This is a genomic window from Pseudomonas sp. UMAB-08 (genome assembly GCF_900095225.1).
Lineage (GTDB): Bacteria > Pseudomonadota > Gammaproteobacteria > Pseudomonadales > Pseudomonadaceae > Aquipseudomonas.
In genome coordinates this window covers 275,892-333,562 of sequence record NZ_LT607414.1, presented here as the reverse complement: position 1 = coordinate 333,562, position 57,671 = coordinate 275,892, and the positions used below count along the sequence as shown (strand labels likewise).

Sequence of the window (57,671 nt, the reverse complement as noted above, 5' to 3'; positions counted from 1 at the left end):
GGTGGTGATGTGGCTGGCATACGCCATGCCTGCCTTGATGAATGAGAGCTTGCCGTAAAACTCCATGCCGTCCGCGCCCAGCGCTTGGTCAGGAATACCCAGTTCGCGGCTGGAACCGGTGCTGACCGTGCCTTGATACGCCAGGTTGTGGATGGTGAAGATGCTCGGTGTGGCCTGCCCCCGCCAGCGCATATACGCGGGTGCCAATCCGGCGGGCCAATCGTGGGCGTGCACCAGTTCCGGACACCATTGGGTTTTTACCGCGCCGGCGGCGAAGTCGGCGGCGGCCAGGCCGAGGCGGGCGAAGCGGATATGGTTGTCAGGCCAGTCACGGCCGTTGTTATCACCGTAAGGCGTGCCTTCACGTTCGTACAGCTCAGGGCAGATCAGCACGTAAATGACCAGACCGTCTTTCATGTCCATGCGCCCGATCTTGCACGGTGGCAGGGCGGCATGACCGCCCAGCTCGCTGATGACATGGATCGGGTTACCACTATTGAGCACTTGCGGGTAGCCGGGAATCAGCACGCGTACATCGTGCAGGTGGCGCATGGCTCGCGGCAGTGCGGCAGACACATCGCCCAAACCTCCGGTTTTCACCAGATCAGCCAACTCTGAGGTCACGAACAGAATTTTTCTTCTGTTGGTCAGGGTAATACTTGGCTGTGAAGTCGGCAGTTGTAGCCGTGGAACGCTAGTCGAAGCGAAGACCTGCGCAGGGATCGGCTCGCTGATTGGCGGGTTAAAACGTTCTCCCTTCTGGGGGGTGACTGCAACGCCCATAATCTTTTCCTTTCACGATCAAGTCGAGGGAGCATTCATTGTTATCTGTGTACCACTCACGGATAACTTCTTCATTGGCGTCATTCACCCTCGCGTGCCGCCAAAGGCAATACCCAACCCCCTGCTGCCATGAAAGGAGCACCCGATTACTGGCAGGTTTGCATGGGCCTGTTCTGTTGATGTTGATCTAGGTCAATGAGCGCCCGTTGCCCCGTTGCACCTGACAGTCGGGCGTGTAGCTGCACCGTCTTTGCTGTCGGGTCAGCATCGTGTCCCCGCATGGATGTCATCCAGGTCGTCCATAAGCGCCATCTTTGACTTCGATCAAGCGCCGTTGACGAGTAAGGGCAACAGTACTGATGTGGCGCGATTGAGCGCCGTTGTTCAGTGTCGAAAAATGTCTTTTCCTATCAGCGCAACAACCGTCAGAAGAGGATTTTTGTCATGGCTCATTCCCTTAAAAAAATGCCTGCCCAGGCCAATGAATCGAACCGGGACGTTGCGATCAATACGAATGCATTGCATCCGTTTGAACAGCTTCGTCGTCAATTCGATCACCTGTTCCAGAACTTCAATAATCTGCCTTCATTGCTGTCCTCGAGGCACAGTGGATTTGACCTCGATCCGCTCTTCTCGGGCGATTTCGTCGGGCTGCAATCGCCCGCTGTCGACATTGTTGAAAACGAAAAAGACTTTGAAGTCACCGCCGAAGTACCGGGCGTGGACGAAAAAAATCTGACCGTGAAAGTCGTCAACGGCAATTTGCAGATCAAAGGCGAAAAAAGAGACAACAAGGAAGACAAGTCCGGGAACTATCACCTGACCGAGCGCCGCTATGGGTATTTTGAACGGACCTTCAGCCTGCCCAAAGGGGTGGACGCGGATAAAATCCAGGCGCGCTTCAGCAAGGGTGTATTGACCGTCAATCTGCCGAAGAAACCTGAAGCGATGAAGCCTGAGAAAAACATCAATATTGAGCTGGACTGACGTTTTCGGCGCCGGTCCATGATCCGGCTGGCGGGCGATGCCTGTGCTTTTACGGCATTAAGTTTCGTTCCGCCGGTGATCCTCGACGTTAACAGGGCTCCGCCCATTGAGGTGTGAAATGGCACTGCGTCAACGGTTACTGTTGATTGCGCCTTGTAAAATGACTCACAGTCCGGCGTTTGAAAGAGCTGCTGCCTTGGCCGGGGCAATGGATGCATCACTCTCAATCGTCGCTTTTGCCTATTTCGAGACAATGGAGACGTTTAGTTTATTAGACACGCAGGGACGTGAAGCGGCCCGCGAGAGCCGTCTCAAACTGTTCCATAACTGGTTGGACATCGAAACGGCGCAACTAAGGCAGCAGGGGCTGGAGACGTCTTTCGAGATTATTTGGGCTCCGCGCTCGGCTATTGAGATATGCCGATACATCAGTGTTTCGAACGTCGATTTCGTGCTCAAGGATTTGTATGCCGAGTCAGCGGCCAGACCCTTGAGTCTTTCAGAACTGGATTGGCAGTTGTTGCGTGGAAGCCCCGCGCCGGTTCTTCTTGTGACGGATGCCCGGCACCCCCATCCTCGGAAAATTCTGGCAGCTGTCGATATCCTTCATGAAGATACTCATGTTCAACAGTTGAACGACTCGATCATTGAAACTGCCGGGCGTCTAGCGCGAGCATGCCACGCGTGTTTGCACCTGTTATCCGTGTATGACCGGTCGGTTCAGCCTTTAGCAGACATTGATGAACAACAGGCATCGACGCCCCCCAGTTACGAGGAAGAGGAAGCGCTGTTCAACGCGCTTGCCGACAAATACGCTATCGACGAGGAGCATCGGCATTTCATCGCGGGGGCGGCTGCGAATGTGATCAACGCCTATGTCGCGCGGTGCAACTACGACATCCTGGTCATGGGGACGGCGAACCATCGGCCCCTCGACATGTTATTAGGGCGTACGGCTGACATTGTCCTCGATCATCCGCCTTGTAACGTTCTTGTATTAAAGCCTTTTGCCGTGGGGCGACCGAACGACCAGGACGAGTCGGCAACAACGTCCACTGCGTTGTTGATGAAAAAGTAAGGGCTGCTAAATGAGGCCTCGCAGGCGTTGGCCTGACTTGATCTAAATCAAGCGACAGCGATGGCATTCACTGAAAATTCAGCCAGTTTTCCCAAACTGGCTGGGAGTTCCTTATGTCGTTCGAATCGCCGATCCCGGACGACCCGCTTCAACCTTCGCTCGACATCGGCCAGCGGGTGACCTCATCCCTGCTGTGGCTGTCCTGGCTGGCGGGCACTGCGATGCTCGCAGCTGTGATCGCTGTCGCCTTGCACCTGAGCGATGTCGAGGCATTTGGTGCGTTGTTGGAACGGGCAGAGCCCCCATGGCTGATTGCGGCCGTTGTGTTGCAGGCGCTGACTTATCTGGCCCAGGGGCAGGTCTTCCGTGGAGTGTTAAAAGCAGGGCACGCACAGCTGTCTCTGTGGGATTCAAGCAAAATCAGTCTGATGAAGTTGTTCGTCGATCAGGCGTTACCCTCTTCGGGCATCAGCGGGGCGTTTGCGGTCATTGCTTCCCTCATTAAAATGGGGGTTGCCCGGCCATTGGCGCTGGCTTGTCTGGTCCTCGATCTTTCCGCCTATTTTTTTGCCTATGTGCTGACTGTCGGGGTCGCACTGTTCATCGTCGTGCTGCAAGGACATGCCACGTCCTCGCTCATTGCGACCTGCCTGATATTCGTCACGGGGAGTCTGGCAGCCGCCATAGTTGCACCGCGCCTGGCTGGCCATTCGGAACTGCAACGGCGCTTCTCTGTGAAGCACCCTGCACTGATAGGTAAAGGACTGGCCTTGTTGACAGGGGCCGACACCCAACTGGTGCGCAACCGCGCCCTGTTGTGGCGTACCACGCTTTTAGAGTTGGTCATCATCCTGCTCGACTGTTTGACGCTGTGGGTGCTGGTGCGCTCGCTGGGGGTGTCCGCACAGCTGCCTGGGTTGTTCGCCGGGTTCATGCTGGCCAGCGTACTTCGCAGTATTGGAATTGTGCCGGGTGGGCTGGGGGCGTTCGAAGCGGCCGCAGTGGTCACTTTGCATTGGATTGGCATCGAGATTCCGGTTGCGCTGTCTGCCACTTTGTTGTTCCGCGGGCTGACTTTTTGGCTACCCATGTTGCCGGGCATGTGGCTGGCCCGTAGTGGCCTGGGAACCCCTTCGGTCAAGGGTGATGTGCCAGCCAGCGAGGTCTGGTGGCAGACGCCTGCTGAAGAGCTGATCCGCTCATTTGGAAGTTCTGTTGAAGGCCTGAGCAGTGAGCAGGCAAAAGCGCGTTTGCGACCTGCTGCGCCGATGGGCCGGAGTCGACCGCGTGGGCTGCTGCGGCTGACGATAGAGCAGATGCGTAGCCCGCTGGTGATCATTCTGATCGTGGGTGCTTTGGTGGCGCTGTTAGTCGGGGACTGGATCAACGCGGCCATTGTGTTGTTGATCGTGCTGATCAGCGCCTTGCTGAGTGCCTGGTATGAAAATCGCGCGAGCACGGCAGTCGAGCAGTTGCGTCGGAAAATCGCTACGCTGGCCGTCGTTCGTCGCGCAGGCAAAACTCTGGAAGTCCCCGCGTCTGAAGTTGTCCCTGGCGATATTTTTTTGCTCAGCGCGGGCAGTCTGATTGCCGCTGACGGTCGAGTGTTGGCTGCGCGCGATTGTTTCATCAGTCAGAGTCTGCTCACCGGCGAGACGTACCCTGTAGAAAAACTGCCGGGAGACGTTCCTGCGGAGGCGTCTCTGATTCAACGCAGCAACTGCGTATTCATGGGCACCTCCGTTCGCAGCGGAACCGCCGAGGTGCTTGCCACCCGCTATGGCGATGACAGCGAGTTCGGTCAGATTGCCAAATCGCTGTCGTTGCGGCCACCGGAAACCGAATTCGAACGCGGCCTGCGGCATTTTGGCGGACTGCTGCTGCGCGTCATGCTGGTCATCACCTTCCTTGTTTTCGGTATCAACATTTTGTTGCATCGACCGACTCTCGACACACTGCTATTTGCCATCGCCTTGTCCGTCGGTCTATCGCCAGAGCTGCTACCTGCCATCCTCAGCCTTACCTTGGCCAAAGGTGCGCAGCGTATGGCCGCCCGTGGCGTCATCGTGCGCCATCTCAGCGCTATAGAAAATCTGGGTGCGATGGACATTTTGTGTACTGACAAGACCGGAACCTTGACGCGCGGTGTGGTGGTGCTGAATGCCGCGGTGAATGTCGAGGGTGAAGAGGAGGTCAATGTTCTGCAATTGGCCCTGTTCAACGCGCATTTCCAGACGGGGATGAGTAATGCGATGGACGATGCCATCACAACCAAGGCCCAGGCCAGCGCTGTCGACGTCGGACACGTCAGCAAGCTCGATGAGATTCCATACGACTTCGGGCGCAAGCGTCTAAGTGTGGTGGTTGCCGATTGCCCGGAAGCCCCCATCCTGCTGGTCACCAAAGGTGCTGTCGAAAACGTCCTGGAGGTTTGCACTCATCTTGGTTGCGCTAACGGTACGCAGGTTCTGGATGAGACGGCGTTGGCGGCGATCCGTAAACGGTTTGCTGCGTGGAGCGAGCAAGGATTTCGCGTGCTTGGAATTGCCACTCGTTCGCTGCCTGCACAGACTCGATACAGCCGTAACGAGGAGGTGGGCCTGACCTTTCGTGGTTTTCTGTTGTTTTTCGATCCTCCCGAGCCGGGAGTAAAAGCCACGATGGCCGCGCTGGCAAAGCTGGGTGTTCAGGTCAAAATCATCAGTGGTGACAGCCATCTGGTCGCACGCTATGTCGCCTCTGCCGTGGGGCTCAATGTGCAACGGATCATCACCGGTTCTGAGTTGGCGCTGTTGAAAGACGAGGTGCTGATGCACCTGGCGCCGACGGTGACGCTATTTGCCGAGGTCGATCCCAATCAGAAAGAGCGAATTATTCGCGCCCTGCAGAAGACCGGTCATGTGGTAGGTTTTCTCGGTGACGGGATAAACGACGCACCTGCACTGCAGGCGGCCGACATAGGGATCTCGGTGCAGAACGCCGCTGATGTTGCAAAGCAGGCGGCTGATTTTGTTTTGCTTGAGCATGACCTGAATGTGTTGCGCGAAGGCATTGATGAAGGTCGCCACACGTTTGCCAATACCCTGAAGTACATCTCCATCGTGTCCAGTGCGAACTTCGGAAACATGATCAGCATGGCGCTGGCCTCATTGTTTCTGCCCTTTCTGCCTCTGCTGGCAAAGCAGATTTTGCTGAACAATTTTCTGTCTGACATTCCCGCGCTGGGCATCGCCAGCGATAACGTCGATCGAGAGTGGGAACAGACGCCTCATCGCTGGAACCTGGCGGAAGTCCGCAACTTCATGGTGGTATTCGGACTCGTCAGCTCAATCTTCGATATCTTCACCTTCGGCGCGTTGTATTGGCTGGTAGGCATTGCGCCAGACCTGTTTCGTAGCGGCTGGTTCGTCGAATCACTACTGACTCAGTTAATGACCATTTTCATCGTTCGCACGTACAAGCCGTTCTATAAAAGTCACCCGGGTCGAATGCTTCTGATCAGCGCATCCGTGATAGGGGTTCTGAGCGTTTTACTGCCCTACAGCCCTGCCGCTGTCTGGTTTGGACTTGTCCCTTTACCGCTGGGCCTGCTCGCCGTGTTGTTGTCCATCAGCCTGCTTTACATGGCCACTGCCGAATGGGTAAAACGGGGTTTCTATCGCAAGCGACCTATCAAACCAAGGCCACTTCGTCGCCGTGGCGACCCTTGAGGTTGTCCGTTTGTGGCGTGGGCAGAGGCGATTGTCGGCCGGCCAGTGCAGGTGGAGGGGTTCAACGTTTCGGGTCCTGATGACGACTTCTGATTTAAGTCAATGCCACTCATGTCATGTAGTTCAACATTGAACTCTGCCCGAATTGCGGAGAACGCTATGGCAAATTTCCAGCGTCTACTGTTGATAGCTTCCCCGCAAATGCGCCGTACTTCTGCATTTGAGCGCGCGGTGGCATTGGCGAAGGCCAGCAATGCCGTACTCCATATCGTTGCGTTTGATTATATGGAAACACTCGCAATCGTTGGGGTTTTCAACCAAGGAGCAATGGCGGAGCTGCGTGAGGGGTACTTGCAGATGCATCGCCACTGGTTAGAGCAAGAGGCCGAATATGAGAGAAAAAACGGGCTTGAGGTCACCACCCAATTGTTCTGGACACAGCATGTCATTGACGAAATTCGGCAATACGTCGACACCCAACAAGCGGAGATGGTGATAAAGGATGTTCACCAGGAATCAACGCTCAAGCGCGTTTTTTTTACACCGCTGGACTGGCAACTACTGCGTGATTGCCCTGTGCCTGTCCACATGGTGATCGATTCGGCAAGCCCGTTACCGCATAAAATCGTGGCGGCGGTTAATCTTTTTCGCTCTGCTGATGCAGACCTTCGGCTCAACGATATCATTATCGAAACGGCTTCCCGGTTGGCAGCACAGTGCGATGGCGTTCTACAGATGCTGTATGTCTACGATGGGTCCGCTGTCTATGCTTCAGGCTTTACGATCATGGGGGCGATGCCCATCGAAGCAGACTTTGTCGATGCGTTGGGTGATGCACACCTTGAAGCCTTTGTTGCGCTGGCGAAACGCTATGGTATTGCGAAGGAAAATGCCTATTACCTGGCAGGGACGCCGCTCCCGGCCATCAAAAAGTTCGCGGTCGATAACGCGGTTGATGTACTGGTGATGGGCACACGCCCTCATCACAATCTGGACTTGGTATTGGGCGACACCGCTGAGAATATTCTTCAACACGCCCCCTGCAGTGTTCTTGTGGTCAAAGCGTAGACAATGACGGCATTTATTCTCAATCAGCTCGGCGGCACCCTGACACCAGCGAATGTAAGGCTGCTAAATCAAGGATCTCTACGGCTCTGCCTGAGATACGTACAATCTCAAGCTCACGAAGGCGCGCAATAGCCCGGCAAACTGTTTCCAGGCGCAAGCCAAGATAAGACCCGATATCTTCCCGGGTCATTCTCAGAACGAACGCTTTGGATGAGTAACCGCGCGCGACCATTCGATGCGACAAATTCAGCAAAAAAGCGGCTAGACGCTCATCGGCATTCAGGTTACCCAATAACAGAAGCATTTCATGATCACGGACTATTTCTCGACTCAGCAGCCTGTGCAGGTTGTGTTGAAGCGAAGGCAACTCATGAGACAGCCGTTCCAGTTGCATGAAATGAATCGGGCACGCCTCACTGTCTTCCAGTGCAATTGCATTACACACGTGTCGATCATTGCTAATGGCGTCTATGCCCAGCATTTCTCCCGCCATTTGAAAGCCTGTCAGCTGTTCGCGGCCATCCTCCGAGATGACGGTCGTCTTGAAAAATCCATACCGGACGGCGTACAGCGAACGCAAAGGGTCTCCCGCATGATAGAGCGTCTCACCTTTTTTGATTTTGACCCGTTGCTGAATGAGGGTGGACAGAAGATCAACTTCTGAACTGTTCAGGCCTGCCGATAAACACAGCCCGCGCACACTGCACCCCGAACAGGCAGCCTTTAGTTGTTGCACAGGGCCAAGCATTACCGGAAGCGTCATGAGAGATCTCCTGTTGTTTTTTTAGCGTAGCCAATGGGCCCTCGTCATGACAGGGCGGCTGATCAGTTATAGATGAATGGCGGGCGAGGCGGGGAGGACTTTATTAGCATTTTTTGTTGTATGGAATTCCCGGTCAGGGAATAACTACAGCGCACACACATATTCAAATGAGTGGGCTGTTTACGGTTTTAAACTAAGGTGAATTGTTTTGCGGGTCTCCAACTAACAGTTCATTGGTAGTGTGCGTGAAAGTGTTAACTGGAAGTTACACCTTGGTGGGAATTGTCATGGGGTACGCACAGGTATGACGCCATTTTTTTAGCACCGTCTTTTTTTTGGGTCAGTGGTGAGTTATTCAATAATGGTTGCGATGGACGGGTTTTTATCGCGCGTTGATCTGACGCCTTTTGGTTCTGGCAGTGGCCCCTCTGATGTAGATCAATGTGTGGGCCGCTTGACCGTCAAGAATGTGAGAAACATAGGCCCTGTCGGGAGGAGGCTATCCATTCTCCCCAGCCGTTGACCCTTTCCGTAAATGGAGGTGTTACATGTCCGACTCTGAGCGTTTATTGCTGGTGGCTTCGCCTTTGATGCACCGAACCCCGGCTTTTGACCGAGCGGCAGCACTGGCTAAAGCTAAAGGCGTCCCATTGCATATCGTTGCTTTTGACTATGTTGAAGGCTTGGCAACGGCGGGACTGGTCAATGAGCAAGCGCTCACTGAAATGCGCGAGGGTTACCTGATGCGGCATCGTCAGTGGCTTGAAGAGCAAGCCGCCGCCCTGCGCAACCTCAGCATAGTGGTGACAACGGAAGTGATGTGGGTTCAGTGTCCACTTGAGGAGATCTTGCGCCACGTCAAAGAATTAAACCCCTCCATGCTGATCAAAGACCTTGAGCATGAATCCCTGCTTATGCGCACCTTGTTTACACCTCTGGACCTGCGTTTATTGAGGGAGTGTTCCTCCGCCTTGCACCTCGTTGCGAAAGTCCAGCATGCCACGCCGAGAAAAATTCTGGCGGCGGTAGATCCGTTTAAACCGGAAGAACAGTTCGAGCAGTTCAATGATCACATCATCCTGGCGGCCGAGAAGTTGGCGTCGCAGTGCAACGCTGAACTGCATCTACTGTATGCGTATGACCTTTCATATATGTATGCCTCGGAGGGCATGGGCTCGACAATATTTTCAGCGGGCATGGGCGAGGCGGTGTATGAGGCTGAAGGAAAAGCATTTACTGAACTGGCTGATCGATACCGGGTGCCGCCAGAGTGCCGTCACTTCATCATGGGTGTTCCGGCGAAAGTCATTACTGCTTATGCCGAAGAAGAGAATATCGATGTTGTCGTGCTGGGCACGGTGCACCGCAGAGGGTTGAACAAACTGTTGGGCAGCACCGCAGAGCAAGTGGTTTATCACATGCACAGCAGTCTGTTGGCGATCAAACCGTCATCGTTTTAATAGCGGCATGGAGGGAGCGCTGTGGTTACTTCAGGTGATCGTCACGTTGGCGCCGCGTTAACAGAAGTATGAAAGCGACTGCAGAAAAAGCAGCACCTGCATAGAAAGTCATTGCTGACCCATAGGTTTGCCACAGCAGGCCTGCAAGCACGCTTGCCAGGAGCATGGAGACTCCACTCACCAGGTTGAAAACCCCAAAGGCGGTTCCCTTCAGCCCTGCCGGTGTCGTGTCAGCCACAAGAGCGGCCAGCAGTCCCTGACTGAATCCCATATGCAGTCCCCACAATGTGACGCCGAGCATCAGCATTGTGATGGACTCTGCGTTGGCCAGCACCAGATCGGACACGATAAGCAATATCAAACCCACGCCGAGAAGCGCTTTGCGGCTGACACGGTCAGAGAGTTTCCCCACGGGGTAGGCAGAGAGGGTGTAGAACAAAGCCATCACCACCATCACGATGGGCACCCAGGTCGCGGAGAGTCCTGCTTGCTGGCCGCGCAAGACCAGAAACGCCTCGCTAAAGCGCGCCAGGGTGAACAGCGCTCCCACAATCACCACCCACCAATAAGCTGGCGAAAAACTGTAGAGCAGCTGTAGACGTATCGGCGAACGAAAGTGCTGAGCTCTCTGCTCGCGCTCGGGCTCATCGACGCCAACAAAAATCAGGCTGACGGCCACCAGCGCGGGTATCACGGCAATCCATAAGACCAGAGGAATGTTTTCACTGAATATGTACATCAGGCCGATGGCCACTGCGGGTCCGAGAAAGGCCCCTACGGTGTCCATGGATTGACGCAAGCCAAAGCACGCTCCGCGGATCTCCGGTGGTGATACGTCGGCGACCAGAGCATCGCGTGGCGCTCCGCGGATCCCTTTGCCAATCCGGTCCAGAAAGCGTGCGGTAAATACCATTTCTGCGGAATGAGCCAGCGGGAAGAGGGGCTTGGTGAGTGCAGCAAGGCCGTAGCCCAGCAGCAAGAGGCTCTTGCGTTTACCGAAATAGTCGCTGATCGCGCCGGAAAAAACTTTCACAATCAGGGCCGTAGCTTCCGCAATGCCCTCGATCAAACCTAGCGTGATCATGCTGACGCCGAGCGTGCCGACCAAAAATACCGGCAGCAGCGCATGAACCATTTCTGACGACAAGTCCATGAACAGACTGACGAAACCCAGTGCCCAGACCGTGCGTGGAATGCTGCGCGTGATTACCGTCTCGGACATAGGTCAGGTTCCAGGTGGGCCAGCCGATTCTCCGCAGCGCTGATCGTGCATGTCGCTCGACAGGCTGCGGGTACCGGGTAGAGCTTACCGCCCAGGCAACATGCGGGTCAGGGTATTGTCGCGGCTTATGTAATGGTGAAACAGGCCGGCCGCTGCGTGCAGGCCTATCAGCCAGTAGCCGGTTGTCCCGGCCAGCTCGTGCCATTCTTTAATTGATTTAGCCAGCACCTCATTCTTGTCGATCAGGGGCGGCAGTTCAATTCCGAAGAAGGGAATGGATTTACCGGCCGCACTCAGTACCAGCCAACCGGCGAGCGGCGCGCCTATCATCAGCGCGTAGAGGGCGAGATGCATCAGCTTGGCGGGGATTGCCTGCCACTGCGGAAGGGCGGGTACGACGGTGGGTGTCGGTGCAATCAAACGGGCCAGAAGACGTAGCCACACCAGCGCGAAGATTGCCAGACCCAGCATGAAGTGCCATTGCTTGAGCAACTCGCGAAAGTCGCTGCCTTTGGGGAAGTTCCCTTTTAGTTCGATACAGGCGTAGACGCCAATGATCAAGATCAGCATCAGCCAATGCAGCCCGATGGAGAGAATGCCATAACGTTGTTCTGTGTTTTTCCAGCCCATAACAATGTCCTTGTTGTCCGCGTTACTTGGTAAGTGGCGATTATTCTGAGGCACCAAGCTTAAACCAAACTGAACGCAGTGCGTGTTTAACGCAAGGGATCACGCTGCCAAATCCGAGGGATTGGGCGAAAAAATTCACCGTCCAGCGCTGTTTCTGCTTTACCATAATATATGGAAAATCATATATTCGAAAAACCATATGTGAGCCGAAGCCCTGTCATGACCGATCCTCTGACACCCACCACTGTTTTTAAATGCCTGGCTGACGATAACCGGGTGCGCATGATGCTGCTGGTCGCCCGCGAGGGTGAACTCTGCGTCTGCGAACTGACCTGCGCGCTCAATGAGAGCCAGCCCAAGGTCTCCCGGCACTTGGCCCAACTGCGCAATTGCGGACTGCTGGCGGATCGTCGGCAAGGTCAATGGGTGTATTACCGCCTGCACCCGAACCTGCCTGATTGGGTGCGCGGCGTTCTGACCACCGTACTGGAGGCCAACAAACACTGGTTGAGCCCTGACGCGAAACGCCTTGATGAAATGGGCGACCGCCCGACGCGCGCCGCAGCCTGCTGCTGATCCATCCACGTTGAGCGCCGAACAGCTCAAGGCTGAGCTAGCCCTGATCGGTACGCTTTAACAGTAGGAGATATGTCATGAGTAAAAGCCGCCTTTCCTTTCTGGACCGATACCTGACCCTGTGGATTTTCTTGGCCATGGCGTTCGGCATCGGGCTGGGAAGCCTGTTCGAAGGCTGGCCGCAGTGGCTCAACAGTCTCTCGGTGGGCAGCACCAACATCCCGATCGCCATCGGTTTGATCGTGATGATGTATCCGCCCCTGGCCAAAGTTCGTTATGAAGAACTGCCAGAAGTCTTCAAAGACAAGCGCATCCTTGCTTTGTCCCTGATCCAGAACTGGGTTGTCGGACCGATATTGATGTTCGCTTTGGCCATTGTCTTCCTGAGCGACAAGCCGGAATACATGACCGGATTGATCCTCATCGGCCTAGCACGTTGCATCGCCATGGTGCTGGTCTGGAATCAGATCGCAGGAGGCAACAACCAATATGTCGCCGGATTAGTGGCCTTCAACAGCATCTTCCAGATTCTGTTTTTCAGTCTGTATGCCTGGGTGTTTCTTGGCCTCCTGCCGCCACTGTTCGGGTTACAAGGCAGCGTGATCGAGACCAGCTTCATCAGCATCGCCGAGTCGGTTCTGATCTATCTGGGCGTGCCATTCCTGGCCGGTTTCCTGACCCGCAGGATGCTGATCGCACGCAAGGGAGAGGCTTGGTATCAAGAGCGCTTCATTCCGAAGATCAGCCCGCTGACCCTGGTGGCATTGCTATTGACCATCATCGCCATGTTCAGCCTCAAGGGCGACAAGGTGTTGCAATTGCCGCTGGACGTGCTGCGCATCGCGATCCCGCTGACGATCTACTTTGTCGTGATGTTTTTTCTCAGTTTCTGCATGGGCAATCTGCTCAAGGCGGATTATCCACGTACCACGGCTCTGGCTTTTACCGCTGCGAGCAATAACTTCGAGCTCGCGATTGCGGTGGCCATCGCTACCTTTGGCCTGGCGTCTCCGGTCGCTTTTGCCACGGTGATTGGCCCGCTCGTGGAAGTGCCGGTGCTGATTTCTTTAGTGGGTGTAGCGCTGTGGCTTAAACGCCGCTGGTTCGATGAATCCAGGAGCGCAGCTGCGCAGGACAACGACTATGTATGACGACCACATCCCCCAGCTTGACGCCGACCTGATTGAATTACCTTCGGCAGACAAACTGGGGATCGAGCTGAAGTCCACCCATAAACCACGCATCCTGCTGCTGTATGGATCGACGCGTGAGCGCTCCTTCAGCCGCTTGCTGGTAGAGGAAGCGGCTCGCCTGCTGCAACGCATGGGCGCCGAAACACGGGTCTTCAATCCATCAGGCTTGCCATTACCCGATGACGTGGCCGACGACCACCCGCAGGTTCAACAGCTGCGCGAGCTGATGCTGTGGTCGGAAGGGCAAGTCTGGTGCTCACCCGAGCGTCACGGCTCAATGAGCGCCGTATTCAAGGCACAGATCGACTGGGTGCCGTTGGCCATGGGCGCAGTCCGCCCGACCCAGGGTAAAACCCTGGCGGTCATGCAGGTGTGTGGTGGTTCGCAGTCATTCAACGTGGTCAATCAACTGCGTGTACTTGGGCGCTGGATGCGGATGTTCACCATCCCTAATCAATCGTCTGTACCGAAAGCCTATCTGGAGTTCGACGAGAACGGGCGCATGAAACCCTCTCCCTTCTATGACCGTGTCGTCGACGTGATGGAGGAGCTGGTGAAGTTCACGCTGCTGCTGCGCGACCGCCAGGACTATCTGGTTGATCGCTATTCCGAGCGCAAGGAGTCGGCGGAGGCACTCATGGACCGGGTTAATCAGCGTTCTATCTGAGGACAGTTTCACCGCGTGATAACCAATATTGGGCACGTTCGGCACGCGCAGGTCGGACTCCCACTAACATCAGTTATATGGAGCAAAGACATGGCTATCAAAGTGGGTATCAATGGTTTCGGTCGGATCGGCCGTCTCGCGCTGCGAGCAGCCTGGAGCTGGCCAGAGCTTGAATTCGTGCAAATCAACGATCCGGCCGGTGATGCAGCGACCCACGCTCACCTACTCAACTTCGACTCGGTGCATGGTCGTTGGAATTACCAGGCCGACTCCGAGGGCGAGTGCATTGTCATCGACGGCAAGCGGATCAAGGTCAGTGCCAATAAGGCAATCGCCGATACCGATTGGTCGGGCTGCGATCTGGTGATCGAAGCCAGCGGAAAAATGAAAACCGTTGCGGTCCTTCAGGGCTACCTGGACCAAGGCGTGAAGCGCGTTGTGGTCAGTGCCCCGGTGAAGGAAAGCGGCGCGTTGAATATCGTGATGGGCGTCAATCACCACCTGTTCGATCCTGCGCAACATCGCATTGTGACCGCCGCGTCGTGCACCACGAACTGCCTGGCTCCGGTAGTGAAAGTGATTCACGAAAAGCTGGGGATCCGTCACGGCTCAATCACCACCATTCATGACCTGACCAACACCCAGAGCATTCTCGATCAGCCGCACAAGGATCTGCGCCGTGCGCGTGCTTCCGGGATGAGCTTGATCCCGACCAGTACCGGCTCGGCCACGGCCATCGCCGAAATTTTCCCAGAGCTGCGCGGGCGTCTGAATGGTCATGCCGTGCGGGTGCCGTTGGCTAACGCGTCGCTGACTGATTGTGTGTTTGAAGTTGAACGCGCCACGACCGCAGAAGAAGTGAATCAACTGCTGAAGGACGCCTCCGAGAATGAACTGAAAGACATCCTCGGCTACGAGGAGCGTCCGTTGGTGTCCATCGACTACCGTACCGATCCGCGCTCTTCGATTATTGATGCGCTGTCGACCATGGTCATCAATGGCACTCAGGTAAAAATCTACGCGTGGTACGACAACGAATGGGGCTATGCCAACCGTACGGTCGAACTGGCGAAAATGGTCGGTCTGGCCGTCTGATAGGCGGTGCCACCCTGTCCTCGACGCCGCGCTGTCGCGCAGCAAACTGGTTTTGATTTGTGTGGTGTGATCGTTTAGTGGTGTGTCAGGTTAGCCGCCTTCGCAGCGGGACGCGTAGTTGCAAGCCTGCTCTTATCAAGCAACACGTAACTAACTGAAATAAATTGATTATTTGTAGGAGCGCGCTTGCCCGCGATAAAGACCGAAGGGCTTTTCTGCGACATCGGCGCCAACCCATTTGCGACTGCTTCGCAGCCGATCGCGGGCAAGCGCGCTCCTACAGGGGGTCAGCGTTTGGCTGAAAATTTAATAACACTTATTCTTTATTTTTCAATGGGCTACAGGTTGCCTGATAGGATCAATCATGAACGCGTTGTCAGCCCTCGCTCCAGAAGTGCGGCAGTACCTGCTCGTCACGGGTAATTACTGGGCCTTCACCCTCACCGATGGCGCGTTGCGCATGTTGGTGGTGCTGCACTTTCACGCATTGGGCTACAGCCCGCTTCAGATTGCGGCGCTGTTTTTGTTCTATGAGTTCTTTGGCGTGGTCACCAACCTCGTGGGTGGCTACCTTGGGGTCCGATTGGGCCTGAACCGGACCATGAACATTGGTTTGGCCATTCAGGTCGTGGCACTGCTGATGCTGACAGTGCCATCGGTCTGGCTGACGATTCCTTGGGTGATGGGTGCTCAGGCGTTGTCGGGGATCGCCAAAGACTTGAACAAGATGAGCGCCAAAAGCTCGATCAAGCTGCTGGTGCCCAATGGACAACAAGGCAAGCTCTATCAGTGGATCGCGATCCTCACCGGCTCGAAAAATGCGCTCAAGGGCGTCGGTTTCTTTCTGGGCGGTGCTCTGCTGGCAGCCATCGGATTCAAGGGCGCCGTGCTGGCCATGGCTATCGTGTTGGGGCTGATCTGGATCAGCAGCCTTATTTTGCTCAAGAAAGACTTGGGCAAAGCCAAGGCCAAACCCAAGTTCCGGGAGATCCTTTCCAAGAGCCGTGCGATCAATATCCTGTCGGCAGCACGGATGTTTTTGTTTGGCGCTCGGGATGTCTGGTTTGTCGTCGCATTGCCGGTCTATCTCAGTGCAGCCTTTGGTTGGGACGTCTGGAAGGTCGGTGGTTTTCTTGCGGCGTGGGTGATTGGCTACGGCATCGTTCAGTCGTTCGCGCCCAGCATCACCGGCAAGAAAAACGGGCGTGTGCCCGATGGACGAGCGGCTTTTCTCTGGGCACTTCCGCTGGCGCTTCTGCCAGGGGCTATTGCCTTGGGGTTGAACACTGGGTTGTCCGAGCACGTCGTTCTGTTGGGTGGGCTGATGGTCTTTGGCGTCCTGTTCGCAGTGAACTCATCGCTGCACAGTTACCTGATCGTCTCCTACGCCAAGGAAGACGGCGTCTCGCTGGATGTAGGTTTCTACTACATGTCCAACGCCATGGGTCGCTTGATCGGCACGGTCCTCTCGGGATGGATTTACCAGGTGTACGGGTTGAGTGCGTGCTTGTGGATATCGAGCGCTTTTGTGCTGCTCGCCGCGTTGATTTCCATTGCTCTGCCCAGGCATGCCAAGAAAAGGGTACGCCTCGACATACTGCGCTGAATGCAGTTGCTGACCCGAAAACCGAGACATACCTGACTAGCTCGGCATGAAGAGGTTTCTTAATGTGCGCCGGTGGCGCTGATGACGATTTTTGGTCGTGGATAACACGTCGACGTCGCAGGGGGCTCACGAATCTTTCACACACGTTTGACCTCTCTGCGACTAATGGTTAAGTAGCGTACGACCCATGAGCAATTGGAGAGCATCATGAGCGACCCCATCAAGCTGAAGTTTTCTGAAAAGTACGATCAGGAGCATGCGCAGCAGTATTTTTTGAAACATCGGGATGGGCTTGCTCGCAGGCTGTCTCACCTGCGGGACGAACAACTGGCTCGCAAGGCACTTTCTGTGGCCGGTGAGCCGGGACTGGTTCTTGATCTCCCTTGCGGAGCGGGGCGGTTCTGGCCGTTGTTGGCGGAAAAACCTAATCGAGTCATTATCGGCGCGGATAACTCTGCGGACATGATCGAGACCGCCTGCAAATCGCAATCGGCCGAGGTGGTCAAGCGCGTACGTGCCTTGCAAACGTCAGCATTTGAGATCGACTTGCCCGACAATTCGGTAGACAGCATTTTCTGCATGCGTTTGCTGCACCATATAGGCGACCCGCAACACCGATTGGCGATGCTCAAAGAGTTCTATCGAGTTACCCGGGAAACGGTCATCATTTCCTTGTGGGTGGATGGCAACTTCAAATCCTGGAAGCGTAAACGTCAAGAGGCACGTCGGCGCGCACGGGGAGATAAGGGTGATTATCAAAATCGTTTCGTTATCCCAAGGGACACTGCCGAACGCGAGTTCAAAGAGGCGGGATTTCGTATTCAGGAACGTCTCGACTTCATTCCCTTGTATGCGATGTGGAGAGTCTACGTTTTGCGCAAGGATTGATAGAGTCATCCAGCAAACATCGAGCTGCGGGCCAACACTCGCAGTTGCAGTGCATTAATGAACGCCTTGAAAAACAGGGTATGGCCAATTGACATAAATTTCACTCCGATTGAGTTACATTTGGTGGCAATTAAATTATTGCACTCACTCGATAGTTATCGGAGATGTATATGACATCTGCAATTGGAAGTTCGACGAGTACGCCTATCATTCGACCTGCCCCTGTGTCCGCTCAACAGGTCAAAACTGTTGCAATGGACAGTGACGGCGATCACGACGGTAGCAAAGCAGGCGAAGTAGAGATGCCTAAAGCAACCTCTGGCAGTGTGGGCACGAGAATCAATACCACCGCCTGACACCTGAGTGACAGATCACGACTATCTGGCATATCAGTCGTTTAAGAAAGGGAGCCTCGGCTCCCTTTTTTTGGCGTATGAATTATTAGACAACTGCACCGAACGAGGTGCCCACCAGCGCGGTAACAGCCATGGCAAGCGCCCCCCAAAAGGTCACTCGCCACGCGCCTGTTGGAACGCTGGCGCCTCCGGCTTTGGCCGCTATACCGCCGAGTGTTGCCAGAAATAGAAGTGACATCCCTGATATCCACGGGATAACGCTTTGAGCGGGTGCAATAAACGTAACAATCAGCGGCAAGGCTGCGCCGACAAAAAAACTGGCCGCCGAGGCCAGCGCGGCCTGCAGCGGTTTTGCGCTGAGTGCGTCAGAAATCCCAAGCTCGTCCCGAGCGTGTGAGCCCAGTGCGTCGTGTGCCATTAATTGCGTCGCCACTGTCCTGGCGAGATCAGGTTCAATACCGCGAGCCATGTAAATGGACGCCAACTCAGAATGTTCAGCAAGCGGATTCGTTGCAAGCTCGGTTTGCTCGCGCACTAGATCGGCTCGTTCGGTATCGGCCTGAGAGTGCACGGAAACATATTCTCCAGCGGCCATGGACATGGCGCCTGCCACCAGCCCCGCAATACCGGTCACCAGTAACGTACTGTGTGTGGCGTGGGCGGCGGCAACCCCGATTAAAAGACTGGCGGTCGACACAATTCCGTCGTTGGCGCCCAATACGGCCGCGCGAAGCCAACCAATGCGGTCACTTCTATGGGACTCGGAATGTTTGCGCATGAACTTCATTTATGAATTACGCTCGCAGAGAAGGCGTCAATGCTGGAGATAACGTAGCGCATAAAGAGCGTGAAGGGGCTATGTTTTATTAGCGAGTTTCAAGGGTCGTCTGAATGCGCCCGGCAACAATGGATATTTCCCTGAACGCTTCCCCTTCACGTAATACGAACAATGCGTCCATGCCCCGCGCTTGTGCCAGTTCAGGACCGGCCTCTTCGCCGAGTACCATCAGTGCAGTGGCCCATGCATCGGCGAGCATGCAACTCGATGCAACCACGGTCACTGCAGCCAGTTTATTGGTCAGGGGTGTTCCAAGCGAAGGGTGCATGGTGTGTGAGTACAACTGGCCATCAACTTCGACCCAATGCCGATAGTCTCCGGAGGTAGCAATGGCCGCGTCGCTGAGTTCCATCACGCCCATGACTTCGCGAACTCCCCGGCGAGGCCTTTCAATGGCAACCACCCAGGGCTGCCCGTCAGGTTTGAGCCCGCGTGAGCGCATTTCGCCGTCAATCCCCACCAGGTAGTTAGTTATTCCCCAGCTGTCCAGGCAGCGTGCCAGTTCATCCACGCCAAAGCCTTTGGCAATACCTGAGAGATCAAGCGTCGTTGCTGCACGTTTACGGACCTGACCACGAAGCGCATCTATCTCGAGTGCTTGCGTTGCAGGCAGCCGCACCTGGTGTTTTAGCGCGCTGATCTGTTGTGCAGTGGGTTGACGCTCGCCGGGGCCAAAGCCCCAGGCATTCACCAGATCGCCCACTGCGATATCAAATGCGCCGTTGGATTGCTGACTGATACGTAAAGCGGTTGTCAGTACGGTGGTCAGCTCTTTGGGCAGGGCACACCACTCATTCTCGGGCGCAGCGTTTAGCACGTTGAGGTCTGATTCTGGCTTCCACGTCGACATCTGCCGATCCACCTTGTCGACAGCCTCGAACAGACCCTTGCCAATGGCAGCCAGGTCCACCTCTGGCTTGGCATAGAACAGCGCGGTATAGCGCGAGCCCATGGTCTCTCCGCTGAGGCTGTGCCGTTCGGCAGAGGAGGGCTGATAGTCAGTAGACATCTTCACGGTAGCGTCCTTGTGCCTTGAGCGTCAGCACGGTCAGGTTAAGCGGTGCCAGGACTTCATCGAGTGCGCGCATCACGCTTTTCGCCATTTCGCGACTGCCGCACACCAATACCTGAGCGCCTTTTTCAATCAAACGACGCATCTGCAGGGCGTCGCTGATGATTCGGTCTTGTACATAGCTGCGGTCCTGCACTTGTGAAAAAGCCGCTTGCAACCCGGTGAGTCGCTGGTCTGCCAGGTAGCCATTGAGCTGTGGCTCATAGAGGAAGTCCGATGCCGGGTTGCGCCCCCCCCAATACAGGTGCATCGGGTGTCTGGCGGTGTTGTTACGGATGAAGCCTGCTAAAGGGCCGATACCCGTGCCCGCACCGATGAGAATGACCGGAGCGCTCCCGGAGGCAGGGCGGAAGTCTGGATTGGGCTGTATGAATGCCTCAATCAGCGAGCCAATCGGCACGTCATGGAGGAGGCTGGAACACAGGCCGTCAGGATGCTTGCGCACGCAGATTTCCAGAATGCCATCGGTTGACCCACTGGCCAGCGAGTAGAACCGGGGCAGCATGCTTCCGGGCGGCAGAATCCCGACCAGATCACCCGCTTCGAAATGAGGCAACCCATCCCCCTTGCGCAGGCGGGCCAGCCAACTCGGTGCTGGCGAGGGCGCGACTGCTTTGAAACGCAGAATGTGCGTGGGTGCCTTGACCTGTTCGCCGTATTCCACGCGCTCCACCAGTTGCAAGGTACGGGTTTGCGGCCGGCTGGGCGTGCGCACAAGCGTCAGTTCATGGCCGATCAATTGGCCGACGGCATGCCCCCAACGGGTGAACTCCTGACTTGATTGTCGATTGATGGTTTCAAGTTCAAGCAACTGAGGCCAGCCCCGTGAAAGCATGGCGGCTTGCGTGTCCTTGGCGAACTGACAAAAGCTCGGAAACTGTTTGTCGCCAAAGCCCAGCACGGCAAAGCCAAGGCCCGGTTTTACCGGTACGTTCGCCAGTCGTTTGAGAAACTGTCTGGCGGAGGCTGGTGCGTCGCCGTCGCCGGTAGTTGCGGTCAGAATAAACAGGCGCTCGGCACTGCGGTACTCAGTCGCCAGTTGGTTCATGGTGGCGGTGTGCACACGGTGCCCCGCTTGGTTCAATGCCTCATGCAACGTTTTCGCAAAACCCCAGGTGCTGTTGTTTTCGCTGCCCACCAAAATCACCGTGTCAGCGGACTGTGCGCCACTGTTGTGACTGATATGTGGCATCGACTGACGGCGGCGCCACCAGAGCAGGGCGCCTGTGACGCTCATCAACGGCACGCTCAGCGCGCAAGTGCCGAGTAACAGGCCAAGCCACCAGAGGCCTTCGCCGGTATGCAGCTGGTAGATGAACTCATAGGCATCACGGGCGTTGTCATGAGCCTGGTAAGACAGCAGCGCGCCACTGGCTTGATCAACAAAACCGTCGCCCTGGGCGGTGTGCAGCGAGAACACATCCGTCGGGTTGCCGGGACTGGGGTAGTTCAGCTCGCGCAGATCATTAAGGTCGGTCGCCAGCAGCGCAGGCAACGTCTCGACAGGCGCTGCCGGACCGCCGCTCATGGTGCTCGGGAAAGCAGGCTCCTGCTGGGTTCCGTCAGGAATGAACTCGAACATCACCGCTGACATGTACATCCCCGTCAACGCGGATAGCAGCAGACCGAGGATCGCGAAGCGCCCGACTTCAGCGTGCCAGCGTTGGCTGAAACTGCCCTGCAGCGGGCGCAGGATCTGTCTCCAGCCGCCCAGGCGTCTTGCCAGCAATGCAGCGCCGGAGGCTGACAGGATCAGCATCACCAAGGCGCCAATACCCGACATCGCATGGCCGGGCGTGCCCAGTAACAATGACCTGTGCAAGTCTTTCACCCAGCGTGAGAATGCTGACGGTGCATAGGGCGCAATACCCTGGCCGGTCGTGGGGTCGACAAGCTCGGCACCCGCCTGACCGTCTTGGTTGTAGTAAACGATGATAGAGCCAGAAGCGCTGCGCCGAATTTGTTCAACCGCTGGATAGGTATGTGCCACCCGGCCCGCCAGTTCGGCAACGTTCAATTGGCCGACTGCGGGCACAGTTGCGTTCATTCGTTCTATGGCTGGATCAATTGACAGGATCGCGCCGCTGATGGCCAATACCATAACCAGCAGGGCAGCGATAAGGCCAGGCAGTGAATGAAACTGGCGAAGCATGTTCAGCCTCCAATAGGTGCCGAAGTCACATGTCGTAGGTAAAGGTTTCTACATAACCATTGCCGGTTGCGGGCTTGCCTGCATCTTTAGTCGTCAGCGGCACGACAACGTCAGCGCGAACCTCGCGTTTGTTCTCGACAGCGCTGTCGACGCGGATCTGATAGCCCGCATCAATCAGGGTGTCAGCCAGTTCTACACTGACTTTCAGGGTGCGCCCGCTACCGACGCTGGCACCACTGACCCCGTCAAACTCACTGGACTTCAAGCCGCTGCCGCGAGCCCAGTCAGGAAGGTGTTTGTAATACTTGGCTTTCTTGCCGGCGACCCAGAGGGTTTTCTGATAGTTGCCATTGGCATCGGTGACATAAAACGCCAGATAAGCATCGTTGCCGTTGTAGTTCTTTAACTGGGTGGTCAAGGTCACTTCACGCGCCTGGGCTAACCCTGGCAGGGCGACGGCACCGGCGAGACACACTGCAGCAGCAATCATTTTCATGGTGGGGTTTCCTGTTAGAGCGTTGTGGCGGAATACTGGCCTCGCTAGCTGAATGCAACCTGAAGGCGTGAAAAAAAGTTGATCAGGTAGTTTTCAGCTGTGGGACAAGGCCGCTTGGGTTGCTGAACATGATTTCTCTCCTGCTTGAGTTTCTGTCGCATACCCTAGCGAGACTCCCTGACAGCCACCTGAATCGTGCTCAAAGCGGTACTTCAGGTTTTATTCAGGTGCAGCCGTTAACGTGCAGCGCTGGTAACGAATACAGAAGGGGTTGATATGCGGGTTTTGTTGGTTGAGGACGCTGTGGGGCTGGGGGACGCAGTGCGTGAGCAAATTGCCGATGACGGCCATGCGGTGGACTGGGTGCAACGGCTTGATCACGCTGAGACGAGCGTACGAACCACTGCCTATGACCTCATTTTGCTGGACCTGATGCTCCCGGACGGGCGCGGACTGGACTTCCTGCGCAAGCAGCGGTCGGCTGGCGATGTAACGCCTGTGATCATCCTTACGGCTCAAGACCAGATATCCGAACGCATCGCCGGTTTGAATGCGGGGGCCGACGACTACCTGGTAAAACCCTTCGATCTGTTTGAGTTGTCTGCCCGGGTTGCCGCCGTCGCGCGACGTTACAGCGGTAATCCCAATCCACAGCTGAAAGTGGGAGAGCTGGTCATCGACATGACGGCTCGCACCGTTCAGCGTGTCGGCACCCTTGTGGATCTGACTGCGCGCGAATGGGCTCTACTGGAAGCCTTCATTCAGCGCCCCAGCGCGCTGCTGTCGAAATCGCAGCTCGAAGAGCGCCTGTACGCGTTCGGTGCCGAGATCGAAAGCAACACTATCGAGGTGTACATCAGTCGTTTGCGCAAGAAGTTGGGGCGCGATTTGATTGAAACCGTCCGCGGTATGGGCTACCGGCTGATGCCCCTATGAAGACTACCTTCAGTTTGCAAAAACGTCTGGGGCTTGGGCTGACGCTGGGGATGACATTGCTTTGGCTGGGGGGCACAGCGGGTGCCTGGCTGGTTGTGCAACATGAGCTGAATGAGGCCTTCGACAGCGCTCTGGAGGAAACTGCGCAGCGGATTTTGCCCCTGGCCGTACTCGAAATCAGTAATCGTGGCGAGTCTCGCGAGTCGAAACATATCGAGGGGCTGAGAGAGCATAAGGAATACCTCACCTATCTGGTGCGGGATGCCAGGGGCAATACGTTGTTGCAGTCTCACGATGCCGATCCGAGTGTATTCAATGCCCAGCCGATGGAGGGCTTTACCACTACCGGCAAGTACCGCCTGTATGCCGTCAGCGCCCAGCGCGAAACAGTTTTTATCGAAGTCGCCGAGCCATTGGCGCATCGCCGGGAAGCAGCGCAGGAAGCATTACTCGCGTTGCTCCTGCCATTGCTGATACTCATCCCGATCAGCTTGTTGGGAACCTGGTTATTGGTTCACTTCAGTCTGCGTAGCGTCCTGGCTTACCGTCGCGCAATCGAGACCCGTGGGGTCGGCGATTTATCCCCCATTAAAGTGTCTCAATTGCCCGCAGAAATCGATCCGCTGGCCGAAGCGGTCAATCATCTGATGGAGCGACTGCGTCGGGCACTGGAGGCTGAGCGCAGCTTTACGGCCAATAGTGCCCATGAGCTACGTACCCCATTGGCGGCGGCATTGGCGCAGATGCAGCGGTTACGTCGCGAGGCGCCTGACGGACCATTGCAGGTGCGCGCGGCAAAGATCGAGGCTTCGCTTCGTGAGTTGGCACGGCTCTCGGAAAAGCTCATGCAACTGGCCAAGGCCGAAGGGGGCGGGCTTCTATCTGAAGCCCCGCAAGACCTTATCCCGCTGCTGGCCCATGTAGCGGAAGAGTTGAACGCTACTGCCGGGCAGCGGATTAACTTAGCGCTGCCTGCGGAGGGTGAAGTGTTATCAACGATTGACCCGGACGCCTTCGCCATCCTTTTACGCAATCTGATCGAGAACGCTTTAAAGCATGGCGCGCCGGATCAGCCGATTGAGGTGAGCTTGTCGAGTCAGGCGCTTTTAAAGGTCGTGAATGCGGGCTCGACAGTGCCTGCGCAGGTTCTGGAGCGTCTCACCGAGCGCTTCGTACGAGGCAACAGCGAGGCCAGCGGCTCCGGTCTTGGACTGGCAATTGCGCAAACGATTGTTCGAGGCGTCGAGGCGACAATGAGCCTCGCATCCCCCGCAACAGACAAACAGGATGGCTTTGAAGTTAGGGTGCAGTTTGTGCTTGCGCGGCCATGAAGAAGTCTGACTTTACTGGGTGTTCACTGATAACGTTAATAAAATAAAGAGGGGCTTAAACGTTTCATCGGAAGCGGGTTTGATACTTCGTCGGGCGACAAGTTGCCATATTCATATAACTTCCGTGAATAGCACTTGGTTCGCGGAGTGCATATTGATTGCGGCGGCGAGACAGGATTGGATCCAATTATTACGTCTTAATCATTGGCGTCAAAATGCAGTCGGCTGAGTATGTGTAATGATGATATATGAAGTATGAAATAGGTATAACCCAGCGCAGTATAGTGATATCGTAAAGCCATCCCAAGGAACGCTGGCTACAATTATTTATACGCGCTAACCACGTGCTACACGCGTAGAAAGTTACGACTCAAGTGCTATTCAAGAACCGCTTCAGCGGCGGCGAATATCGACAGCTCTGATGTGCTCAGTCGGGACCAATACACAGTGGCAGATGAGTGTTTTCTGTCGTAAATAATTTGAGGGCGCAACGTTTAAACGGGGTGTCCGCCCGAGCGCTGGCGTATGTCAATCAAGCACCTTTTTCGCATTAACTTAAGACGACTGATTCTCTTTCTGGCGTTTTTCAGTGCCATTCTCACGCTCACCAACAGTCTGTATGCAAGCTATTGTGTACAGCGCCAGTTGCTCATTGACAGCACGCTGGAATCCAACCGTGTGTATGCAGCCAAGCTGGCCAATAGCACCGAAGTGTTTCTTACTACCGTGACGCAGCAGTTGGCCTACAGCGCCGGGTTATTGAGTGAGCAGCTTGATAATCCGCAAGCGTTGCAAAGCGAGACCACCCGGTTACGGCTACAGACCAATAGCTTCAACTCGATAGCGATTACGGATGCAGAGGGTTGGTTGCGTGCGGTCTCGCCCGAAACATTGCCAATCAAAGGGCGAAAGCTGAACACGCCCGGTGCTGTCGAGGCGTTGAGTAAGCGCCGTCCACTCATCAGCCAACCTTACGTCTCTGTTGCGGGTAACCTGGTGGTGTTCATATCCCATCCGATCATTGATCGTGAGGGTCATTACCTGGGTTACATCGGCGGTACAATTTATCTCAAGCACAAGAGCATTTTGGACGATTTGCTGGGTGCGCAGTATTATCACGATGGCTCTTATATTTACGTGGTAGATCAGAACCAGCGACTGCTGTATCACCCTGATCAGATGCGGGTAGGTCAGGTGGTGCGTGACAATCCGGCCATTGAGGCCGTGATCCGTGGAGAGAGCGGGAAACAACGCCTTCTGAATAGTCAGGGCATCGATATGCTCGCCGGTTATGCGAGCGTGCCCTCAGCGCATTGGGGCATCGTGGCGCAAAAGCAGACGGATACAACACTGACCGCACTTAATGATCTGATGCTGGATGTACTTCGTAATACGCTGCCGCTCAGTGTGCTGGGTTTTATCGTCATTTGGTGGCTCGCACGCCTGATTGCCCGCCCCCTGTTGCAGCTGGCCGACAGTGCCCAAGAGATGGAGTCACCCGGTGCGGCAGAGCGCATTGCGCGCGTGAAATCGTGGTACTACGAATCAACACAAATCAAGCACGTGATGCTCGTCGGCATACGGTTATTACACGCAAAGATCGGCAAACTCACTAGCGATGCGCAGACAGACTCACTCACTGGGCTGCATAACCGTCGCGTGCTCGATATTGCATTAGAGCGATTGGAGCGCGAACGTCGTCCTTTCGCTGTCGTGGCACTCGATATCGACCACTTCAAGCGGGTCAACGATAGCTATGGTCATGATGCAGGTGATGAGGTGCTCAGACGCCTGGGGGTGTTGATGCGTGTCAATACCCGAGAGGGTGATGTGCTCTGCCGGGTGGGTGGCGAAGAGTTTCTTATCCTATTGCCAGCTACGTCACCCGAGGTAGCCCTGCGAGTGTCTGAGCGTCTGCGACAGCAAGTAGAAGATGCGCGGATGGACCCCGTTGGGCCGATCACTATCTCTCTGGGTGTTGCGCACTGGCCGCTAAGCTCTGGCAGCGTCGACGACGTTTTGAAGATGGCAGACAACATGCTTTACACGGCAAAACAAACGGGCCGTAATCGGGTCGTTTTAGCCAGTGCGCTGCATCAGCCGGAACAGGCCCTGACTGTGGTATCGAACGAGTTATCTGCCGATCAGCGAGGGTCGAAGACGACCCCGTGAGTCGTATCAGGCAAGGCCCGCAAGGCGTCGCAGGCGCTCCAGGCTGCGCGGTTCCTCGCCATTGATTTCTGCTGCGGCCAAACGCATAAGCACTTTTTCTCGACGAAATTGCGCTGGCGGCAGGACGTAGACTGCGCCAATAAGGTCCCGCAGGGCCATGGGCAGCCCCCAGTGAGCTTTAAGGCTGATGGCAAAGGGGTTGCTGAACTCGCGCATGGCTTGCGTCAGTGCGCTCTCGCTGAGGCTGTGGCCTTTGTGCTCCCAGGCTTGAGCCTGATAGACCACGCAGAGTTCTCCTATGCGGTGCAGCAAGGCCGCGCACTGGAGCGGCGCGGGATCAACCCCGGACTCCCGCGCCAAGCGCGTGACTCGATCACTGAGTGCTTCTGCGTCGTTCAGATGGACCTGGGCCAGCGTCTGCACCAAAGGACTGCTCTGCTCGTTAGCCTGGCGCAACGCCAGGCACAAGGCCATGTTCAAACTGGTCGGCCCGCCCAGACGCTGCAAAGCCTCGGGCAGGCTCATATAGGGGTGGCCAGCGCCGATATAGGCACTGCTGTTGGACGCGGCGACCAGATGGGCGCTCAAGGCCGGGTCATACTGCCAGCTCTCGACAAGTTCGCGCAGGTCCAGTTCTTCACCTTTGAGGATCAGTTGAAGTGTGTCTTTGACATTGCTCAGCAGGGGTATATCCAGCTCCGCAGCGGACAGGCTACCAAGGAAGGCAATGAAGTCTTGCTCCGTCAGCGGTGCGCGTGAGCGTTCTGTACTGTCGGGTAATAGCTTTTTCAGGCGAGCCACTACACGCGGTACCTGGAAGGGCTTACTAATAAAGGTACTAATCCCTAGTGAGCGCGCAGCCAGCACATTCTCTCGATCCGCACGGCCAGTAACAACTACCAGAGGCGCGGGGCGATTATTTAGAAGGGTTTGAAGCAGGCGGACACCGGTCGAATCGGAGAGGCTCCAGTCCGCGAGCACTAACTGATAAGACGTTCGCTTGCACGCCTCGTCGGCGTCCAGCACCTCGCTAAAGAGATCTATTGGCGCATCCGGGCAAATACTCAGGACAATCTGCTTAAGCATGTCAGCGATCCAGGGATCATCTTCCAGAATCATTACTTGCATGCTGCGTCCTTCGGGGGGGTAGAGGCGTGTGGATGAATGACGTCTGAACAGATCATGATGTGCCGGATTTCATTAAGGAGTTTGCCCTGCGGGGTGGAAAATAACGACACCGGACGTATGCCCGTACTAAGCGGTCTTCCAGTATTTCTGCATTTCGATAAAAAGAAAGGAGGCCGTCCATGTAATCAGCACCAAACCTGTCAGTGCTTCAAGCCCGGTCAGAAACTTAAGAACCCCTTGGGGTTCGATATCACCAAAACCGAGCGTGGTGAAGGTGGTGAATGAAAAATAAACACAGTCCATCAGGCTGCCATCAAAATCTCCCCTCAACGTACCCCAATGACCGGACTCGATCATAAAGTAATAGGCCAAGGCGAAAATCCACACTTCGACGGCGTGCGCAGTGAGTGCGCCCAGTACGCCAAAGACTATCCTGAAACGGTGCCAGACCTTCAACCTCGGCATGAGCGAGTTGAGGCGAAGCAGCAGTTCATAGTGGATGAAGACGGACGCCATGACGATAAAGGTGTTCAGCGCTGTAAGGGCTATCATCGTCATCTCTGCATTTAAAACGCCTATTTGAACAGGGCTGCTGTTGAATTGCCATACAGCAGGCCTGAAGTTGTCGGGCGTTAGGACAGCGATTCTCCAGCCGTGCGGACAATTCGATTGTCGAGAGCGGTTTGGGTATCAGGAACGCCCGGGTAATCCGAGCCCCTGTTTTGAAGCGTTCGCTGTTGGGGCAGGGTCTTGATCGAGGGGCGAGGTTGCGTCTTGATGCGTCTTGATAGAGGCGGAACCGGGCTCCACCTCTTGTGCGCTATATCGATTCAGACAGCAGGGTCCCGGTTGCCAGAGCAATCTGTCATTGCATTACATAACGGCCTGGTGCCGGTTCCAGTGCCGGGTATTGAGCATTGCCCATGTCTGCCACTGCAGGCTGGAGTTCGCCGGAGTGTTTGGCCAGCCAGACGAACCAGTCATTCCACCAACTCCCCGATTGCTGTTCGGCACCTTTGAACCAGGTGTCGGGGTTTTTCGTGGTTCGGTTGTTTGTCCAATAATGGCGTTTCTGTTTCGCGGGTGGATTGATGACGCCAGCGATGTGCCCGGAGGCGCCCAGTACAAAGCGTTTGGTCCCGGAAAGCACGGCGGTGCTGGCGTAGGCGCTCCTCCATGGCACGATATGGTCATCATGTGTTGCAAGAATGTAGGCGGGTGCATCAATGGCCTGCAAGTCGAGTTTGACTCCGCAACACTCCAGTTCGCCTGACTTCAGGTCATTCTGCAGATAGGTGTGGCGCAGGTACCAACAGTACATCGGACCGGGGAGGTTGGTGCTGTCGTTATTCCAGAACAGCAGATCCAGAGGAATGGGTTTGTTCCCCTTGAGGTATTTGTCGACGTTGTAGTTCCACCACAGGTCGTTGGGACGAAGCATGGAAAAAGTGTTGCCCATGTCCTTGCCATGAAACAGTCCAAATGGGCCGTCCATACCGCCGATAGTGCGCTCGCGGTAGGCCACCAGCTTTTCGTCGACGAACACGCTGATCGGTCCGGTATCGAGGTAGTCGAGGAATGTCGTCAAGAGGCTCACGCTGCCGATTTCGTGATCGCCACGCGCCGCGAGCACTGCCAGGGCGGTGCTCAGCAGTGTGCCGCCTATGCAGAAGCCCACGCAGTTGGGCCGCGGCTCTCCACTGATCTCGCGCGTCAGCTGCAAGGCCTTGATCACGCCATGCTCAACCAGGTCGTCCCAGGTTATTTCCGCGTGTTCCGGGCCGAAGTTGCGCCATGACATCATGAACACGGGATGCCCTTGTTCCAGCAGATGCTTAACGACAGAGTTGTCTGGGCGCAGGTCGAGGATGTAGTACTTGTTAATCGAGGGCGGCACGATGAAAACAGGACGCAAGTACTGCGTTTCACGTTGCGGGTAGTACTGAATGAGCTGGAAGATATCATTTTCGAATACGACTTCGCCCGGGGTGATGGCGAGGTCGACACCTACCGTGAAGGCGCCACTGTCACACTGGCGCATCTTGCCTTCCTGCAGGTCGCTGGCCAAGTGCATCAGGCCTGTGAACAGGCTGGCACCCTGGGTTTCAACTACCCGCTGGAGAGCATCAGGGTTGCTGGTCAGGAAATTGCTGGGCGCATTGGCGGCAATGGCTTGTTCCACCAGGTAACGTAGACGTTGGCGCGGTTTCTCTTCTTCGATCGGAAGTCTATCGAGCAGTTTCAAGAGAAAGTTGGAATTGAGTAAATAGAAAGCAGCGAGGGAGCCGAACAGTGGCTCGTTCCAGTTTCCGCTGGAGAAGCGGCGATCATCAAAGTTGAAGGGTTGGCCGGTCAGCAGTTGTTGACCTAGTTGCCCCCATTGACGTTGGTAATCCATCTGAAGGTTGTCCAGCGTTTCACGAGGCACCTCGAACCAGGGGGTGTGATCGTGCCCTGAAAACCAGTCGTTACTGCTAACCCACTGACGCAATTGTTGCATCGCAAAAGAGGCGATAAAAGGAACTTGGCCGGACCAATAGGTGTTGAAAGCGTGCGAATTATTGTTCATAGAGCTCCTTGCCCGGGACGGTGAACCGGGCAGAAAGTAAACCGGACTCTGCCTGAGTCCGGTGCAGCAACAGTGGGAGTGCGGGCTAGCGCTCGATGGCCAGGCCGACGCCTTGACCTCCGCCGATGCATAAGGTGGCCAGACCTTTTTTGCCGTCGCGGCGGATCAGTTCGTGTACCAGCGATACCAGTATTCGAGCTCCGGACGCGCCGATCGGATGGCCAAGCGCAATGGCCCCGCCGTTGACGTTGACTTTGCTGGTGTCCCAGCCCAACTCTTGACCCACTGCCAGCGACTGGGCTGCAAAGGCTTCATTGGCCTCGATCAGATCAAGGTCGTCCACGCTCCAACCCGCTTTTTCCAGTGTGCGGCGTGTGGCCGGAACCGGACCGATACCCATGATTGCCGGGTCCACACCCGCGCTGGCATAAGCTTTGATCCGCGCCAGGATCGGTAGACCCAGGGCTTCTGCTTTGGCGGCACTGGCCAGCAACAACACGGCAGCGCCATCGTTGAGGGTGGAGGAATTGCCAGCGGTCACCGTTCCTTCTTTCAGGAAGGCGGGTTTGAGTGCTGCCAAGGCTTGTGCGGTGCTATCGACGCGCGGCTGTTCGTCAGTGTCGAAGACGAGCGGGTTGCCCTTGCGCTGGGGAATCAGAATCGGGGTGATTTCGCTCTTGAAGCGCCCGGACTCAATGGCCGCTGCCGCTTTCTGTTGTGAGGCTGCGGCGAAGGCATCCTGTTTCTCGCGGCCAATGCTGTACTTTTGCGCCAGGTTTTCGGCAGTAATACCCATGTGATAGTCGTTGAAGGCATCCCACAGCCCATCCTGGATCATGCTGTCAAGCAGTTGCGCATGACCCATGCGCAGACCTGTGCGTGCTTTGGGCAGGACATACGGCGCCAGGCTCATATTTTCCTGACCGCCAGCGATCACCAGTTCCGCGTCACCGCAACGGATCGCCTGAACGGCGAGTTGGACCGCCTTGAGGCCGGAGCCGCAGACCTTGTTCAAGGTCAGGGCGGGGGTGGTGTGCGGCAAGCCTGCCTTGATTGCCGTCTGGCGTGCCGGGTTTTGTCCGGCGCCAGCACTGAGCACCTGTCCGAGGATTACCTCGTCTATCTGGGCCGCATCAATGCCGGTCTGTTCTAGCAGGTGGCGAATCACGGCGGCACCCAGCTCGGTAGCGGGAATCCCGGCAAGAGCACCCTGGAAGCTGCCTATCGCAGTGCGAGTGGCGGCAACAATTACGACTTCGTTCATGCATGACCTCATTGGTAAGGCAAAATTTGTCGAGCAGGATCAGCGCATCCATGCGCTGACGGGACTACTGCATGTTCATGCCGCCGTTTACCGAGAAGTCGGCACCGGTGCTGTAAGCGGACTCTTCGGAGGCCAGCCAGGCAACGATTGACGCGATTTCTGCGGGCAGGCCAAGGCGGCCGACCGGCGTTGCTGCGATCATGGCGTCGAGAATGTCCGGGCGAATCGCCGCTGTCATATTGGTCTGGATGTAGCCTGGGGATACGGTGTTGACCGTCACACCCTTGCCCGAGACTTCACGGGCGAGCGCCATGGTGAAACCATGGGTCCCGGCCTTGGCGGCGGAGTAGTTGGTCTGGCCGAATTGGCCGCGCTGGCCGTTGATCGAGGAAATGTTGATGATCCGCCCCCAGCCCTTCGCCAACATCCCTTCAATAACCTGTTTGGTGGTATTGAACAGTCCGCTCAGGTTAGTCCCGATAACGGCGTTCCAGGCTTCGGGAGTGAGCTTGCGAAAGGAGGCGTCGCGAGTAATACCCGCATTGTTGACCAGTACGTCGATCGGGCCGCACATCTCGCGCACCAGTTCGAACGTTTTGCGGGTTGATTCCCAGTCGCTGATGTCTGTGTCAACGCAGTCGAAGTGATAGCCGCTTTCGAGTTGACTCGCTATCCAATCATTTTTTCGGCTGGAATTAGGACTGCAGCCAACAATGACCCTAAATCCATCCTGGTACAGACGCTGGCTGATAGCTGTACCAATACCGCCCATCCCACCTGTGACTACTGCAATACGACTACGCGATTCCATACATTAACTTCCTTCTCTATTTTTGCGCTGCAATACGTGAATTGTTCTGTATTGACGGGGCATGAGGAAGTGTTTGGCGGTGACTGCTTAGTGTCCAAAGGTGCCAAACTGGCGTTTTGGTCCTTTGGCTGAGAGTGCGTAGTATCTGTGTTTGAAGTTGAATGAATAATGACTATCATTTGCGGTAATAACTGGTAATTATTCTGCGCGCACTTTGGATCCAAAAATCATTCATGGCGCTATAGATGGCGCAAGTTCCGGCTGTGGCGAACGCTGATAAGTTCGCTCTTGCGCTACACGATAATGTCCGGCTTTAACCTGGAGAAGGCGCTCGAACGCCTGGTCTGTTCCAGTCGCAGGGTCGGTCTGACGCAAGACCGACGCGGCGCACGAGTTGCCTCTGTTAATAACCCGGGGTTATTCCGGCTTGGGCCGTTTTATTCCTTTTGCTCCCCTCCCTGATTTGCGCGCTGGACTTGCATCCGTGGTGGCGGGTGTCGGTGCTGGCTGCGTCGCTACAGGAGTGGGTATCTGCTTGGCTGCATCGGCTTCACTTGGCTGCGGCTGCGGGGTCAGGTTAGAGCCCGGCAGGGGGATGCCGAGTAGCGAGTGCAGTTCACGCCAGCGTTTTCCTTCAGCACCGATAGTCGTTAGCAGCTCAGGCACTAATAGCGCCACGGCCGCCAGGATCTGCTGGCGTGCTTCGGTTTCCGGGAGCAGCAAGGGCAGGCTGCGCAAGCTTTCTTCCGGGTGAACAAAGACCAGCAGGTTCTGCAGGCGTATGGTTTCGCGCAGGATAATGGGGTCGATGTAGTGCTCGACTGGCACAGGGCCCTGCTGGATCAGTTGCTCAACGCGGTGCTTGTCGATTGTCTTGCTGTCGCGGCCGATCAGAAAAAGTATGCGTACCAGCGCTTCCAGTCTACCGCCGAGGGCAAGTGCCTCATGCAGGCGCTCGATCAGGACCTTGTCTTGTTGCTCGGCATGCTCCTGAAGATTTCGCGCAGGCTGCTTGTCAACGAGGGCGCTTAACCCTCCATACACACCGTAAAAACACAGTTCCAGGGATGCGTCACGCACATCACGATAAGCGTTGAGGGCGTCCTGCATCTGGTTGGAGAGCAGGTCCTGCCACGCCAGCAGTGGGTTGTCTTTGCGGGCGGGGCGGCGATCGCTGTGCACTTGAGCGGCGGTGCCGGCGAGCCACCACAGTGCCGGATTCAGACTGCTCCATACCACCTGTTGTTGATGGAACGGGTGCGCCTTGCGCAGCAGTTCTGCGATGGGCTCATTGATCATCTGGCGCATCCAGGGGCGTACGAACCAGTCGTAAAGCGAGCTATTGATTTCGGAGGCGCGCTCCACCAGTGCGAATTCGCGATCGTCATCACGCGTTGGCTCACCATCCTCATGGATATCGGCGATTCGCCTTGGTTCGAAACGTACGCGATAGCGTGCATCACCGCTGCCCGATGGGTCAGGGATATCCTCGATCAGCATTTCATACAGCCCCGACGGCAGCGCATTGATGGCGTCGACAGCCCCGAGCAGCTCGCGGTGTTCGCGCCGGGCAACCTTGCCGGACACGAAAATGCCCAGATGGCCGATGCTGGCGTGCTGCAGGTAGACGATGGTGCGTCCGGCACACTGCAAAGCGAGATCGCTGGGATAGACATCGGTTATCCAGTTCAACGCTTGTTGCGGGGATGTGATGTTGTCTCCGTAGGAACAGAACACCACCACCGGTACTTCGATCTGTTTCAGATCAAGCCCGAGGGTCTTGCGTCCGAGTCCTCCAGACAGATGGTTGCCGATGAAAAGGTTGTCGACAATCATTTCGATTTCTTCGCTATTCAGCAGGCCCGGGCTGCCCCACCAGCGTTCGAAATCGAGAAAGCGCGGAGCCTCGCTGTCGACTTGACTGAACAGCTGGTAGTACTTGTTCCAATAGGTATTGGCGGGGTCCAGGTTCTCGAAGTTACTGACCAGCCAGGTGCCGTCGAAACGGTCGTTGCCCAGATCGCTGGCCAGGCGAGTCGTCCAGCCCCCGCCCAGCAGGCCGCCGGTATAACGCATCGGATTGCGACCATTGACACCCGCCCAGTACGACAAAGGGGCACCGTTGATGATGATCAATCCCGGCAGCTCCGGGTGTGTTGCAGCTAACCCCATTAACGCCCAGCCGGCTTGGCAGTTGCCGACCACAACAGGTTTGCTGCTGGCCGGATGGAGGGCGCTGACGGCCTCGATGAAATGGGCTTCGGCTTCGACGATATCCATCAGCGTCTGCCCGGGATTGGGCGCGTGACTGAAGGCGATGAAGTAGGTGGGGTGGCCAGCTCTGAGGCTTTCGCCTATTACCGAATCTTGTTTGAAGCCGCCAATGCCTGAGCCATGGCCGCCGCGCGGATCAATGATGATCACTGGCTGGCTGCTGCTGTCGATGCGTTGCTCTGCCCCGGGGAGGATTCTTAATAGCGAGTAGTTGACGGGGCGGGGGAGATCCGAGCCAGCGATCAGCGTTTCATGATCGAACTTGAGCAGCAATGGATACCCGGCGCGCTCATGGGCCAGTGTGTTGTCGCCGCGTTGGCGCAGGGTGTCCCAGAACAGCAGGCTGCGTTGGCTGAGGTCGGCGAAGTACTCCTGCCAGTCATCAAGCGTGGGTTGCGTTAGCTGGCCCTGGATTAGAGGGGTAAAGGTTTTTTCCTGACGCTGGCGCGAGGCGTCGAGGACGTTCGAGGTATTCATGTGTTGCAGGCGACTTAGATTTTCGAGCACATCGTGCTTCACGGAAAGCCCTTTATCCTGCGGCGCAACAATATAGTCATGATCCATGATGATCTCCTGGCGGTGTGCATGAGAAGCGGCTAGCCTCAGCCCTCATTGCTCAGGAAGGGATTTGGTTTGGCCGATCTATTCGGTTTATGGAGGGGTTATAACGAATAGAGGCGGAAGGGGCAAAGCTTTTTTGCGGCGCACAAAAAAAGGTTGCCAAATAAAATTGTGCACTGCAATATTAAGCCTAACGCGATGACTCAGCAGGATCGCTATCGCGTCCTCAGGCCCATGTCGGCCTTCCAGTACTAGGAGATTCAAGCATGTCTTTGTTTAATACTGAAAAATTGCAAAACGCTCAGAAAGCTAACCTCGACCTCCTGCAGCAAATCAGCGGCAAAGTTTTCGCGAGTGTTGAGCAGCTTAGCCAACTGCAGTTCAAGACTCTGCGTGCTTCCACCGAGGAATACTTCGATGGTTTTCGCAAGCTGCTGGCGGTACGTGATCCTCAGGGCTTTGCGGAGCTGCAAGCTTCCTTTATTCAGCCGCATGTACAGGCCGAACGCCTGGCTGAGTTCAATCGTCAAATGCAAGAATTGATTGTCGGCACACAATCGGAAATCGCCAAGCTGACTGAGGGTCAAGTCGAAGCGGGTACTCAGCAGGTGCAAGAGTTCATTGAAGTGATGAGCAAAAATGCGCCGGCCGGCTCTGAGCCTGTGGTAGCCGCATTCAAATCGACGCTGGCGAATGCCGGTAGCGTTTATGAAAACGCACAGAAAGCCGCCAAACAGGCAGCTGACATTGCCCAGAGCGGGTTCACCGCAGCGACCACCGCCGCTGGAAAAGCCGCACCGGGCAAGGCGGCGGGCGGTAGCAAGTAAGTCAAATCAAAGCTGGAACAGCTTTGCTGATGGCGATGGGTTCACTCCCCATCGCCATTTTTTTTTCGTCCGGCGCCTGGTCCTGCCTGGCCTGGCGGTGTGCCGCCGAACAAGCCGAAGAGGTTTTGAGTGTTTAGGTAGAGTGCCTTCGATTGGTCGACATATTGGCGCATCAAATCCTGCATGACCGGTGCCTGCTGGTGCATGAACTCGCTCCACGCCTCAGAGGACTGCGCACCCGTCTGCGACTGGACATCGATGACTGTCTGGATGCTTTTATCCAGGTAGCTGCCGAGGACGCCCTGGAAGGGGCCATAGAACTGGATAATCCCCATGAGCATCTCGCTGGAGAAAATCGGTTCACCGCCACTTTCGGCTTCTAGAATCACCTGAAGCAAAATGCTTCGAGTCAGATCCTCGCCAGTCTTGGCGTCGACCACCTGGAACGGGATTTTATCGACGACCAGTTGGCGTATATCCGCGAGCGTCAAATGACTGCTGGTGTACGTGTCATACAGGCGGCGATTGGGGTACTTCTTGATCAGGCGGGTGTTGCTCCGACTGTTATCTGTCATGCGGGGCTTCTCATTGCGAGCCTAGTTCGCAAGCATCTTATCCTACTATGACTACTGCCGCGGATCGGAGTGGTGCCAAGGGTTCAACCCGCAGGTACTGAGGCCTACGGCGCGGGTTCACCTGTCTTGATGAGCTTGATCCATTCAGTACGGATTAAACGTAGTGTTCACTTATCGAGAAGCCCGGTGAAGGTAGCGCGCTGCACTGCATAATCACCCCCCATCAAGAACCCTGGCCACGCGTACGCACTCTCTTGCCTGGCGGGCTCTCGTGCTTTCTCTAGCGTCCTGCCAGAGGGGCGCTTTTCTTCCTCGACCTTGAGCAGCGATCCATCGATCCGGTACTGGCCAGGCGGCATGTCGAACCAGCGACAGCACGCTTTATGGAAGCTGCTATGGTCGTGGAAGCCAAGGAGATAGGCCACATGCTTCATGTTGTAATGAGAGTGGCGCAGATAGAAGTCAGCCATTTGCCTGCGCAGATCGCTCAAGACATCCTTGTATTGCACGCCATCCTTCTCAAGCGCCCGCTGAAGTGTTCGTTTGCTGATATGGAGCGCTGCAGCCATTGACTCCATGTCGAAGAGCCCAGGCCCCAGCCCTTGGCTCAAGCGCTGAGTGATCATCGCGCGAACCCGACCAAGAATAGAGAAACCGAACAACAGGTCCAACTGAGCCTCGGCAAAACTGTCATGGAGCGTGGCTAATGCTTCATTCGCCATACTCAAGGGACGCAACAGTTCCTGCCCATCGAACACGATGCTGTCATAAGCCGCCCCGAAAACTAGCGGACAACCAAAAAGTTGCTGATGTTCCAAGGTGTTCTCGGGCTCTGGATAGGAGAACTCGATACTGAGGGGTTGCGGAAGGTGTCCACCCGTAAGCCAGCGGCAAAAGCCGAGCAGCGAAGCAAGTCCTGCATCGGTGTACTGCCGGGGTTTAACCGAGTCGGGTTGCTGGAGGTCGAGCCCGGACAGGCGATAATTCTGCCCTTCCTGAACAAAGAACAGGCTGAATCCAGTACCAATCAACGCGCTGAAACGAACTAAGCGCTCCAGGGCGCGTTTCAGGTTCAGGCTGGACATCATCGTGTAACCCACGATCTGGAAACTGCCTGGGTGCACATGCCCGTAGGCTTTCAGACCGATATTTGGATTGCCGGAAACCTGCGTCGCCAAGTCCCATAGACGGTACATAATACTTCGCCGACAAAAGGTAGCCGGCTGCGCCAAAACTTCCATGTCCAGCCCCGCCTCCTGGCACAGGCTGACGACATCCAAACCTTGAGCCGAAAGCGTATTCACCAATACACTGGCATAGCCCGTACTTACTCTATACATGACGGCCTCATCTATCCGTGGATTTGAACATCCTTTTTGGTGAACTCGGAGGGCCCGTTAGCTCCAGTAGGCCGTTTGTAGAACGACGTTTCTCTCCTTGAATCATTCCGTATGAGGAATGGGAACTCGTTTAACGGTAGCATCATATGGTTCAAAATGTGACACAGACATGAACAAAGTTGAACTGTTCTTACCGTTTTTACGACGGCAGGTTTTACCGCTTCCGCTCGTCCTTTTCGCGCCATTCGACGAGAGGCTGGGTGTGCGGAAATAGCTCAGGGATTGAGGGATTGAGGGATTGAGGGGCTGGGGAGATGGCTGGGCTGTATTGCCAAGGCCGCCCGGCAATAGGGGGGGAGATAAAATTCAGGTGATGCCGGAGAATAACTCCGGCATTTTTTTGCGTGCCTGAGGGGCTTGTTCGCTTACCAGATGGGCAAGCTGTAGCTGACGATCAGGCGGTTTTCATCCAGGTCGTTACCAAAATTCGTCGAACGTACCGTGGCGTTGCGCCACTTTACCCCGACGTTTTTTAGTGGGCCGGCCTGAATCACGTAGCCGATGTCGGTATCACGCTCCCACTCTTTGCCCTCTGGACGGTTTGAGCCGAGGTCAATATTGGAACCGTTGAGGTAACGGGTCATGAAGGTCAACCCCGGAATGCCGAGGGCGGCGAAATTGTAGTCGTAGCGGGCCTGCCAGGACTTCTCGTCTTTGCTCGCGAAGTCGCCAATCTGCACGAAGTTCACCAGGAATGCATCGGTCCCGTTGACGTAAGCAAAACCGGTGTTGCCGCTCATGCCTTGATAACCGAGACCCAGGGCGTGTGCACCCAGGGTGTAGGTAAACATTGCGCCCAGGGCCCGGTTGTCGACGTTGCTGCCGCCGTCGCCGGTGGAGCGGGCGAAGCGTAAATCGCTTTTCAGTGACTGCCCCGGCGCTACCGGCAACACATACGTCAGGTTCACGTAGTGTTGGCTGTAGAAGTTGTCCAGGTGGCCGTAGCTGTAGCCCGTGCTCAGGTTGCCGGTCCATTTGTAGTTCAGGCTGGCAAAATCGAACTTATCGCTGCCCACGTGGTGGCTGACGATGTTCTTTGCGCCCGTGGTTGTGATGGCCATGTCCTGATAGTCAGTGGAGTCACGCTGGTTGACCTGGCCTAACCTGCCAGCATCCACGGTCAAACTGTCGACTTCCAGCGACGTCAGCTGACCGCCCTCGAACGTCTGCGGTAACAGCCGCGAATCGTTGGCCAATATTGTCGGTAGCTTGGGCTGCAAAGTACCGAGTTTCAGCACGGTCTTGGACGCGCGCACTTTGGCTGTCAGACCCAGCTCGCCGTACTCGTCCTTGGCGTCTTTAGGTGCGGTCCTGCTGCGCAAGAGTAAGCCGGAGCCCGCACGGTCCGGGCTTGAGTCGAGTTTTACGCCGAGCAGGCCGAGGGCATCGATACCGACACCCACCGAGCCCTCGGTGAAGCCGGATTCGTAGCGCAGCAGGAAACCCTGGGCCCATTCCTCTTGTTTGGACTGTGCAGCATTGTCCTGGCGAAAATCGCGGTTGAAGTAGAAGTTGCGCAGCTCAAGGTTGGCTTTGCTGTCCTGAAGGAAATCAGCCATGGCAGGTGCCGAGAGGCTGATAACGCCCCCGGCCAGCATTAAGCGTGTAGCGATTGCGCGGGTGTTACGGTCCATGAGATTGCCTTTTTTTTTATTATGGATACAGACATTCACGCCTCTAACGCTTGGCGTGACGGTTGAGCGGTTGGCACGGCCACGCTTGAGCGCGCCGTGCCCCTTACATCAATGGCTGGAAGCGCTGGCGGCTCCGAGGCCGGTCTGTGCACGCACGAACTGGTCGGCGTAGGCGTTCCGTTCATTGTCTGCCCGGACACTGCGGTCGAGTTTGGAGACCACGACGATCACCAGGAAGGCCAGCGGCATGGAGAACAGTGCCGGGTGGTCGTACGGGAAGATCGCCTTGGCGTGGCCGAGTACGGTTACCCAAACTGCTGGCGACAGGATCACCAGAACCAGCGCGCAGATCAGACCGGCGAAGCCACCGAGGATTGCGCCTTTGGTCGTCAGGCCTTTCCAGTACATGGCCATGATCAGGACAGGGAAGTTGGTCGAAGCGGCGATGCCGAAGGTCAGACCGACCAGGAAGGCGACGTTCATCTTCTCGAACAGAATGCCCAACAGGATGGCGATGATGCCGAGGCCGACAGTGGCCATACGGGTCACGCGCATTTCTTGCTTCTCGGTGGCTTTGCCTTTCTTCAGTACGGTGGCGTAGAGGTCGTGGGAAATGGCTGAGGCACCGGCCAGGGCCAGACCGGAAACTACTGCGAGGATGGTGGCGAAGGCCACGGCCGAGAGGAAACCGAAGAACAGGTTGCCGCCCACGGCTTTAGCCAAATGCATTGCGACCATGTTGCCGCCGCCGATCAACGTACCGCCTACCTGGCCGTTGACGTAGTACTGCGGGTCGGTGCCAATGATCACCATCGCGGCAAAGCCCAGGGTGCAGACCACAAGGAAGAAGAAACCGATGAAGCCGGTAGCGTAGAACACCGATTTGCGTGCTTCCTTGGCATTTGGCACGGTGAAGAAACGCATCAGGATGTGTGGCAGGCCGGCGATGCCGAATACCAGGCCGAGAGACATGGAGGCCGTATTGATCGGATCGGCGAGCATGGCGCCGGGGCCCATGATGTTCCAGCCGCTGGCATGGGCTTCGATGGCTTTGGTCGCCAACATCTCATAGCTGAAATCGAACTGGGACATGGCCATCACCGCGAGGGTGGTGCCACCCGCGAGCAACAGCACGGCTTTGATGATCTGCACCCAAGTGGTAGCGATCATGCCGCCAAAGATGACGTAGACCAACATCAGTGCGCCGACGATCACTACCGCTACTGGGTAGTCGAGGCCGAACAACAGTTTGATTAACTGACCTGCGCCGACCATTTGCACGATCAGGTAGCAGCACACCACCGTCAACGAACCAAAGGCGGCGAAGATGCGTACCTTGTTTTGGTCGAGGCGGTAGGAAACGATGTCGGCGAAGGTGTAGCGGCCCAGGTTACGTAGGCGCTCGGCCATCAGGAAGGTGATGATCGGCCAGCCAACGAAGAAGCCGATGGTATAGATGAAACCATCGTAGCCTTTGGCGAATACAAGGCTGGAAAGACCCAGCAGAGTTGCCGCAGACATATAGTCGCCGGCGATTGCCAGACCATTCTGGAACCCGGTAATGCCGCCGCCGGCGGTGTAGAAATCGGAGGTGGAGTGGGTTTGTCGCGCTGCCCACCAGGTAATCAGCAGGGTGCCCAGGACGAAAACGAAGAACATACCAATGGCATGTAGATTGAGCGGCTGCTTTTCCACTGCGCCGGCCAGCGAGGGCCCGGCGAGTACGAGGGATGCAGGCAGGAGGCCGAGGCCAGCGAGGATCACATTACGCAGAGTAGTCATCACTTGCTCTCCTCAAGAACTGCAGCGCCCAGGGCATCAAAGCGAGTGTTCGCTTTGTAGACATACCAGCCGGTGAGTAGCCAGGAGAAGATGATGATCGCCGCGCCCACGGGCATGCCCACGGTCATCATGCGATTCTCGGCCAAGGGTGCATGCAGCCACTGTGGGGCAAAAGCCACCACCAGCATGAACGAGTAGTAGGTACCCAGTACGGCAGCACTCAGCGACCACGCCAGGCGCGAGCGGCTCTGCACTAATTGGATGAATTTCGGATTGGCCCGGATGCGTTCGCAGCGCTGGGTGTCGGTTGCATGGATATTGCTCATTTTTTGCTCCCTGTATTATTTTTTTTGTCGGTGCTGTCGGTGCTGTCGGTGCTTGAGGTTGCGGTACGGCTATCAGGTCGATTTCGGCGTGCGCAACCCCTAAGCGACAGGTCAGACCTGCCGCTTGATGCGTGCCTTATCGAGGGTTAAAGGGGCGAAGGACTACAGGTTGTTGGCCATGTCCCGCAGGAGGAACTTCTGGATCTTCCCGGTAGAAGTCTTCGGCAACAGTGTGAAAATCACGGTGCGCGGCACCTTGAACCCTGCCAGATGCTCGCGGCAAAAGCTGATGATGTCGGCTTCGCGAACGTTCTGGTGGTCAGCCTTGAGGGTGATGAACGCGCAGGGCGTTTCTCCCCACTTCTCGTCGGGACGCGCAACCACGGCCGCTTCCAGCACACCCGAGTGACGGTAGAGCACGCCTTCAAGCTCGATGGTGGAGATGTTCTCGCCACCCGAGATGATGATGTCCTTGAGTCGGTCCTTGATCTCGACATAACCGTTGGGATGACAGACCGCCAGGTCGCCGGTGTGAAACCAGCCGCCTTCGAACGCTTCTGCGGTGGCGGTCGGGTTCTTCAGATAGCCCTTCATCACCGTGTTGCCGCGCATGAAAATCTCGCCGATGGTCTGGCCGTCGCGTGGCGTGGGTTCCAGGGTTTTCGGGTCGGCGACCATCACGCCTTCCAGCGTCGGGTAGCGCACGCCCTGACGGGATTTGACCTGGGCGCGCTCATCGAGCGGCAGTTCATCCCACTCGGCATGCCAGGCACAAATCGTGACCGGGCCGTAGGTCTCGGTCAGGCCGTAGACGTGCGTGACCTTGATGCCCATCTCTTCCACGGCGCCAATCACTTTGGCTGGCGGCGCAGCGCCTGCGACCATCGCATTGACCGGATGATCGATGGCAGCCTTCGCCGACTCAGGCATGTTGACCAGGGCGTTGAGCACGATCGGTGCACCACAGAAGTGGGTGACCTGATGCTCGCGGATCAGGGTCAGAATCTTCTGCGGGTCGACGCGGCGCAAAAACACATGCACGCCAGCCATCGCAGTGATGATCCACGGGTAGCACCAGCCGTTGCAGTGAAACATCGGCAAGGTCCACAGAAAAACCGGGTGGTGCCCGATGTTCCAGATCATCTGGTTGCCCAGCGAGTTCAGATAAGCGCCGCGATGGTGGTAGACCACACCTTTCGGGTTACCGGTGGTGCCTGAGGTGTAATTCAGTGCAATCGCCCCCCACTCGTCGTCCGGCCATTGCCAGGCGAACGCTGGATCGCCTTCGGCCAGCAGCGCTTCGTAATCGAGGTCGCTGACGGCCTGGCCTTCGCCATACTCCGGGTCATCGACGTCAATCACCAACGGTGGGTGGTCCAGCATGCCGATGGCTGCGCGGATCACGTCATGGAACTCGCGGTCGGTGATCAGCACCTTGGCCTCGCCGTGCTGGAGCATGAAAGCAATCGCTTCGGCATCCAGGCGCACATTGAGCGGGTTGAGCACTGCGCCGATCATCGGCACGGCAAAGTGGACCTCAAGCATGGCGGGGATGTTAGGCAACATCACGGCCACGGTGTCGTTCTTGCCAATGCCGCGCCCGGCCAGCGCCGAGGCCAGGCGGCGGCAGCGCGCATAGGTTTGCGCCCAGGTACGACGAATCGAACCGTGGATAACGGAGGGGTAGTCAGGGTAAACGCTGGCAGTGCGCTCAATAAAGCTGAGCGGCGACAAAGCAATATGATTGACAGCCGAAGGGGCCAGTCCTTGCTCGAAGATCGACATGTAAAGGTACTCGGTGGCTGATTATTAGCTCTATATCTGACCGTTCAGCGTGCTCGTCTGGTCAGTTAATTATCCGACGCACCTTATATGCTAATTACTATCTGATATGGAAGTACTACCTGAGTAGTATAGTAATAATACTATATGTTTTTCATCTTGCACTAAATGGATACAGCCCTACCACTAAGGCGCGTATATGCTTGGCCACCGCTACAAGGAGCTGCGATGACCTCAACCCCCGTTCGATTGCACAGTTGGTTGCGTCTGCAACGAGAGGGCGTGCCTCTGGCTGCCCGTGCCGACGCATTGTGCCGCGCGTTTCAGGACTGTCCCGAGGTACGCCAGGCGGTGTATTTGAGTTGGCAGCCACAGGCGCGAATTTATAGCCATGAGGGTGCCGCTCAGCATTTGCCACCGGGTCTGGGAGACCCCTTGTTGGCCAGCGACCAGTTGTTGTTCGAGCGCCTGGCCGACGAAGGGCGGTTCGATCTGGATCAGGTCCGTCAACTCGATTGCTGGCTGTCTGGCCGTCTGCGCCGTGCGGCTATCAGCTACGGCCAGGTATTTGATCTGGCGCTGGAGCCGGGGCAGGCGGGGCTGCTGCTGGTAGAAGTGTGCGAAGGGGTGAGCCTGGACTGGCTGGGCTGGGTTCAGGATCTACTGGCGACGCTGTTGAGTACCGTCAACGGGGTGCTGCGTGGCTCGCCGCTACTGGGCCATGACCCGCAACCGAGTCTGCTGCTGGATGCGCAGGGTCGGCCGCTGGAGTTGAATGCGGCTCTGTTGGCATTGCTCGCCGAGCGGCCGTTGACCGACGTGTCGGGTTTTTTGCCGGTGAACCAACAGGTGCTGGTCCGTGCCTGTCTCGAACAGCAGCGAGCCATTGAAGGGGTCGAGGCACAGTTTGAAGAGCGGATATTGATCTGGACTTTTATTCCCGACTTACAGGAAAACCGCGTGCTGGCCCGCTGCCGGGAAGCGACCGCGCAAGTGTTGGCGGAACGCGAGGCCGCCAAGGCGCGGCGGTTGTACAGGTTGATTATCGAGAACACCACTGACCTTATTTCCCGGCACACGCCGGAGGGGTACTTTCTCGACGCCTCGCCAGCTTCCTGGACCTTGCTCGGGTATTGGCCTGAAGAGTTGCGGGGGCTGCCAGCCCAAGGTCTATTCCATGCCCAGAATCTGGCCAGTCTGGTGCAGCGCGCGCGGGACGCCCTGGAGCAGGATGGTTATCACACCATGACGTACCGCATCCGCCATCGTGCCGGGCATTACCTTTGGTTCGAGACCGCCTGCCGTGCGATTCGCGAGACTTACACCGGTACGGTGGTCGAGGTAGTCAGCGTTTCGCGTGACATCACTTCTCGGGTCGAGGCCGAAGAGAACAAGCGACGACTGGCTGAAGTGGTAGAGGCCAATACTGACCCGGTCCTGTTCATCGACCCGAGTGGTCAGGTCACTTACCTCAACCCTGCTGCACGACGTATTTTGCGTCTGGGCGAGCAGCAGCCGATGCCGGCCCTGAGCGAGTTCTTTGCCAGCGATGACTTGGAGCGTCTGCAACGGGAGGGCTGGAGCACCGCCGAGCGCGACGGTTCCTGGAACCTGGAAACGCGTCTTCAACCACCCAGCGGTGGTCCTTCGGTGCCAGTATCGCTGGTACTTCTGGCTCACCGGCCGGCCGGGGGCGAGCGTTACTACTCACTGGTAGCGCGGGACATGACCGAGCGTGAGCTGCGCGACGTGCAACAGCGTCACCATCAGGACGAGCTGGCGCACACCGCGCGTTTGGTGACACTGGGTGAGCTGGCCTCGGGCATTGCCCACGAAATCAATCAGCCGTTGGCGGCGGTGGTCAACTATGCCAATGCCAGCCAGCGTTATTTACAGGCCCTGGGTACCAACCCTCAGGCTGCCGAACGGGTAGCTCAGGGTCTGGAGCGGATTACCCTGCACGCCAATCACGCGTCGGAAGTGATCAAGCGTCTGCGCGCCTTCCTGCGCAAGGGCCAGCGGCGCATGCAGGCCCTTAATGTCGCCGAGGTCGCTCGGGAGGCGGTGCGCATGTGTGCGTGGGAGGCGAGCAATTGCCAGGTGACTATCGAGGAGCAACTGCCGGATAATCTGCCGCCCGTTTATGCCGACCGAGTGCTGCTGGAGCAAGTGCTGCTCAATTTGCTGCGCAATGCCATCGACGCCAATCGCGAGTCTCATCGGGGGCAGCCTTCTATGATTGTGCTGGCTGCGGACCTGGCCAGTGACGGGCGGGTGGAGATCAGTGTGCATGACCAGGGCCCGGGCGTGAGCGAGGCTGAACTGGAGAAGATATTCACCCCTTTTTACACCAGCAAAGTCGATGGGCTGGGGCTGGGGCTGTCCATGAGTCGCAGCATTATTGAAGGCTTTGGCGGTGAATTGCAGGCCCGGCGCGTGCCGGTCGGGCTGCTGATGCGCTGCTACTTGCCGCTTGTTGGTCCCCTAAAAATAATATCAGGAGTGAATGAATGACGAGTGTCGCGGAGCAGGTGGTCTATGTGGTCGATGACGATCAGGGCATGCTCGATTCGACCGTCTGGTTGCTGGAGTCGGTGGGCCTCAAAGCACTGCCGTTTACCAGTGGCCTCGCTTTCCTGGACGCGTGTGACGCCCAACTCAACGCCTGCGTGCTGCTGGATGTGCGCATGCCCGGCATGGGCGGGTTAAATGTGCAGGAAGAAATGCGCGCGCGTGAGCTGAACCTGCCGGTCATCTTCGTCAGTGGCCATGCAGACGTGCCGATTGTGGTGCGCGCATTCAAAGCCGGTGCTCATGACTTTATCGAAAAACCATACAACGAACAGTTGTTGCTGGACAGCGTGCAACAGGCGCTGGGCAGCTTCGATGCAAGCCGCTCCGGTAGCCAGGGTCATGCACAATTGCAGGCCCGCTTGCTCACGCTGACGCCACGCGAGCGCGACGTGTTGCTGCCGTTGGTGCAGGGTTACACCACCCGCGAAATTGCCGAGCAACTGGGCGTGAGCGCAAAAACCGTGGATCTGTACCGGTCTCGGGTCATGAAGCGCATGCAGGCCGACCACCTGCCAGATCTGGTGGGCATGGCCATAGTGGCCGGGATCGTGGACCCACTAAAGCTGCGTTGAGCACAGAACACTTGACTCAGGACAGGACGCTATCGTGCCTGGGGAGAGATCCTGTATTTGATTTTACGGACGGCACCGCCAGTCGTGGGCCACGTGAAATTCTGCCGACCTGAACCTGAGAAAACCATGAGCTATCCGATCCTGCTGACCCTGCACCTGTTCGCTGCCCTGATCTTCATTGGTACGGTGTTTTTCGAAGTGCTGATCCTCGAAAGCGTGCTCAAGAAGATACCGGCCAAGGCGATGATTCTGGTCGAGCGGGGCATTGCGCTACGCGCTCGAAAGCTGATGCCATGGGTCTTGCTGACGCTGTTCGGCGCCGGGCTGGGCATGGTCTGGCAGCGCTATCTGCCACTTCTGGCCACGCCGCTGGCGTCTTCTTTCGGCACCTTGCTTGCGCTGAAAATCCTACTTGCCATCAGCGTATTGGGGCACTTTCTCACGGCCATGTTTCTGCTGAAAAGCGGGCGTATGAATGCACGTTACTCGCGCGTTATTCATATCAGTCTGTTCTGCCACATGGTCGGAATCGTGATCCTGGCCAAGGCAATGTTCTACTGGCAGGGCTGATCGTCTTGCGCACGGTTACGATAGACTGACGCAAAGGTTCAACGGGACAGCAGGCCGTGCTCCATCGCGTATTTAACCAGACCTGCCGGTTTGTCTACGTTGAGCTTGCGCCTGATGCTCAAACGATGGGTTTCAACCGTGCGCACGCTGATAGCAAGTTCCCGGGCAATGGTCTTGTTATTCAAACCCTGTGCCAGGCCGATGAGCACTTGGCTTTCCCGAGGAGTGAGTTCGGTTTCATCTGGTTTCCTGGTGGCCAGTTTGAGGGCCACTTCGGCGCTGTAAAACGTCCCGCCGGTAGCGATTGCCTCGATGGCCGCAATGATTTCCTTTGACGGTGCGTTTTTCAGCACATAACCACTGGCGCCTGCCCGAATGGAGGTCGCGATGTACTCATGGTTGTCATACATGCTCAGAATGAGGATTTTGATGTCCGGGTACTGAATGCGCAGCAGTCGTGTCAGTTCCAGGCCATTCATGTCTTTCAAGCCGATGTCGACCAGCAGAATGTCGGGTGAGACGCGGCCGCAAAGATCGAGTGCCTGAGCCCCATTCTCGGCCTCGCCGACCACGTCGAAGGAAGGCCGGACACCCAGCAATGCGCGTATGCCATCACGCACTAAAGAGTGATCGTCCACCAACGCAATACGGATGGGGTATGAGGTATTCATGGTCGCGCTCTGATTGTTTTCAGGGTTATTTTGGGCGTGTTGTTATTGAACTCTACGCGAGTGAGCGAAGGCGGGTGGGTAGGGTAATGATCAGTTCACTTCTGCCAGGGGTCGACGACAGACTGAAATGGCCGTTGAAGTGATCGACGCGCTCGCGAATGTTGCGCAAGCCTATTCCACCGTGGATCTCTTCAAGCCGGTTGATATTGAACCCGACGCCATCATCGCACACCGATAACCTGACCTGAGCGGGATCCCCCTCCAGATCAATGTATACGGTCTTCGCTTTGGCGTGACGTTCGATGTTGGTCAGCGCCTCCTGCAGGATCCTGAACAGTGCCACGGGGGCGCCATCGACCAGTTGGACGTCGCCGAGGTTGTTTTCATAGTGAAGGGTCAAACCGCTTCGCAGTTCGAACTCTGTCACCAGTTGGGCGACGGCGGCGGCCAGCCCCAGTGTGTCGAGCAACGAAGGGCGAAGATCATGAGAAATACTCCGAACTTCGCCGATTGCATCCGCAAGCCGACCTATTCCTTGACGAAGGATGTCCTGGCCTTTTTCGCGTCCGGCCTCCAGTTCGAGGGCGGCCAGTTCAAACTGAAATTTGATTGAAACCAACACCTGGCTGATGCCGTCGTGCAGTTCGCGCGAGAGCCGTGATCGCTCTTCTTCTTGGAGACTCACAATGCGTTGAGTCAAACCTTGCAGCTTTTTATCGGCCAAACGGTGTTCGCTGGCGTTCAAGGTCAGCCCGCACGCGAAGACCAGCAACACGGCGACGAGGGCTACGACACCGATAGCGAGCATGGTGGTGTAGATCTCTCGGGCAACTTCTTCGCGTGCCTGATGGGTGGCGCGCTCGACGTCCTCAAGATAAATCCCGGTGCCCAGCATCCAGCCCCAGCGGTCGAGCATCACGACGTACGCCAGTTTGTCGGTGACGTGTCCGGTCGAGGGCTTTTCCCATGCGTAATGCTGAAACCCGTCGCCGGACTGCGCGCTTTTCAGCAGCGCCTGAATCACTGGTAAACCATGGGGGTCGGTCATGCTCCACAAATCTTTGCCCACCAGCGCAGCCTGACGAGGGTGCATCAGGCTGCGGCCGTTATGGTCATAAACGAAGAAATAGCCGTTGATGCCAAAACTTAGCTTTGCCAGCTCATCAAGGACTTTTTGCTTGGTTTGCTCATCGTCCCGACCGCTCTCATACACCGGGGCAAGCGCGCTCATCGCCATTTCTACGTAGTTTTTCAGCTCCGCACGTTTACTGGCCAGAATGCTGTCTTCAATCAGTTGCGCTTGCTGTTCACCCAGACGCTGGTTTTGGAAGATGACCAGCGCGCTGATGACTGCGACAGCCAATATCAGCGGGAGGATGCCCAGGGCGACGATTTTGTATTTGAGTTGCATGACGAGTGAAATCCAGGCTGACGGGGTTGCCTATAGAGGGCTAGATACCGATTGTCGAGCGACGTGACCGGCACATGGTAGCCGCGCAAGGCGGCAATTGACCCGCGTAGTTCTACGTAGAAGCCTTAGTAGTACTGCGGATGTTTATACCCGCGTAGTGCGCGGATAGTAGTTAAGCCCTTTTTTACGGGGCATAACAATAACAACTATCGCCGCAGGGCTACGTTCCTCGGCAGGAGACCCACAATGACTCGACTGACCAAACATCTTGCTTGGTTCGCCGTTGCCTGCTTGGGGGCAATTGCATTGGGTGTCGTCGCGCTGCGCCGCGGTGAAGCCATCAACGCACTCTGGATCGTGGTCGCCGCCGTGGCGATTTATCTGGTTGCCTACCGTTATTACAGCCTGTTCATCGCCACCAAAGTGATGCAACTGGACCCTAATCGCGCCACCCCTGCGGTTCTTAATAACGATGGTCTGGACTACGTGCCGACCAACAAACACATTCTTTTTGGTCACCACTTTGCGGCCATCGCGGGTGCTGGTCCTCTGGTCGGCCCCGTGCTTGCAGCGCAGATGGGGTACCTGCCCGGCACACTCTGGCTGATTGCCGGTGTGGTATTCGCCGGTGCGGTGCAGGATTTCATGATTCTGTTCCTGTCTACCCGTCGCAACGGTCGCTCGCTGGGCGAGATGGTTCGTGAAGAAATGGGCAGGGTGCCGGGCACTATTGCCTTGTTCGGTTGCTTCCTGATCATGATCATCATCCTCGCGGTGTTGGCGCTGATCGTGGTCAAGGCCCTGGCGGACAGCCCATGGGGCATGTTCACGGTGCTGGCGACGATCCCGCTTGCGATGTTCATGGGCGTCTATATGCGCTACATCCGCCCGGGTCGCATCGGTGAAATCTCGCTGATCGGTGTGATTTTGCTGCTGGCGTCGATCTGGACCGGCGGGCAGATTGCTGCAGATCCGGTCTGGTCCAAGGCGTTCACTTTCACCGGTATACAAATCACCTGGATGCTGGTCGGTTATGGCTTTGTCGCGGCGGTACTGCCGGTCTGGCTGTTGCTGGCACCCCGGGATTACCTGTCGACGTTCCTGAAAATCGGCACCATCGTTGCGTTGGCAATCGGCATCCTGATCATTGCGCCTGAGCTGAGAATGCCTGCGCTGACTCAGTTCACCGACGGCACCGGTCCGGTCTGGAAAGGCGCGTTGTTCCCTTTCCTATTCATTACCATTGCCTGCGGTGCGGTGTCCGGGTTCCATTCGTTGATCGCGTCGGGTACTACACCGAAGCTGCTCGACAGTGAAGCCAACTCCCGTTACATCGGCTATGGCGCCATGCTCATGGAGTCCTTCGTGGCGATCATGGCCATGGTGGCGGCTTCGGTGATTGATCCGGGCGTGTACTTCGCGATGAACAGCCCAGCAGCGATTGTCGGCAGCGACCCGGTCACGGTTGCACAGACGATCAGCAGTTGGGGCTTTGCCATCACTCCGGAAACGCTGATTGCAGTAGCCAAAGACATCGGTGAAACCACGGTGCTGGCCCGTGCTGGCGGTGCGCCGACCCTGGCGGTCGGTATCGCGCAGATCCTGCACCAAGTACTGCCGGGCAAAGACACCATGGCGTTCTGGTACCACTTTGCGATTCTGTTCGAGGCGCTGTTTATCCTCACCGCCGTGGACGCGGGGACCCGAGCCGGTCGGTTCATGCTTCAGGATTTGCTGGGTACCTTTGTACCGGCGCTTAAGCGTACTGAGTCGTGGACTGCCAACCTGATCGCGACGGGCGGTTGCGTCGCGATGTGGGGCTACTTGCTCTATCAAGGCGTGATCGACCCATTGGGCGGGATCAACACCTTGTGGCCGCTGTTTGGCATCTCCAACCAGATGCTGGCCGGTATCGCGCTGATGCTCGCGACGGTCGTGCTGATCAAAATGAAGCGCCAACGCTACATCTGGGTCACCCTGCTGCCAGCGGTGTGGTTGTTGATCTGCACCACTATGGCCGGCTACATCAAGCTGTTCGACCCGAGCCCGGCCGTTGGTTTTCTGGCCCTGGCGACCAAGTACCGCACGGCCCTGGACGCCGGTCAGGTATTGGCCCCGGCCAAAACTATCGATCAGATGCAGCACGTGATCTTCAACGCGTACACCAACGCAACCCTGACCGCATTGTTCCTGTGCGTGGTGTTCAGCATCCTGTTCTATGCGATCAAGGTCGGTGTGGCGGCGTGGGGCACCACAGAGCGTACGGATAAAGAAGCGCCATTCCAGGCGCTGCCGGACGCACGATGAGCCCGGGTTTCAACGGAGGAACTGCCTATGTTCAATGACCTGAGTCGCCTCGGGAAATACCTCGGTCAGGCTGCGCGCCTGATGGTGGGCATGCCTGACTATGACAACTACGTCGAGCATATGCAGATTACGCATCCCGATAAGCCGGTAATGACCTATGAAGCGTTCTTTCGGGAGCGCCAGGAGGCTCGTTACGGTGGCAAAGGTGGCCCGAAGTGCTGCTGAACCTCTGATGGATTGTCGTATTTGACCTCGCGCGCCACGCCTTGTCGTGGCGCGTTGCGTTGAGGGACAAACTGACAGGAAGCGCTTCCCGCAGACAATTGTGGACCCGGTGCAACGCCGCGAGCAGTCCAGTTTTTTTGGAGACGGGCGGTTCACTGACCCAGATCAACCGTCGCAAAATTCAGCCTGTTATAAATATCAGCCTATGCTGCACATGAAATTCGGGTTTCGGGTCGACAAAAGGGGTGAGGTTTGCTCCGTGAATGGCGTTGACGTTCAGAAAGTACCAGCCCCGGTTGACGTGCCGACAGGGAGCCCAATGTGATGGTTTACGCCTTAGTTTAGGAGTGACATTAGTGAAAGCTCTCGTTTATCAAGGTCCTGGCCAGAAATCCTGGGAGGACAAAGCAAGCCCTGTCATCGAAAAGCCTACTGACGCTGTTGTGCGAATCCTGCACACCACCATCTGCGGTACTGATCTGCACATCCTTAAAGGTGATGTTCCCGCCGTCACAAAAGGACGCACGCTGGGCCATGAGGGCGTGGGCGTAGTGGAGGAGGTCGGTTCGGCTGTCCGCAACTTCAAGAAGGGCGATCACGTACTTATTTCGTGTGTCACCTCCTGCGGTAGTTGCGCCAACTGTAAGCGTCAGCTGTATTCGCACTGTGCCGATGGCGGCTGGATTCTCGGCCACTTGATTGACGGTACCCAGGCGCAACAGGTACGCATTCCGCACGCGGACAACAGCCTGTACCCGATTCCTGCTGGTGCCGACGAAGAAGCGCTGGTGATGTTGAGCGATATTTTGCCCACCGGCTTTGAGATCGGCGTGCTGTCGGGCAAGGTCAAACCGGGTGATTCAGTGGTCATCGTGGGCGCGGGTCCGGTCGGACTGGCGGCATTGCTCACGGCCCAGTTTTATTCCCCTGCCACCCTGATTGTGGTGGATGCCGATCCAAATCGGCTAGAAGTTGCCAAGCGATTCGGCGCCACCCACACCATTGACATCAATGTGGAGAATGCTGTCGATCGAATCTTCGCATTGACCGATGGGGTGGGTGTGGATGTTGCCATCGAAGCCGTGGGCATTCCTGCCTCCTTCGATACCTGTCAGCAAGTGATTGCACCGGGTGGGCATATCGCCAACGTGGGTGTGCATGGCAAAAGTGTCGAGCTGCACCTGGAAAAACTGTGGATTCAAAACATCAATATCTCCACCGGTCTGGTCAACACCAATACCACGCCGATGTTATTGAAAACGGTGCAATCCGGAAAAATCGAGCCGGGCCAACTCATCACTCATCGCTTCAAACTTGACGACATCCTCGAGGCATATGAGGTGTTCGCCAACGCGGCCAAAGAAAAGGCTATCAAAGTGATTCTGTCTCAATAACGCGTCTTCGATCACTGCCCGATACCAAGGAAATCGTATGGATGATCAGGCACGCGTCACAGTGGGCACGTCCGCCGAGGGCTTGTTGCTTGTGATGAACGCAGGTTCTTCAAGCATCAAGTTTTCCATCTATCCATCCAGTCTGGATGATCAAGGACAACCCGTGGCCCGCGGTCACGGCAGTCTGGAGAGGCAGGGCAACGTATACCAGTTACGCTTTCGCGAGGTCGCCGGTGACGTGGATGTCGAGGAGCAGTGGCCGCAGTCGGATGAGTCGGTCACCGACGAGACGTTGGGTCGCCTGGTTGAATGGATCGAACGCTACACCGGTGACACGCTGGTTGCCGCGGGCCACCGGATCGTTCACGGAGGCGAACGAAAGCAGATCGCCGCCTTGATCAATGCGACGGTATTGAGCGAAATGGAAGCGCTGATACCGATCGCACCCTTGCATCAGCCCCTGTGTCTGGCGCCCGTGCGGTATCTGGCGCGCGAGCACCCTCGACTGCCGCAAGTGGCGTGTTTCGATACTGCGTTTCACCACTCTCTGGATCGCCTGGAAACACTGTATGGACTTCCCCGCGCCTTGAGCGAGGAGGGTATACGTCGTTATGGGTTCCATGGTCTTTCCTACGAATACATTGCGAGTGTCTTGCCGGGCTACGATTCACGTGCGGCGGCGGGTCGGACCATCGTCGCCCACCTCGGTAATGGCGCGAGTTTGTGTGCCCTCCGAGGGGGACTCAGTTGCACCACCAGCATGGGTTTTACCACGCTGGACGGCATCCTTATGGGCACTCGCCCAGGCCATCTGGATCCTGGCATCCTGCTGTACCTCTTGCGCGAGCGAGGCATGACGGTTCAGGCGCTTGAGCATTTGCTTTATCACGAGTGTGGCGTGCTGGGTGTCTCTGGCGGAATTTCCAGTGACATGCGTGAACTGTCTGCCAGCCAAGCCCCGGAAGCCAAAGAGGCGATTGATGTCTATGTGCGCACCATCGTGCGCGAAATAGGGGCGTTTGCCGCCGTGTTGGGCGGGCTTGATGCGCTGGTGTTTACCGGCGGCATCGGCGAACACGCGGCCGCTATACGTGCCAGCGTTATCGAGGGCTGCGCCTGGCTCGGGCTGGAGATCGACGAGCGGGCCAACCGGGAGCACGGGCCCTGCCTGTCGCACCCCGGCAGTCGCGTGGCGGCCTGGGTGATTCCCACCGATGAAGACAACGTAATTGCACGTCATACCTTGCAATTGCTGCACGCCGGCACCGAATTTCTGACGGCAAAAAAGAAAACTGAAAGTTATTGAATTAACCACTCCCTATACGTTCCATTCCTGAGTCGTCGAGCGGTTGTCTGTCAGCCCGCGGATACGAATGGATTGCCAACACAACGATATAAGGAGAAAGCGATGAAGCAGTTGAAAGTGGCTTCCAGCATTGCTGCACAGGCCTGTTTTCTGACCTCGCGACACGTTGTGGGTTTTGATCAGACTGATTTGACCGACATTGCCGCCGCCGTTCTCACGACGGAAGACGTGCGCAATGGAATGATCGAGGTGATCAGTAATTCCGGATTCGATATTCCTATTTTCTTTGCGGTTACCGCGCAGGACAAGTTCTCTCGTAATACGCTCCCCGGCATTGAAGATGTGTTGTTGCAGATCAGTGGCGTGTTCGATTTGGGCAGCGACAAGGCCGAGTTCTATGGCGATAAGCTGGAAACTGCTGCCCGTCAGTATGAGGAGAATCTGCTCCCGCCTTTTTTCGGTGCGCTCAAGCGCTATGAGGAACGTGGCAACTCAACGTTTGCTTGCCCCGGTCACCAAGGCGGACAGTTCTTTCGCAAGCACCCTGCCGGGCGTCAGTTCTTTGAGTTTTTTGGAGAGACGCTGTTTCGCTCCGACCGCTGTAACGCCGATGTAGAAATGGGGGATCTGTTGATCCACGAAGGCGTGGCGCTGGCTGCCCAGCAACGCGCGGCTCAGATTTACAACGCAGATAAAACTTACTTTGTCCTTAATGGCACCTCGGCGTCGAACAAGGTCGTGACCAATGCGCTGCTGACGCCCGGGGATGTGGTGCTGTTCGATCGAAATAACCACAAGTCGGTGCATCAAGGCGCTTTATTCCAGGCGGGCGCCACGCCGCTTTATCTGGAAACCGCACGCAACCCCTACGGCTTTATCGGCGGTATCGACGCGCACTGTTTTGACGAAACGTACCTGCGTGAGCGTCTGCAGGAAATCATGCCCGAAAAAGCCGCTGCACCAAGGCCGTTCCGGCTGGCGGTGATTCAGTTGGGGACCTATGACGGTACGATTTATAACGCCCGTCAGGTAGTCGACAAGATAGGCCATCTCTGCGACTACATTCTGTTTGACTCGGCCTGGGTGGGCTATGAGCAATTCATTCCCATGATGCGCGACTGCTCGCCCATGTTGCTGGAACTGGGTCCTGACGACCCCGGCATTTTTGTGACGCAATCGATTCACAAACAACAGGCCGGTTTCTCTCAAGCATCGCAAATCCACAAAAAAGACCGTCACATTAAAGGGCAGGATCGCTACTGCAATCACCATCGCCTCAATAACGCTTTCATGGCGCAGGCGTCGACCAGTCCGTTCTATCCGCTGTTTGCCTCGCTCGATGTCAATGCCCGCATGCACAGCGGCCGCAGCGGCCTGCGTTTGTGGAGCGAGTGCGTACGCGCCGGTATTGAGGCGCGCAAGTTGGTGATGGACAACTGCACATTGATCAGACCGTTCGTGCCGCCGACTATCGATGGCAAATACTGGCAGGATTATTCCACCGACGAAATTGCCAGCAACCTCAAGTTCTTTATGTTCCACCCCGATGAACGCTGGCATGCGTTCGAGGGGTATAACGAGCAGCAATACTTTATTGACCCGTGCAAGTTGTTGTTCACCACGCCGGGCATTGATGCGGTCACCGGCCAATACACAAGCTTCGGGATCCATGCTGGCATCCTGGCGACTTTCCTGCGTCAGAACGGGATCGTGCCGGAGAAAAGCGACCTGAACTCGATTCTGTTTCTGCTTACGCCCGCCGAAGACAAAGCCAAGATGCACCACCTGGTGGCTCAGATCGCCCGGTTCGAGCGGTTTATCAAAGACGACGCGCCGTTGAGCAGTGTATTGCCCGGTATTTATGCCGCGCACGAAGCCCGTTACAACGGTTACACCATCGTTCAGTTGTGCCAGGAAATGCACACCCTGTATGCGCAGCATGACGTCAAGCAGTTGCAGAAAGAGATGTTCCGGCAGTCGCACATGCCCGTAATCGCAATGGGCCCGCGCGACGCCAATCTTGAGTTCATCCGTGGCAACGTTGAGCTCATTCCTCTGGAAAGCGCGCAAGGGCGTATCGCCACAGAGGGCGCGTTGCCTTATCCGCCAGGCGTACTGTGCGTGGTGCCCGGCGAGGTCTGGGACGGTGCGGCGCTGAAGTACTTCCTCGCACTCCAGGACGCTATCAATCAGTTCCCGGGGTTCACCCCAGAGTTACAGGGCGTGTACCTGAAACAGGAAGACGATGGCCGCTTGCGGGCTTACGGCTACGTCCTCAAGCAGTAACGACTCATCACCGTGGACGCCCACCAATCGGTGAGGCGTATCGATTAAACATGTCGTCGTTTCGGGCTGTAAAAAGGGGTGGAACATGGGAACTGCAGTTAAAAAGATGAGTGTGGTGCAGCTGACCGTGCTGACGGCCGTCAACATGCTCGGGTCGGGCATTGTCATGCTGCCCAGCAAGCTGGCACAGGTCGGGACGATATCGATTTTTTCCTGGATCGTGACCGCGCTGGGCTCATTGGCACTGGCGTATGCGTTTGCCAAGTGTGGACGCTTCAGCCACAAGGCTGGCGGTATGGGGGGGTATGCCGAGTACGCATTCGGGCGTTCGGGCAACTTCATG

General features: G+C 56.6%; 46 protein-coding genes (2 of these 46 cut by a window edge). 24 read left to right on the top strand and 22 right to left on the bottom strand.

What is annotated here, in order from left to right:
- On the bottom strand, positions 1 to 783 hold part of the coding region annotated (gene glgA / locus K0F75_RS01465) for a glycogen synthase GlgA (RefSeq protein ID WP_374028585.1) (this coding region is incomplete at its 3' end). Its footprint begins 470 nt before the window's first position; 783 of 1,253 annotated nt are visible.
- 444 nt (positions 784 to 1,227) lie between these two features.
- On the opposite strand from glgA, the gene K0F75_RS01460 reads away from it, so the two are divergent.
- From K0F75_RS01460 to K0F75_RS01445, 4 genes are all read left to right on the top strand, one after another.
- Complete coding sequence (locus tag K0F75_RS01460) at positions 1,228 to 1,770, top strand: Hsp20/alpha crystallin family protein (RefSeq protein WP_219059987.1); 543 nt, start codon at positions 1,228 to 1,230, stop codon at positions 1,768 to 1,770.
- A gap of 118 nt (positions 1,771 to 1,888) precedes the next feature.
- Positions 1,889 to 2,848, top strand: a complete 960-nt coding sequence (locus K0F75_RS01455; RefSeq protein WP_219059986.1) for a universal stress protein — start codon at positions 1,889 to 1,891, stop codon at positions 2,846 to 2,848.
- A gap of 113 nt (positions 2,849 to 2,961) precedes the next feature.
- Positions 2,962 to 6,558 (top strand): magnesium-translocating P-type ATPase, encoded by a 3,597-nt coding sequence (mgtA, locus tag K0F75_RS01450; protein WP_219059985.1) that lies wholly within the window; start codon positions 2,962 to 2,964, stop codon positions 6,556 to 6,558.
- A 159-nt stretch (positions 6,559 to 6,717) separates the two neighbouring features.
- On the top strand, positions 6,718 to 7,626 hold the full coding sequence (locus K0F75_RS01445) for a universal stress protein (protein ID WP_219059984.1): 909 nt from the start codon (positions 6,718 to 6,720) through the stop codon (positions 7,624 to 7,626).
- A gap of 19 nt (positions 7,627 to 7,645) precedes the next feature.
- Here K0F75_RS01445 and fnr read toward each other — a convergent pair whose 3' ends face one another.
- Positions 7,646 to 8,389, bottom strand: a complete 744-nt coding sequence (gene fnr / locus K0F75_RS01440) for a fumarate/nitrate reduction transcriptional regulator Fnr (protein ID WP_219059983.1) — start codon at positions 8,387 to 8,389, stop codon at positions 7,646 to 7,648.
- Positions 8,390 to 8,937: 548 nt separating this feature from the next.
- Here fnr and K0F75_RS01435 point away from each other — a divergent pair.
- The gene (locus tag K0F75_RS01435; RefSeq protein WP_219059982.1) at positions 8,938 to 9,849 is read left to right on the top strand and encodes a universal stress protein; all 912 of its coding nucleotides are present in this window, start codon (positions 8,938 to 8,940) and stop codon (positions 9,847 to 9,849) included.
- A 25-nt stretch (positions 9,850 to 9,874) separates the two neighbouring features.
- Here the strand turns inward: K0F75_RS01435 and K0F75_RS01430 are convergent, their stop codons facing one another.
- The gene (locus K0F75_RS01430) at positions 9,875 to 11,071 is read right to left on the bottom strand and encodes an MFS transporter (RefSeq protein ID WP_257604222.1); all 1,197 of its coding nucleotides are present in this window, start codon (positions 11,069 to 11,071) and stop codon (positions 9,875 to 9,877) included.
- An 84-nt stretch (positions 11,072 to 11,155) separates the two neighbouring features.
- The gene (locus K0F75_RS01425; protein WP_219059981.1) at positions 11,156 to 11,701 is read right to left on the bottom strand and encodes a cytochrome b; all 546 of its coding nucleotides are present in this window, start codon (positions 11,699 to 11,701) and stop codon (positions 11,156 to 11,158) included.
- Positions 11,702 to 11,920: 219 nt separating this feature from the next.
- On the opposite strand from K0F75_RS01425, the gene K0F75_RS01420 reads away from it, so the two are divergent.
- The 6 genes from K0F75_RS01420 (at position 11,921) to K0F75_RS01395 (ending at position 17,726) form a co-directional block, all read left to right on the top strand.
- On the top strand, positions 11,921 to 12,277 hold the full coding sequence (locus K0F75_RS01420; RefSeq protein ID WP_219059980.1) for a metalloregulator ArsR/SmtB family transcription factor: 357 nt from the start codon (positions 11,921 to 11,923) through the stop codon (positions 12,275 to 12,277).
- Positions 12,278 to 12,354: 77 nt separating this feature from the next.
- The gene (gene arsB, locus K0F75_RS01415; RefSeq protein WP_219059979.1) at positions 12,355 to 13,428 is read left to right on the top strand and encodes an ACR3 family arsenite efflux transporter; all 1,074 of its coding nucleotides are present in this window, start codon (positions 12,355 to 12,357) and stop codon (positions 13,426 to 13,428) included.
- A complete protein-coding gene (gene arsH / locus K0F75_RS01410; protein ID WP_219059978.1) occupies positions 13,421 to 14,137 on the top strand; it encodes an arsenical resistance protein ArsH in 717 nt (238 codons plus the stop codon). Before arsB ends, arsH begins: the two co-directional genes overlap by 8 nt.
- Before the next feature lie 90 nt (positions 14,138 to 14,227).
- Positions 14,228 to 15,232: an ArsJ-associated glyceraldehyde-3-phosphate dehydrogenase gene (locus K0F75_RS01405; RefSeq protein ID WP_219059977.1), complete on the top strand. Its 1,005-nt coding sequence runs from the start codon at positions 14,228 to 14,230 to the stop codon at positions 15,230 to 15,232.
- Between the two features lie 364 nt (positions 15,233 to 15,596).
- The gene (gene arsJ, locus K0F75_RS01400) at positions 15,597 to 16,838 is read left to right on the top strand and encodes an organoarsenical effux MFS transporter ArsJ (RefSeq protein ID WP_219059976.1); all 1,242 of its coding nucleotides are present in this window, start codon (positions 15,597 to 15,599) and stop codon (positions 16,836 to 16,838) included.
- A 207-nt stretch (positions 16,839 to 17,045) separates the two neighbouring features.
- Positions 17,046 to 17,726, top strand: coding sequence for a class I SAM-dependent methyltransferase (locus K0F75_RS01395; RefSeq protein WP_219059975.1), 681 nt, complete (start codon positions 17,046 to 17,048; stop codon positions 17,724 to 17,726).
- A gap of 441 nt (positions 17,727 to 18,167) precedes the next feature.
- Here the strand turns inward: K0F75_RS01395 and K0F75_RS01390 are convergent, their stop codons facing one another.
- The 4 genes from K0F75_RS01390 to K0F75_RS01375 all read right to left on the bottom strand — a co-directional run bounded on the left by K0F75_RS01390 (position 18,168) and on the right by K0F75_RS01375 (position 22,640).
- On the bottom strand, positions 18,168 to 18,869 hold the full coding sequence (locus K0F75_RS01390; protein ID WP_219059974.1) for a VIT family protein: 702 nt from the start codon (positions 18,867 to 18,869) through the stop codon (positions 18,168 to 18,170).
- A gap of 79 nt (positions 18,870 to 18,948) precedes the next feature.
- Positions 18,949 to 19,929 (bottom strand): FAD:protein FMN transferase, encoded by a 981-nt coding sequence (locus K0F75_RS01385; RefSeq protein ID WP_219060338.1) that lies wholly within the window; start codon positions 19,927 to 19,929, stop codon positions 18,949 to 18,951.
- On the bottom strand, positions 19,919 to 22,144 hold the full coding sequence (locus K0F75_RS01380; RefSeq protein ID WP_219059973.1) for a PepSY domain-containing protein: 2,226 nt from the start codon (positions 22,142 to 22,144) through the stop codon (positions 19,919 to 19,921). The genes K0F75_RS01385 and K0F75_RS01380 overlap by 11 nt, the downstream gene beginning before the upstream one ends.
- A gap of 25 nt (positions 22,145 to 22,169) precedes the next feature.
- Positions 22,170 to 22,640 (bottom strand): DUF2271 domain-containing protein, encoded by a 471-nt coding sequence (locus K0F75_RS01375; RefSeq protein WP_219059972.1) that lies wholly within the window; start codon positions 22,638 to 22,640, stop codon positions 22,170 to 22,172.
- 276 nt (positions 22,641 to 22,916) lie between these two features.
- Between K0F75_RS01375 and K0F75_RS01370 the strand changes: the two genes are divergently transcribed.
- From K0F75_RS01370 to K0F75_RS01360, 3 genes are all read left to right on the top strand, one after another.
- The gene (locus K0F75_RS01370) at positions 22,917 to 23,576 is read left to right on the top strand and encodes a response regulator transcription factor (protein ID WP_219059971.1); all 660 of its coding nucleotides are present in this window, start codon (positions 22,917 to 22,919) and stop codon (positions 23,574 to 23,576) included.
- On the top strand, positions 23,573 to 24,907 hold the full coding sequence (locus K0F75_RS01365; RefSeq protein WP_219059970.1) for an ATP-binding protein: 1,335 nt from the start codon (positions 23,573 to 23,575) through the stop codon (positions 24,905 to 24,907). The genes K0F75_RS01370 and K0F75_RS01365 overlap by 4 nt, the downstream gene beginning before the upstream one ends.
- A gap of 525 nt (positions 24,908 to 25,432) precedes the next feature.
- Entirely contained in the window at positions 25,433 to 27,079 is a 1,647-nt protein-coding gene (locus tag K0F75_RS01360) for a sensor domain-containing diguanylate cyclase (RefSeq protein ID WP_219059969.1), read from the top strand.
- Positions 27,080 to 27,085: 6 nt separating this feature from the next.
- On the opposite strand, the gene K0F75_RS01355 is transcribed toward K0F75_RS01360, so the two are convergent.
- The 6 genes from K0F75_RS01355 to K0F75_RS01330 all read right to left on the bottom strand — a co-directional run bounded on the left by K0F75_RS01355 (position 27,086) and on the right by K0F75_RS01330 (position 35,689).
- Positions 27,086 to 28,207, bottom strand: a complete 1,122-nt coding sequence (locus K0F75_RS01355) for an HDOD domain-containing protein (RefSeq protein WP_219059968.1) — start codon at positions 28,205 to 28,207, stop codon at positions 27,086 to 27,088.
- Positions 28,208 to 28,333: 126 nt separating this feature from the next.
- Positions 28,334 to 28,759, bottom strand: a complete 426-nt coding sequence (locus K0F75_RS01350; RefSeq protein ID WP_219059967.1) for a potassium channel family protein — start codon at positions 28,757 to 28,759, stop codon at positions 28,334 to 28,336.
- Between the two features lie 313 nt (positions 28,760 to 29,072).
- Entirely contained in the window at positions 29,073 to 30,776 is a 1,704-nt protein-coding gene (gene phaC / locus K0F75_RS01345; protein ID WP_219059966.1) for a class I poly(R)-hydroxyalkanoic acid synthase, read from the bottom strand.
- Positions 30,777 to 30,861: 85 nt separating this feature from the next.
- Positions 30,862 to 32,040, bottom strand: a complete 1,179-nt coding sequence (locus K0F75_RS01340) for an acetyl-CoA C-acetyltransferase (protein ID WP_219059965.1) — start codon at positions 32,038 to 32,040, stop codon at positions 30,862 to 30,864.
- Positions 32,041 to 32,104: 64 nt separating this feature from the next.
- Entirely contained in the window at positions 32,105 to 32,851 is a 747-nt protein-coding gene (gene phbB, locus K0F75_RS01335) for an acetoacetyl-CoA reductase (RefSeq protein WP_219059964.1), read from the bottom strand.
- 417 nt (positions 32,852 to 33,268) lie between these two features.
- The gene (locus K0F75_RS01330) at positions 33,269 to 35,689 is read right to left on the bottom strand and encodes a DUF3141 domain-containing protein (RefSeq protein ID WP_219059963.1); all 2,421 of its coding nucleotides are present in this window, start codon (positions 35,687 to 35,689) and stop codon (positions 33,269 to 33,271) included.
- Between the two features lie 263 nt (positions 35,690 to 35,952).
- Here K0F75_RS01330 and K0F75_RS01325 point away from each other — a divergent pair, with 263 nt between their 5' ends.
- Positions 35,953 to 36,513: a phasin family protein gene (locus K0F75_RS01325; RefSeq protein ID WP_219059962.1), complete on the top strand. Its 561-nt coding sequence runs from the start codon at positions 35,953 to 35,955 to the stop codon at positions 36,511 to 36,513.
- 41 nt (positions 36,514 to 36,554) lie between these two features.
- Here the strand turns inward: K0F75_RS01325 and phaR are convergent, their stop codons facing one another.
- The 6 genes from phaR to K0F75_RS01295 all read right to left on the bottom strand — a co-directional run bounded on the left by phaR (position 36,555) and on the right by K0F75_RS01295 (position 44,015).
- Positions 36,555 to 37,088 carry a polyhydroxyalkanoate synthesis repressor PhaR gene (phaR, locus tag K0F75_RS01320; RefSeq protein WP_219059961.1) on the bottom strand — a complete coding sequence of 178 codons (534 nt, stop codon included), beginning with the start codon at positions 37,086 to 37,088 and terminating at the stop codon, positions 36,555 to 36,557.
- 167 nt (positions 37,089 to 37,255) lie between these two features.
- Entirely contained in the window at positions 37,256 to 38,368 is a 1,113-nt protein-coding gene (locus K0F75_RS01315) for an AraC family transcriptional regulator (RefSeq protein ID WP_257604221.1), read from the bottom strand.
- Positions 38,369 to 38,853: 485 nt separating this feature from the next.
- Positions 38,854 to 40,122 carry an OprD family porin gene (locus tag K0F75_RS01310; protein WP_219059959.1) on the bottom strand — a complete coding sequence of 423 codons (1,269 nt, stop codon included), beginning with the start codon at positions 40,120 to 40,122 and terminating at the stop codon, positions 38,854 to 38,856.
- Between the two features lie 108 nt (positions 40,123 to 40,230).
- A complete protein-coding gene (locus K0F75_RS01305; protein WP_219059958.1) occupies positions 40,231 to 41,904 on the bottom strand; it encodes a cation acetate symporter in 1,674 nt (557 codons plus the stop codon).
- Positions 41,904 to 42,230, bottom strand: coding sequence for a DUF485 domain-containing protein (locus tag K0F75_RS01300; RefSeq protein ID WP_219059957.1), 327 nt, complete (start codon positions 42,228 to 42,230; stop codon positions 41,904 to 41,906). Before K0F75_RS01300 ends, K0F75_RS01305 begins: the two co-directional genes overlap by 1 nt.
- Before the next feature lie 162 nt (positions 42,231 to 42,392).
- The gene (locus K0F75_RS01295) at positions 42,393 to 44,015 is read right to left on the bottom strand and encodes an acyl-CoA synthetase (protein ID WP_219059956.1); all 1,623 of its coding nucleotides are present in this window, start codon (positions 44,013 to 44,015) and stop codon (positions 42,393 to 42,395) included.
- A 225-nt stretch (positions 44,016 to 44,240) separates the two neighbouring features.
- On the opposite strand from K0F75_RS01295, the gene K0F75_RS01290 reads away from it, so the two are divergent.
- The 3 genes from K0F75_RS01290 (at position 44,241) to K0F75_RS01280 (ending at position 47,728) form a co-directional block, all read left to right on the top strand.
- Positions 44,241 to 46,526, top strand: a complete 2,286-nt coding sequence (locus tag K0F75_RS01290; protein WP_219059955.1) for a PAS domain S-box protein — start codon at positions 44,241 to 44,243, stop codon at positions 46,524 to 46,526.
- Positions 46,523 to 47,158, top strand: a complete 636-nt coding sequence (locus tag K0F75_RS01285; RefSeq protein WP_219059954.1) for a response regulator transcription factor — start codon at positions 46,523 to 46,525, stop codon at positions 47,156 to 47,158. Before K0F75_RS01290 ends, K0F75_RS01285 begins: the two co-directional genes overlap by 4 nt.
- Before the next feature lie 126 nt (positions 47,159 to 47,284).
- Positions 47,285 to 47,728 carry a CopD family copper resistance protein gene (locus K0F75_RS01280; protein ID WP_219059953.1) on the top strand — a complete coding sequence of 148 codons (444 nt, stop codon included), beginning with the start codon at positions 47,285 to 47,287 and terminating at the stop codon, positions 47,726 to 47,728.
- Between the two features lie 38 nt (positions 47,729 to 47,766).
- Here the strand turns inward: K0F75_RS01280 and K0F75_RS01275 are convergent, their stop codons facing one another.
- Both K0F75_RS01275 and K0F75_RS01270 read right to left on the bottom strand, forming a co-directional pair.
- Positions 47,767 to 48,399, bottom strand: a complete 633-nt coding sequence (locus tag K0F75_RS01275; protein WP_219059952.1) for a response regulator transcription factor — start codon at positions 48,397 to 48,399, stop codon at positions 47,767 to 47,769.
- Between the two features lie 52 nt (positions 48,400 to 48,451).
- Entirely contained in the window at positions 48,452 to 49,810 is a 1,359-nt protein-coding gene (locus tag K0F75_RS01270) for a cache domain-containing protein (protein ID WP_219059951.1), read from the bottom strand.
- A gap of 246 nt (positions 49,811 to 50,056) precedes the next feature.
- Here K0F75_RS01270 and K0F75_RS01265 point away from each other — a divergent pair, with 246 nt between their 5' ends.
- The 6 genes from K0F75_RS01265 to potE form a co-directional block, all read left to right on the top strand.
- Entirely contained in the window at positions 50,057 to 52,117 is a 2,061-nt protein-coding gene (locus tag K0F75_RS01265; RefSeq protein WP_219059950.1) for a carbon starvation CstA family protein, read from the top strand.
- A 27-nt stretch (positions 52,118 to 52,144) separates the two neighbouring features.
- Positions 52,145 to 52,342, top strand: coding sequence for a YbdD/YjiX family protein (locus K0F75_RS01260; protein WP_219059949.1), 198 nt, complete (start codon positions 52,145 to 52,147; stop codon positions 52,340 to 52,342).
- Between the two features lie 356 nt (positions 52,343 to 52,698).
- Positions 52,699 to 53,736: a zinc-dependent alcohol dehydrogenase family protein gene (locus K0F75_RS01255; protein WP_219059948.1), complete on the top strand. Its 1,038-nt coding sequence runs from the start codon at positions 52,699 to 52,701 to the stop codon at positions 53,734 to 53,736.
- A 37-nt stretch (positions 53,737 to 53,773) separates the two neighbouring features.
- Positions 53,774 to 55,042, top strand: a complete 1,269-nt coding sequence (locus tag K0F75_RS01250; protein WP_257604220.1) for an acetate/propionate family kinase — start codon at positions 53,774 to 53,776, stop codon at positions 55,040 to 55,042.
- A 102-nt stretch (positions 55,043 to 55,144) separates the two neighbouring features.
- The gene (locus K0F75_RS01245; protein WP_219059947.1) at positions 55,145 to 57,328 is read left to right on the top strand and encodes an ornithine decarboxylase; all 2,184 of its coding nucleotides are present in this window, start codon (positions 55,145 to 55,147) and stop codon (positions 57,326 to 57,328) included.
- Between the two features lie 85 nt (positions 57,329 to 57,413).
- Positions 57,414 to 57,671 carry the beginning of a putrescine-ornithine antiporter gene (gene potE, locus K0F75_RS01240; protein ID WP_219059946.1) on the top strand. 1,083 nt of this gene lie beyond the right edge of the window, so the window shows 258 of its 1,341 coding nt (coding positions 1–258); its start codon is at positions 57,414 to 57,416; its stop codon lies off the right edge, out of view.

Excerpts from the sequence above, each read along its gene's own strand:
- K0F75_RS01370 (WP_219059971.1), top strand. The coding sequence starts at position 22,917 with ATGCGGGTTTTGTTGGTTGAGGACGCTGTGGGGCTGGGGGACGCAGTG.
- K0F75_RS01350 (WP_219059967.1), bottom strand. The coding sequence starts at position 28,759 with ATGATAGCCCTTACAGCGCTGAACACCTTTATCGTCATGGCGTCCGTC.
- K0F75_RS01405 (WP_219059977.1), top strand. The coding sequence starts at position 14,228 with ATGGCTATCAAAGTGGGTATCAATGGTTTCGGTCGGATCGGCCGTCTC.
- K0F75_RS01275 (WP_219059952.1), bottom strand. The coding sequence starts at position 48,399 with ATGAATACCTCATACCCCATCCGTATTGCGTTGGTGGACGATCACTCT.
- K0F75_RS01285 (WP_219059954.1), top strand. The coding sequence starts at position 46,523 with ATGACGAGTGTCGCGGAGCAGGTGGTCTATGTGGTCGATGACGATCAG.
- fnr (WP_219059983.1), bottom strand. The coding sequence starts at position 8,389 with ATGACGCTTCCGGTAATGCTTGGCCCTGTGCAACAACTAAAGGCTGCC.
- arsH (WP_219059978.1), top strand. The coding sequence starts at position 13,421 with ATGTATGACGACCACATCCCCCAGCTTGACGCCGACCTGATTGAATTA.
- K0F75_RS01355 (WP_219059968.1), bottom strand. The coding sequence starts at position 28,207 with ATGCAAGTAATGATTCTGGAAGATGATCCCTGGATCGCTGACATGCTT.
- mgtA (WP_219059985.1), top strand. The coding sequence starts at position 2,962 with ATGTCGTTCGAATCGCCGATCCCGGACGACCCGCTTCAACCTTCGCTC.
- K0F75_RS01330 (WP_219059963.1), bottom strand. The coding sequence starts at position 35,689 with ATGGATCATGACTATATTGTTGCGCCGCAGGATAAAGGGCTTTCCGTG.
- phaR (WP_219059961.1), bottom strand. The coding sequence starts at position 37,088 with ATGACAGATAACAGTCGGAGCAACACCCGCCTGATCAAGAAGTACCCC.
- K0F75_RS01325 (WP_219059962.1), top strand. The coding sequence starts at position 35,953 with ATGTCTTTGTTTAATACTGAAAAATTGCAAAACGCTCAGAAAGCTAAC.
- K0F75_RS01420 (WP_219059980.1), top strand. The coding sequence starts at position 11,921 with ATGACCGATCCTCTGACACCCACCACTGTTTTTAAATGCCTGGCTGAC.
- arsB (WP_219059979.1), top strand. The coding sequence starts at position 12,355 with ATGAGTAAAAGCCGCCTTTCCTTTCTGGACCGATACCTGACCCTGTGG.
- K0F75_RS01270 (WP_219059951.1), bottom strand. The coding sequence starts at position 49,810 with ATGCAACTCAAATACAAAATCGTCGCCCTGGGCATCCTCCCGCTGATA.
- K0F75_RS01310 (WP_219059959.1), bottom strand. The coding sequence starts at position 40,122 with ATGGACCGTAACACCCGCGCAATCGCTACACGCTTAATGCTGGCCGGG.
- K0F75_RS01460 (WP_219059987.1), top strand. The coding sequence starts at position 1,228 with ATGGCTCATTCCCTTAAAAAAATGCCTGCCCAGGCCAATGAATCGAAC.
- K0F75_RS01300 (WP_219059957.1), bottom strand. The coding sequence starts at position 42,230 with ATGAGCAATATCCATGCAACCGACACCCAGCGCTGCGAACGCATCCGG.
- phaC (WP_219059966.1), bottom strand. The coding sequence starts at position 30,776 with ATGAACAATAATTCGCACGCTTTCAACACCTATTGGTCCGGCCAAGTT.
- K0F75_RS01305 (WP_219059958.1), bottom strand. The coding sequence starts at position 41,904 with ATGACTACTCTGCGTAATGTGATCCTCGCTGGCCTCGGCCTCCTGCCT.
- K0F75_RS01455 (WP_219059986.1), top strand. The coding sequence starts at position 1,889 with ATGGCACTGCGTCAACGGTTACTGTTGATTGCGCCTTGTAAAATGACT.
- K0F75_RS01425 (WP_219059981.1), bottom strand. The coding sequence starts at position 11,701 with ATGGGCTGGAAAAACACAGAACAACGTTATGGCATTCTCTCCATCGGG.
- K0F75_RS01435 (WP_219059982.1), top strand. The coding sequence starts at position 8,938 with ATGTCCGACTCTGAGCGTTTATTGCTGGTGGCTTCGCCTTTGATGCAC.
- K0F75_RS01250 (WP_257604220.1), top strand. The coding sequence starts at position 53,774 with ATGGATGATCAGGCACGCGTCACAGTGGGCACGTCCGCCGAGGGCTTG.
- K0F75_RS01340 (WP_219059965.1), bottom strand. The coding sequence starts at position 32,040 with ATGAACGAAGTCGTAATTGTTGCCGCCACTCGCACTGCGATAGGCAGC.
- K0F75_RS01390 (WP_219059974.1), bottom strand. The coding sequence starts at position 18,869 with ATGAAGTTCATGCGCAAACATTCCGAGTCCCATAGAAGTGACCGCATT.
- K0F75_RS01265 (WP_219059950.1), top strand. The coding sequence starts at position 50,057 with ATGACTCGACTGACCAAACATCTTGCTTGGTTCGCCGTTGCCTGCTTG.
- K0F75_RS01295 (WP_219059956.1), bottom strand. The coding sequence starts at position 44,015 with ATGTCGATCTTCGAGCAAGGACTGGCCCCTTCGGCTGTCAATCATATT.
- K0F75_RS01360 (WP_219059969.1), top strand. The coding sequence starts at position 25,433 with ATGTCAATCAAGCACCTTTTTCGCATTAACTTAAGACGACTGATTCTC.
- K0F75_RS01385 (WP_219060338.1), bottom strand. The coding sequence starts at position 19,929 with ATGTCTACTGACTATCAGCCCTCCTCTGCCGAACGGCACAGCCTCAGC.
- K0F75_RS01365 (WP_219059970.1), top strand. The coding sequence starts at position 23,573 with ATGAAGACTACCTTCAGTTTGCAAAAACGTCTGGGGCTTGGGCTGACG.
- K0F75_RS01280 (WP_219059953.1), top strand. The coding sequence starts at position 47,285 with ATGAGCTATCCGATCCTGCTGACCCTGCACCTGTTCGCTGCCCTGATC.
- K0F75_RS01380 (WP_219059973.1), bottom strand. The coding sequence starts at position 22,144 with ATGCTTCGCCAGTTTCATTCACTGCCTGGCCTTATCGCTGCCCTGCTG.
- K0F75_RS01445 (WP_219059984.1), top strand. The coding sequence starts at position 6,718 with ATGGCAAATTTCCAGCGTCTACTGTTGATAGCTTCCCCGCAAATGCGC.
- K0F75_RS01395 (WP_219059975.1), top strand. The coding sequence starts at position 17,046 with ATGAGCGACCCCATCAAGCTGAAGTTTTCTGAAAAGTACGATCAGGAG.
- K0F75_RS01245 (WP_219059947.1), top strand. The coding sequence starts at position 55,145 with ATGAAGCAGTTGAAAGTGGCTTCCAGCATTGCTGCACAGGCCTGTTTT.
- K0F75_RS01430 (WP_257604222.1), bottom strand. The coding sequence starts at position 11,071 with ATGTCCGAGACGGTAATCACGCGCAGCATTCCACGCACGGTCTGGGCA.
- arsJ (WP_219059976.1), top strand. The coding sequence starts at position 15,597 with ATGAACGCGTTGTCAGCCCTCGCTCCAGAAGTGCGGCAGTACCTGCTC.
- K0F75_RS01260 (WP_219059949.1), top strand. The coding sequence starts at position 52,145 with ATGTTCAATGACCTGAGTCGCCTCGGGAAATACCTCGGTCAGGCTGCG.
- K0F75_RS01290 (WP_219059955.1), top strand. The coding sequence starts at position 44,241 with ATGACCTCAACCCCCGTTCGATTGCACAGTTGGTTGCGTCTGCAACGA.
- phbB (WP_219059964.1), bottom strand. The coding sequence starts at position 32,851 with ATGGAATCGCGTAGTCGTATTGCAGTAGTCACAGGTGGGATGGGCGGT.
- K0F75_RS01375 (WP_219059972.1), bottom strand. The coding sequence starts at position 22,640 with ATGAAAATGATTGCTGCTGCAGTGTGTCTCGCCGGTGCCGTCGCCCTG.